This window comes from Methylobacterium sp. NPDC097929, assembly GCF_049543375.1.
Taxonomy (GTDB): Bacteria; Pseudomonadota; Alphaproteobacteria; order Rhizobiales; family Beijerinckiaceae; genus Methylobacterium.
On record NZ_JBMVEP010000008.1, the window covers coordinates 57,672 to 115,342 of the forward strand.

Below are 57,671 nucleotides of genomic sequence, written 5' to 3' on the forward strand. Positions count from 1 at the left end.
CGCCCAGGCCTTCTGCCCCGTTGTGTTCGAGACCGAGGCACCCCTGGTCGTCGCCGATGCCCGGCTCGATCCGCGCTTCGCGGCGAGCCCCTTCGTCACCGGCATGCCGAACATCCGCTACTATGCCGGGGTGCCCGTCCGCCTCACGCGGGCGGACGGCGACGCGGTCACCGTCGGAACCCTGTGCGTGCTCGACGACGCGCCGAGGGAGCCGGCGGCGGCCGATCTCGACGTCCTGGCGGAACTGGCCTGCGCCGCCGAGGCGTTGTTCGAGGCGCGCAGGGTCGCCCTGCGCGCGGCGGAGGTCGCCGAGGATCTGCGCCTGACCGTCGAGCATCTCGAACGGGAGCGGCGGCAGTTCAAGCAGGCCGAGCGCATGGCCGTGATGGGATCGTGGCGCTACGATCTCGAACAGCAGGCGCCGACGTGGTCGGACGGCGTCTTCGCGATCTACGAGCTGCCCGTCGGCGGGGACGTTCCGAGCGGCGAGATCATGGACTTCTTCCCCGAGCCCGACCGGACCCGCTTCCTCGATGCGGTGATGCGCACCCTCGACACTGGCGCGCCGTTCGAGCTCGACGCCGACCTCGTGACGGCCAAGGGCAACCGGCGGCGGGTGCGCTGTCTGGGCGAGATCGAGCTGTCGCGCGGACGGCCGGCCGCCCTGATCGGCCTGATGCAGGACATCACCGACCGCCACCGCATGGAGCAGAAGCTGCTGCACCATGCCCGCACGGACGACCTCACCCAGCTGCCCAACCGGGCGGAGTTCCATCGGGTTCTCGACAGCCGCCTGCGGGAGGCCCGTGCGGCGGGCGAGGAGGTCGCGGTCCTCCTGATCGACCTCGACGGCTTCAAGGGCGTGAACGACGCCCTCGGACACGCTGCGGGCGACGAGGTGCTGCGCCGCGTCGCCGACCGGCTGCGGGCTGCCTTTCTGGAAACCTGCTTCCCGGCCCGGCTCGGGGGCGACGAGTTCGCGGTCCTCGTTCCCTCGACGATCGGGCGGGCGGCCCTGGAGCCGGTCGTGCAGAGGCTTCTTCGCGCGCTCCACATCGTCGTGGACGGAGCCGGTCAGATGGCCTGCGTGACCGGAACGATCGGCGTGGCATGGTCCGACGCCGCTTCGTACGACCGCGACACCCTCCTGCGCCGCGCCGACGCCGCGCTCTACGCGGCCAAGCGCGCCTGCAAGGGCACGAGTTGCACCTATTCCGAAGCGACGGACCACCGGCTCGCCGGCTGAGCTTTTTTTCGAGCGCCGCGCCTATCGCCCGCCCCGGAGGTGCGCGCGCCGACCTTCTCCGCTTGGCCGGCTGCGCTCAATCGTCGGCGTTCGATGAGCGTGGCCCGCAGCGGGAGGCTATCGGCAGGCGCTCCACGAGGACCTCCGGCGTGCCGAGACCGCATCGACCTCGAACGCATGGGATCGCTCTGGGCGCCCTCGATGGCTCGCGCGCAATTCCGGCACGCCTTGCTCGGTCTCACCTGGCAGCCGCACCCGCCTCTTGTGATGTCCTGGCATCCGAGGGATACCGTATGCCTTAGGACCGTTCCAAGGAGAGGGATGCCATGGCGCGTCTGAACGTCAACGGCGTCGTGCGCGAGGTGGATGCCGAAGCCGACACACCGCTCCTCTGGGTGCTGCGCGAGCAGATCGGCCTCACCGGCACCAAGTACGGCTGCGGTATTGCGCAATGCGGCGCCTGCACCGTGCATATCGACGGCGCGGCGGTACGCGCCTGCTCGATGCCGCTTTCCGCGGTCGGGCCGGGGCAGAAGATCGTCACGATCGAGGGGCTGGCGCCCGGCGCCGATCACCCGGTCCAGAAGGCTTGGGCCGAGCTCGACGTCCCGCAATGCGGCTTCTGCCAGCCGGGGATGATCATGGCCTCCGCGGCCCTGCTGGCGCAGAATCCGCGCCCGAGCGACGAGCAGATCCGCGCCGAAATCACCAATATCTGCCGCTGCGGCACCTACAACCGCGTGCTGGCGGGCATCAAGCTCGCCGCCGAGCGCGGTCAGTCCGGCTGAGGGGAAGACCGATGCGCAGCGATCGTGAAACCTCCCGCCCCTCGCGCCGCGCCGTGCTGGCCGGCGCCGGCCTCTTCAGCCTCGGCTTCCACATCCCGGGCCTCGCGCCGGCCCGGGCCGCGACCCTCGATGCGGGACCTGCCGTCCCGGAGGTGAACGCCTGGGTCGTCGTGAAACCGGACGAGACCGTCGTCATCCGCATCGCCCGCTCGGAGATGGGCCAGGGCACGCTCACCGGCCTCGCCCAACTCGTCGCCGAGGAGCTCGATTGCGACTGGGCCCGCGTCACCACCGAGTATCCGAGCCCGGGCCAGAACCTCGCCCGCAAGCGCGTCTGGGGCGATTACTCGACCGGCGGCAGCCGCGGCATCCGCGAGTCGCACGAATACGTGCGCAAGGGCGGCGCGGCCGCCCGCACCATGCTGGTCGCCGCCGCCGCCAAGGGCTGGGGCGTGCCGGCCGGCGAGTGCCGGGTCGAGCGCGGCACGATCACGCACGGGCCCTCCGGCCGCACCACCACCTACGGGGCGGTCGCCGCAGAGGCCGCCAGGATCGAACCGCCCAAGGACGTGACCCTCAAGGACCCCAAGGACTGGCGGCTCGCCGGCAAGCCGCTGAAGCGCCTCGATACGCTGCCCAAGCTCGACGGCTCCCAGGTCTACGGCATCGACCTGACCCTGCCGGGCCTGCTCAACGCCGCGATCCGCGACTGTCCGGTGACCGGCGGCAGCGTGAAGTCCTTTGACGCGGCCGCCGTGTCCGGCATGCCCGGCGTCAAGCGCGTGCTGCAGCTCGGCGACAGCGCGGTCGTGGTGGTGGCCGACACGTTCTGGCGCGCCAAGACCGCCCTCGACGCCCTGCCGGTGGTCTGGGACGAGGGCCCGAACGCAGGGGTCTCCAGCGAAACCATCGCGGCGACCCTGCGCGAGGGGCTCGACGCGGAGCAGGCCTTCGTCGGCAACAAGGCCGGCGACGTGGCGGGCGCGCTGAAGGGGGCCGCCAAGGTGGTCGAGGCCGTCTACGGCGTGCCGTTCCAGAACCACGCCACGATGGAGCCGATGAACGCCACCGCGCTCTGGACGCCGGAGCGCTGCGAGGTCTGGGCGCCGACGCAGAACGGCGAGGCCGCGCTCGCCGCCACCGCCGAGGCCGCCGGCCTGTCGGCCACGGCCTGCGAGGTCCACAAGATCCATCTCGGCGGCGGCTTCGGGCGCCGCGGTGCCACGCACGACTGGCTGCGGCAAGCGGTGCAGATCGCGCGTGAGATGCCGGGCACGCCGGTCAAGCTGATCTGGACCCGCGAGGAGGACATGATCCACGGCCGGTACCACCCGGTCACGCAGTGCCGGATGCGCGCGGCCCTGGACCCGGACGGCAACCTGACCGGCCTGCACATGCGCATCTCCGGCCAGTCGATCCTGGCCTCGGTCGCGCCCCAGCGCATGGTCGAGGGCCGCGACCCCGTCACCTTCCAGGGACTCAACCCCGGCGGACCGGAAGCGGCGATCGGCTACACGATCCCGAACATCCTCGTCGATCACGCCATGCGCAACCCGCACATCCTGCCGGGCTTCTGGCGAGGCGTGAACCTGAACCCGAACGCCATCTACCTCGAATGCTTCATGGACGAGCTGGCCCACGCCGCCGGCCAGGATCCGCTGGCCTTTCGGCTGAAGCTGATGGGCAACCACCCCAAGCACCGCGCGGTGCTGCAGGCGGTGGCCGACAAGATCGGCTGGGACACGAAGCCGGCCGAGGGCGTGCATCGCGGCCTCTGCCAGACGATGGGCTTCGGCAGCTACGTGGCGGGCGCGGCCGAGGTTTCGGTGTCGGAGGCCGGCGAGTTGAAGATCCACCGCATCGTGGCGGCGACCGATCCGGGCCACGCCGTGAACCCGCAGCAGATCGACGCGCAGGTCGAGGGCTCCTTCGTCTACGGCCTGTCGGCGGCGCTCTACGGCGCCTGCACGGTGAAGGACGGACGGATCGAGCAGACCAACTTCGACAGCTATCCCGTCATGCGGATGGACGCGATGCCGGTGGTCGAAACCATCCTGATGCCGTCGGGCGGCTTCTGGGGCGGCGTCGGCGAGCCGACCATCGCGGTGGCGGCGCCCGCCGTGCTCAACGCGGTCTTCGCGGCGACCGGCAAGCGGGTGCGGCACCTGCCGCTGAAGGACGCGGACCTGCGCCGCGCATGAGGGCGGCGCGGCCGGTGCTCGCGGCCCTCGCCGCGCTCGTCTTCGGGACCGGCGCGGGCGCGGCCGAGATGCGCCCGCCGCCCGGCGCCTCGTCCTGCACCGGATGCCACGCGGAGGGCGCGGCGATGGGCAGGCTGGAGGGGCGGTCCGAGGCCGAGATCGTGGCCGCGCTGGCGGCCTTCCGCTCGGGCGAGCGCCCGGCCACGATCATGAACCGCATCGCCAAGGGCTTCGACGAGGCCGAGAGCCGGGCCATCGCCGCCTGGTTCGCGGCGCAGGAGGCCCGGTAATGTCGCCGCCGACCCGCCGCGCGATCCTCGGCGTGGCCGCGGCCGCCGCCCTGGCCCGGCCGGCGCTGGGCGGCACGCCGCCGCGCGTCGTGGTCGTCGGCGCCGGGTTCGGCGGCGCCACGGCGGCGCGCTGCCTCGCCGCGGGCGGCGTCGACGTGACCCTCGTCGAGATGTCCGAGCGCTACGTCGCCTGCACGGGCAGCAACGCGGTGGTGGTAGGCCTACGCGGGATCGAGGCGCAAACCTTTGGTTACGACGCCCTCGGCCGCGCGCTCCGGCTCGTGCGCGCCACCGCCGAGGCGGTCGATCCGGCGGCGCGCCGGGTGCGCCTCGACGACGGAACGGTGCTCGCTTACGACCGCCTGATCCTCTCGCCGGGCATCGCGCTGCGCTTCGACGCCGTGCCGGGCTACGACGCGCGGGCCGCCGAGGCGATGCCCCATGCCTGGAAGGCCGGGGAGCAGACCCTGCTGCTGGCGCGCCAGCTCGCCGCCATGCCGGAGGGCGGCACGGTGGTGCTCTCGGCGCCCCCCAACCCCTATCGCTGCCCGCCCGGCCCCTACGAGCGCGCGAGCCTGATCGCCCACTTCCTCAAAGTCCGGAAGCCGCGCGCCAAGCTCATCCTGCTCGACGCCAAGGACACCTTCTCCAAGCAGCGGCTGTTCGAGGCGGCTTGGGCCAAGCTCTACCCGGAGGTGCTGGAAGTCGTGCCGCTCGCGGGTGGAGGACAGGTCAGCGAGGTCGATCCGGCGGGAATGATCGTGCGCACCGACTTCGCCGAATACAAGGCGGACGTCGCCTGCATCATCCCGCCCCAGCGCGCCGGCCGCATCGCCGCGCAGGCCGGATGCGCCGACCGCAGCGGCTGGTGCCCGATCGATCCCGTGACCTTCGAGTCGCGCCTCGTGCCGGGCATCCACGTGATCGGCGACGCGGCCATCGCCGGCGCCATGCCGAAATCCGCCTTCTCGGCCAACGCGCAAGGAAAGGTCTGCGCCCAGGCGGTGATCGACGGGCTGGCGGGCCGCGAGCCCCAGGACCCGCGGCTCATCAACACCTGCTGGAGCCTCGTCGCGCCCGATCACGGCATCTCGATCGCGGGCGTGTTCCGCCCGACCGACGGGCTGCTCGCCGACGTGCCGGGCGCCGGCGGCATCAGCCCCCTCGACGCGCCGGACGCGGTGCGCCAGCAGGAAGCGACCTATGCCGAGAGCTGGTACCGGACGATCACCCGGGGCGTGTTCGGGTGAGGCGAGCCGGCCTCGTCGCGGTCGCTCTGGCGCTCGCCCTCGCGGCGGCGCGGGCCGAGGAGGGACTGGCCCCCTACGGAATCGTCGGCGACGCGATCCCCGAACCCCTGACCGGCGCCCCCGGTGATCCGGCCCGCGGCCGGGCCATCGTCACGGACCGCACGCGCGGCCTCTGCCTGCTCTGCCATGCCGGGCCGTTTCCCGAGGAGCGCTTCCAGGGCGATCTCGCCCCGGATCTCGCGGGCGTCGGTACCCGCCGGAGCCCGGGGCAGCTGCGCCTGCGACTCGTGGACGGGCGGGCGTTGAACCCGGACACGATCATGCCATCCTATTACAGCCTGGAGGGGCTCGTCCGCGTAGGCCGGGCGTGGCAGGGACGCCCGATCCTGAACGCGTCCGAGATCGAGGACGTCGTCGCCTTCCTGGCGACCCTGCGCGAGCCCAAGGGGACACCATGAGGACGGTGCGATGCGATGGGTGAGGGTGGGACGGATCGACCGGCGCCGGGTCATCGCCGGGGCGGCCGGGACGGTGCTGGCGGTCGCCCTGCGGCCGGCCGCGGCGGCGCAGCCGCGCACCGAGACGACCGAATCCGCCATCCGCCGCTTCGCGGGCGACAACCCGATCCGGCCGGGCCGGGTCAGCCTCGACCTGCCCCCGCTGGTGGACAACGGCAACACGGTGCCGCTCTCGGTCGCCGTCGAGAGCCCGATGACGGAAGAGGACCACGTGCGCCGCATCGGCGTGTTCAACGAGAAGAACCCGCAGCCCAACGTCGTCACGCTCCACCTGCGGCCGGGCGCCGGCCGCGCCCAGGTCTCGACCCGCATCCGGCTGGCCGACACCCAGCGCATCACCGCGATCGCCGAGATGAGCGACGGCACCTACTGGTCGGCCAGTGCGGACGCGATCGTCACGCTCGCCGCCTGCCTGGAGGGCTGAGCCATGGCCCGGACCCTGATCAACCTGCCCAAGACGGCGAAGTCCGGCGAGGTGATCGCGATCAAGACCCTGATCGCGCACCCGATGGAGACGGGCTTCCGCCCCGGCGCCGACGGGCGCATCCTGCCGCGCAACATCGTCACGGAGTTCGTCTGCCGCTTCGAGGGCGAGGAGATCTTTCGGGCCGAGCTGTTCCCGGCCTCGGCCGCCAACCCCTACCTCACCTTCACCTGGGTCGCGACGGGCAGCGGCCGCTTCAGCTTCACCTGGCGCGGCGACGAGGGCTTCGAGCAGACCGAGTCCGCGGCGATCACCGTGGCCTGAGCCCCGCCATGCCGTGCCGCCCGGGCTCCCCGCTGCCGGCCGCGCTGACGGCGCTGCTTCTCACCGCCGCTCCGGCCGGGGCCGAGCCGATCGCGCCCGCCGACCGGCGCTCGGGCTTCGACCAGATGGGAGCCGAGATCCAGGCCATGCAGCGGGACGAGAGCGCCAATCCCGGCATGCTCGCGGTCGCCGACGGGGCCGAACTCTGGACGGCGGCGCCGGCGTCCGGCCGTCCCCCTTGCGCCGGCTGCCACGGCGAGGCCTCTTCCAGCATGCGCGGCGTGGCGGCGCGCTACCCGGCCTGGGACGCGCGGACGGAGAAGCCAATCGATCTCCAGGACCGGGTCAACGCCTGCCGCCGCGAGCACCAGGGCGCGGACCCGCTCGCCTACGAGAGCCCCGACCTGCTCGCGCTGACGGCCTACGTCGCCCATCAGTCCCGGGGCCTGCCGATCGCGCCGCCGGACGATCCCCGGCTGAGCCCCGCGCGGGGCGAGGGCCGCGCCCTGTTCGAGGGCCGACAAGGCCAGCTCGGCCTCTCCTGCGCCATCTGCCACGACGCGAATTGGGGCCGCCGCCTCGGCGCGGCCGTGATCCCGCAGGGGCATCCGACCGGCTACCCGCTCTACCGCCTCGAATGGCAGGGGCTGGGCTCGCTGCAGCGGCGCCTGCGCAACTGCCTCACCGGCATGCGGGCCGAGCCCTTCGGCTACGGAGCGCCGGAATCCATCGCGCTCGAACTCTATCTCGCGACGCGGGCCGCCCCGCTGCCGGTGGAGACGCCGGCCGTGCGTCCCTGATCGCGCGGCTCGAAAGAATCGCGACCGCCTCCTCTCAGGGACGGCCGCGCAGGGAGGCGGGTTGGCCCGGCAGCGCGAGGCGGAAGCCCGTATCGCTGATGGCGTCACCCTCGATCCGGTACACGCCGAGGCTGCGGTCCGAGTAATTGCCGATATAGACGTAGGCGCCGCTGGGATCGAAGGCGATGCCCTGAACCACGGCCCCGGCCGGCGCCTCGCCGAGGTAGCGCAGGTGTCCGTCGGGCCGGATCTCCACCAGCACGGCGGCGCTGTCCGGCGTGTAGGCCGGGCTCGCCTGCGGCGCGGCCGAGCCCTTTACCAGCGCGATGGCCGCGCGGCGCCCGTCGGGGCTGATCGCCAGGGTCTCGGCGGTATCGCCGACCTCGAGACGATCGAGCACCACCGGGCGCGCCGTCCCGGCCCGGATCAGCGCGACGGCGTCGCCCCGGCCGTCGCTCGGCGCGGAGCCGCTGTTGCCGGCCAGGGCGAAGGCGCCGTCCGGCGTCACCTCCAAGCCGTAGGTGCCGGGCCCAACCGGCATATCGAGGGCGGGGTCGTGGCGCCACTGCCCGTCGGCGTAGGTGAGCACGCCGACCGTGCCGGCCTTGTTCTTGGCGACGTAGGCACGCCGCCCGTCCGGCGCGATGGCCACCGCGGCGGCCTCGGCTCCGACATCGACCTCGGCCAAAACCCGCACGCTCCGGTCTCGGATCGCCAGCACCGAGACGCTTCGCCCCTCGCGGTTGGCCACCAGCGCGAGGTCGCCGGCCCTGGCGATCGCGAGACCGGAGGGCTGCCGGCCGACGCGGATCGTCTCGAGCAGGGCGGGCGGCTCGGACGCGAGATCGACTACGTGCAGGCGATCATCCGCCTGCGCCCACCAGTTCTCGCCTTCCTGCCGCATCGTCACGGGGCTGGTGACGAGGCCGAGGCGGCCGTCCGGCGTGATCTGCAGGTTGGTCGGCGGCCCGTAGACGGAGGTGTCGAGCCTCAAGACGTGGGCGAGGCGCGGCCGGGCCGGGTCCGAGAGGTCGACGACGGCGAGCCCGTCGCTGCCGTTCGGCCCGTTCACCGAGCCCTCGGGCCGGAAGAAGGTTTTACCGTCGAGGCCGACGATGAGGGAGGGACGCTCCGCCGCCCGACTTTCACAAGCCGTCAGCAGGGCGAGCGCGAAGAAGCCGACGCTCCAGCGAGCCTTGATCCGCATGTATCCCCCGATCGATCACGCACCGATCGGCTGGGCAGATCCCATCGGCGAAGGCTTGAGCATCCGGGCACGGGGCCCGACGCAGTGTCGGCCATACGTTTTCAGACCCGTGGGCCGAGAGTCCAGGTCGGAGGCTCGATCAGGCTGACAAGAGGATGTCGGCGGCGAGCGGGCGTAACGACGGCCTGCAGCATAGGCCGCGCCATGCCGATGTCCGCGACGTTGCCCGGTACCAGACCGAACGCAACGCGCGCGGGATCGTACCCCGGATCGCTTGGCGCGGCATCGAGAGCGGCCTCCGCCGCTGGGGCGTGGAACGGACGCACGCTTGGTTCAACCGCTTGCGCCGCCTGCCCATCCGCTACGAGCTGAGACCACCTCGGTGTCGAAGGTGTATCCTCCGTCAGACCGGATCGCGCTATGCCGAGGCCGCGTAGCGTTCCAGGTTGCGGTGGAGCGTCTCCAGCATCATGCCGCGAACCGGGTCGCGCACATCCCTCGGATAGGCGGCTGCCAGCGGAAGACGCCGGATCGGGGTGCTCGATCCGGACAGGATCGGTACGAACGTCACGCTTTGCGCGCCGATGGTCGACGTCCATCGCGGCACGATGGCGAGGCCAAGCCCCGCGGCAACAAGGTTGACGATCGTTTGCTTCTCGTCCGCGGCTTGACTGATGTGTGCGGAAATTCCGGCTTCGGCGAAGAGCTTGATCGTCAGGTCGTGGCTGTGCGGACGCGAACGGCGATCGGGAACGATCAGCAACGCGTCCGCCAGATCGGCGACTGCAACGCTCGTTGATCCGGCCAGCCGGTGATCCGTCGGCATCGCGACCACGGCCGTTTCGTGCAGCAGAGGCTCGAAATGCAGGGCCGCGTCGCGGTGATCGGGCGGCCTGACGAAGGCGAGGTCGAGGCGCCCCGACAGGAGGCGCGGCAGCAGGCGGATCGTCTTGTCCTCGACGATCTGCACGGCGATGTCGGGATGCGCCATGCGAAAGTCCTGCAGCAGCATCGGCAGCAGCCCCGCGCCGGCGCTATCGATGGCGCCGATGCGCAGGGTGGTGGCCGTCATCCGTGACTGCACCCGGGCGCGAACCGCGAGCGCGTCCGCCTCGGCGACGATCCGGCGCGCCTGCTCGACCAGATCGGCGCCCACCGCCGTCAGCGCCACCGAACGGGTCGTGCGCACGAAGAGATCGACGCCGAGGCTCTCTTCCAGCAGCCGGACGAAGCGCCCGAGGGCGGCCGGCAGCAGGTCGAGCCGTTGCGCCGCGCGCCCGAAATGCAGCTCGTCGGCGACCGCGACGAAGCAGCGGAGTTTCTGAAGATCCACGGTCCGCTCCTCCCGCCGAAACTATATCATATATTTGTATAATCTACGTGAGCTATCTCTGCCCACCCCTGCCTGAGACGGTGGAAGTGAGGATGGCCGCAAGTGTCGTCCCGTTCAGGTAGGAGACGACCATGGGCGAGCCCATCGAGGCGCGCACCATCCGCAGGATATCCTGGCGGATCGTGCCTTTCATCATGCTTCTCTACTTCATCGCCTTCATCGACCGCGTGAATATCGGCTTCGCGGCGCTGACGATGAACAAGGATCTCGGCTTCTCGTCGGCGGTGTTCGGGTTCGGTGCCGGGGTGTTCTTCTTCGGCTACTTCCTGTTCGAGGTGCCGTCGAACATCATTCTCGAGAAGGTCGGTGCGCGGCTGTGGATCGCCCGGGTGATGATCACTTGGGGGATCATCTCAGGCGCCTTCGCCTTCATCGAAAGCGAGACGAGCTTCTACGTGCTACGGTTCCTGTTGGGCGCCGCAGAGGCCGGCTTCTTTCCCGGCATCATCCTTTATCTCAGCTACTGGTTCCCGGCCCGGCACCGCGCGGGCGTGGTCTCGCTCTTCATGGCGGCGGCGCCGATCTCGGTGGTGCTCGGCTCGCCGATTTCCAGCGCGCTTCTGGAGATGGACGGGATCATGGGCCTCCACGGCTGGCAGTGGATGTTCATCATTGAAGCCATCCCGGCGGTCATCCTCGGCATCGTCGTGCTGTTCTACATGACGGACCGGCCCGAGAAGGCGAAATGGCTGCCCGAGGACGAGCGGACTTGGCTGGTCGCGCAGATGAACGCGGAGCGCGCCTCGAAGCAGACGGCCGCCAAGCACAGCATCCTCGCCGGGCTCGCCGACATCCGCGTTCTGGCGCTGGCGCTGGTCTATTTCGGCACCTCGGCCGGCCTCTACACGCTGGGCATCTGGGCGCCGCAGATTATCAAGAGCTTCGGCCTGTCGACCATGGCCGTCGGCCTGCTCAACGCCGTGCCGCCGACCATCGCGGTCATCGCCATGATCCTGTGGGCGCGCCACTCCGACAAGACCGGCGAGCGCACCTGGCACGTCGTCATCGCCTGCCTCGTCGCCGCGGCCGGCCTCGCGCTCGCCGGAGGCGCTGCCTCGGTCGTCGCGGTCATCGCCGCTCTGAGCCTCGTCAACGTCGGCATCAGCGCGGCCAAGCCTCCGCTCTGGGCCATGCCGACCATGTTCCTGTCGGGCTCGGCGGCGGCGGTCGGCATCGCCACCATCAACTCGATCGGCAATCTCGGCGGCTTCGTCGGCCCCTGGGCCATCGGCTGGATCAAGGATCAGACCGGCAGCTTCACCGGTGGACTGATCTTCGTCTCCGGTCTGCTCCTGCTGTCGGCGGTCGTCACCCTCATCGTCGCCCGGTCCGGGCGCCGCCCTGAGCCCACGAGCGCCGTCGCGCACTGATCGCTCCTCCATCCTTCAAGCGACAAACGAGGATACTCCCATGAAGACCTACACCATCGCCGCCATCCCCGCCGACGGCATCGGCATCGAGGTGATTGCCGCCGGCATCGAAGTACTCGACGCCCTTGCCGAGAAGACGGGCAGCTTCGGCTTCACGTTCGACCACTTCGACTGGGGCTCGGACTATTACAAGAAGCACGGCGTGATGATGCCGGCTGACGGCCGTGAGAAGATCAAGGACCACGACGCGATCTTCTTCGGCGCCGTCGGCGCGCCGGACGTGCCGGACCACATCACGCTGTGGGGCCTGCGCCTCGCCATCTGCCAGCCTTTCGACCAGTACGCGAACGTTCGCCCGACCCGCATCCTGCCCGGCATCACCAGCCCGCTGCGTCACGTTACTGGGCCGGAGTTGAACTGGGTGATCGTGCGCGAGAACTCGGAGGGCGAGTATGCCGGCGTCGGAGGCCGGGTCCACCAAGGCCATCCCAACGAAGTCGCCACCGATGTGTCGATGATGACCCGTTCGGGCGTCGATCGCATCATCCGCTTCGCCTTCAAGCTGGCCCAATCCCGCCCGCGCAAGCTCCTGACCGTGGTGACGAAATCGAACGCGCAGCGCCACGCCATGGTGATGTGGGACGAGATCGCGGCCGAGGTGGCGAAGGACTTCCCCGACGTGACCTGGGACAAGATGCTGGTCGACGCCATGACCATGCGCATGACGATGAAGCCGGAGACGCTGGACACGATCGTCGCCACGAACCTGCATGCCGACATCCTGTCGGATCTCGCCGCGGCGCTCGCCGGCTCGCTCGGCATCGCGCCGACCGCCAACATCAACCCAGAGCGGACTTATCCCTCGATGTTCGAGCCGATCCACGGCTCGGCCTTCGACATCACCGGCAAGGGCATCGCCAACCCGATCGCGACCTTCTGGACCGCCTGCCAGATGCTGGAGCATCTCGGCGAGAAGCCGGCCGCCGACCGGCTGATGCGGGCCGTCGAGCGCGTCACGGCCGATCCCAACCTGCACACGCCCGATCTCGGTGGCAAGGCGACGACCCGTCAGGTCACGGACGCGGTCATCGCCGCCCTCCAGGGCGACAACGAGTAGGCGGGTGGTCGAGCCCGGAGACATCCTGCGGCGGCTCTTCGCAGCGGCCGTGGCGGCGGCCGATCCGGCCGTCAGCCTCGCCCGGCATCTGCCGGCGCCACCACGCGGCCGCACCGTCGTCGTCGGCGCCGGCAAGGCGGCGGCCTCGATGGCGCGGGCCGTCGAGGCGGCTTGGCCGGGCGACCTCTCCGGGCTCGTCGTCACGCGCTACGGGCACGCTGCCCCGACGACGCGCATCGCGGTCATCGAGGCAGCCCATCCCGTGCCCGATGCGGCCGGGGAGGCCGCATCGCAGCGCATCTTGAACATGGTCGCCGGGCTGACACCCGACGACCTCGTGATCGCATTGATCTCCGGCGGCGGCTCGGCCCTCCTGTCTCTGCCCGCTCCGGGGCTGACGCTGGCCGACAAGCAGGAGGTGAACCGCGCCCTGCTCAGATCCGGCGCCGGCATCGACGAGATGAACTGCGTGCGGCGTCACCTCTCGGCGATCAAGGGCGGACGGCTCGCCGCGGCCTGCGCCCCGGCCGAGGTGGTCACCCTCCTGATCTCCGACATTCCCGGCGACGATCCACTCGACATCGCCTCTGGACCGACCATCCCTGATCCGACCAGCTGCGCGGAGGCGCTGGCGATTCTCGCACGCTACCGCATCGCGATTCCGTCATCCGTGCGGGCGCATCTGGAAACCGGTGCCGGCGAGTCGGTGAAGCCCGGCGATGAACGCCTCGGCACACCGAACCTGCGCATGATCGCAACCCCGCTGATGGCGCTCGAGGCGGCCGCCGCCCTCGCAACACGCGCGGGCATCACACCCCTGATCCTCGGCGATGCCATCGTGGGCGAGGCGCGCGAGGTCGGGCGGGTCATGGCCGGCATCGCCAAGAGCGTCGCCGCCCACGGCCGCCCGCTGGCGGCGCCTTGCGTCCTGCTTTCCGGCGGCGAGACGACGGTCACCGTGCGCGGGTCCGGCCGCGGCGGTCGAAATGTCGAGTTCCTGCTCGCCCTGTGTGCCGAGTTGGCCGGCCACCCCCGCATCCACGCCCTTGCCGGCGACACGGACGGTGTCGACGGCCTTGAGGAGATCGCCGGAGCGATCCTCACCCCGGATACACCTGCCCGGGCGGCCGCCCTAGGTCTCAGCCTGCGCGCCAGCCTCGATCGGAACGATGGGCATGGCTTCTTCGAGGCCCTGGGCGATGGGGTCGTCACGGGCCCGACTCTGACCAATGTGAACGACTTCCGCGCGATCCTGATCGTTTGATCCAACCCTGCAGAGGCGGCCGTGTCCGGCCGAGCGAACCATGCGCCGTCACCGCTACGCCAAGATCGTCGCCACCGTCGGCCCGGCCACCAACACGCCGGAGATGCTGAAAGCCCTGTTCCTGGCCGGCGTCGACACCTTCCGCCTCAACTTCAGCCACGGCGTCCAGGCCGACCACGCGAGGGTCCACGCCGCCATCCGCGCGCTGGAGCGGGATGTCGGGCGTCCCATCGGCATCCTGCAGGACCTGCAAGGCCCCAAGATCCGCGTCGGCACGGTGCGCGACGGCCGGTTCGACCTCGCGGCGGGCGAGCGCGTGCGCTTCGTGCTGGACGGCGCCGAGGGCGACAAGCAGAGCATCCCGTTGCACCACCCCGAAATCTTCGCCGCCGTCGTGCCGGGCCAGGATCTGCTCATCGACGACGGCCGGGTGCGCGTCCGCGTCGTCGGCATCGAGTCCGCCGCGATCGAGGCCGAGGTCGTCACCGCGGGCGTGATCTCGAACCGCAAGGGCGTGAACCTGCCCGGCACCCTGCTCGATCTCTCGCCACTCACCGAGAAGGATCGTGCCGACCTCGCCTTCGGGCTCGAGCTCGGCGTCGACTGGGTGGCGCTCTCCTTCGTGCAGACGCCCTCGGACGTGCTGGAGGCGCGCGGCCTGATCGGGGACCGGGCCGGCATCATGTCGAAGATCGAGAAGCCGCAGGCGCTGGAGCGGATCGACGACATCATCCGCCTGTCCGACGCCGTGATGGTGGCCCGCGGCGATCTTGGCGTCGAGATCCCGCACGAGGACGTGCCGGGCCGCCAGAAGGAACTGATCCGCGCCTGCCGCCTCGCGGTGAAGCCCGTGGTGGTGGCCACGCAAATGCTCGACTCGATGGTCTCGGCGCCGGCACCGACCCGGGCCGAAGCCTCGGACGTGGCGACAGCGATCTACGACGGGGCGGATGCCGTGATGCTCTCGGCGGAATCGGCGACCGGCCACTATCCGGTCGAGGCGGTGGCGATGATGGACCGCATCCTCCGCTCGGTGGAGGGGCACAAGCTTTACCGCTCAATCGTCGCGGCCTCGGAGCCCGGCGAGGAGGAGACCCCGCCGCACGCCGTCGCCACTGCGACGGCGACCCTTGCCGAAGCGGTCCAGGCGAAGGCCATCGTCGCCTACACCACGAGCGGAACGACCGCCGCGCGGGTGGCGCGCAAGCGCCCGGCGGTGCCGATCCTGGCACTCACCCCGAGCCGCGAGACCTCGCGTCGCCTGAGCCTGCTATGGGGCACGCACAGCGTCCACACGGACGATGTCGATTCCTACGAGGAAATGGTGAGCGAAGCGGTCCGGCACGCGCGCGAGGAGGACTTTGCCAAGGCCAACGACATGATCGTGGCCGCCGCCGGCATCCCGTTTCATACGGTCGGCAACACGAACAATATCCGGCTCATACAAATCTAAATTATGTGAGCCGGGAGTTGATGATATAGTAATAACGGCTCTGTTGTATGTGGATAATATAGGTGTTAGCTCGTAGCGCAATCCTGCCGTTCAGCATTCGCTTGCTGAACGGCTGCTGGTACAACCACGTCTGGAGCTTCGACTTCGCTCGACGCAGACCCACGACGATTGGAGCCTGTACATCCTGACATCGATCCACGGGCATGGGCGAGCCTGCGTGGCGTTGAAGGTGGCACGGCGCATTGACAGCCTCGGCGTGATCGAGGCGCCGGCTGACGCGATATGTCTGCACGGCATCCCCGAGCACAGCCGTTACGACGATAATCCCGAGGGCGATGCCCGAGTGGGTCGCAAAGACCGGACCGTCGATCGATTATATTGCCCCATGTTCGCTGCGGGAGAACAGCTGTCGTAAAATTTCAGACGCAAGTTTCGTAATTATTGCTTAGCTCAGAAAATATTGTGCTCACCGAAGAAGGTGAAAGTCTTTGGTCGATCTCTGATGGATCACCTGCAGCCGCACCCGGCGACACTCATCACCCAACGATCGGCCACCCGCGCCCGTCACCATCCCGGATCGAGCCTACCGGCGACCCTTGGCCGCCATCATGCCGTCGCCTCTCGATCGGATGCATCCAGGATATCGGTCAGATCGGAGTCGGCGGTCCATCGCTTGTCGCCTGACGTCATAGTCTCTCGCGTCTTGTCCGATCTCAGAAACACGTCTAACCGTTGCTGATCCGAGCTGACAAACGCGTTCTTAGTTTAGAACTATGATAGATAAAACGAAAAGATCTATCTGACCATGTCCGAGACATCCGAAAAAAGCTGCAAAATGCACCGGGAGGACGATTCCAATCCGATGCGTCCTCTAGGAGACGTCGGCGCGACGATCACCTCGGATGTCTTGATGGAAGGGCGACGTGAGATCGTGATCGTTCATGACGGCCTGAATTATCGGCTCCGTATCACAAGCAACAACAAGCTGATCCTCACGAAATGATCCCCACCTTCCCATCGCCGGGTCTTTCTCGACGGGTGATCCTTGGTGCTCTGCTCGGAGCCGGTCTGGTGAGCCGCCCTGCCAGGGCCGCGTCACCGGCAGCGCGGATCGCCTCCCTCGGCGGCGCCGTCACCGAAATCCTGTGGCGCCTCGGCGCGGGGTCTCGGATCGCGATCGTCGACACGACCAGCGTCTACCCGGCCGACGCGCTGCGCGAGAAGCCGAATGCGGGCTATCTGCGCGCCCTCTCGGCGGAAGGGCTCCTCTCGGTCGGCCCCGACCTCGTCATCGCAGCCGAGGGGGCTGGGCCGCCCGCCGTCTTGGACCAGATCCGGGAGGCCGGCATCCCGGTGACCGTGATCGCCGATCGGCCCACGGCAGAGGGCGTTCTGGAAAAAATTCGGATGATCGGCCATCAGGTCGGCCTCGATGAGAAGGCCGGTGCGTTGAGCCGGACGGTCGAGGCCGGTTTTGCCGCGCTGGCCGAGCGGCGCGCCCGGATCGCCCGGCCGGCACGGGCTCTCGTGGTGCTGTCGCTCGCCAATGGGCGCGTCATGGCCGGAGGCCGCGACAGCACGGCGGACGGCATCCTCGCCCTTGCCGGGCTCCAGAATGCCGCCGCCGGACTCACCGGGTTCAAACCGATCACCGACGAAGCGATCATCGCCGCCGCGCCCGACGCGGTGATCGTGATGTCGAACGGCGGGCATCCCCTCGCCGCGGACACCGTCTTCGCCGAGGGGACGGCGCTCGCGCAGACGCCGGCCGCCGCCAAGCGTGCGCTCATCGCCATGGACGGCCTCGCTCTGCTCGGCTTCGGGCCGCGGACGCCGGAATCGGCCGAGGCGCTGATGCGGGCGGTCTATCCGGAACGCGCGGGTGAGTGAGCACCGCCTCGGAGCCCTCGCGATCCTCGCCGGGCTCGCCCTGTGCCTCTCCGCGATCCTCCTGCTCTCCCTCGGCCTCGGCGCCATCCGCATCCCGCCGATGCGCATCCTCGACATCCTGTGGCACGGCTTTGCGCCCGCAGGGGGCGATCCCTCGCTCGCCCGCGACGCCCTCGTGATCCTGAACATCCGCCTGCCGCGCACGCTGCTCGGCGTGATGGTCGGGGCCGGACTCGCCGTCTCGGGCGCCCTGCTGCAGGGGCTGTTCCGCAACCCGCTTGCGGATCCGGCCCTCGTCGGCGTTTCGGCGGGAGCGGGACTGGCCGCGGCGACCGTGATCGTACTCGGCGACCGGTTCCTGACCGCCTTCGCTTGGCCCGGGCCGATGCCCTACGTGGCGCTGCCCGCAGCCGCGTTCATCGGCGGGCTGACCACGACCTACGGCCTCTATCGTGTCGCCACCCGGTCCGGCCGCACCTCCGTTGCCACGATGCTGCTGGCCGGCATCGCGCTCGCGGCCCTGGCCGGGGCGCTCACCGGGCTCCTCGTCTACGCCAGCGACGACCGGCAATTGCGCGATCTCACCTTCTGGTCGCTCGGCAGCCTGTCCGGCGCCACCTGGAGCAAGGTGGCAGCGAGCGCCCCCGCAATCCTGCCGATCCTCGTCCTGGTGCCGTTCCTCGGACGCGGGCTCAACGCTCTGGTGCTCGGCGAGGCGGAAGCGTTTCACCTCGGCGTCGCGGTGGAGCGGCTGAAACGCATCGTCATCCTGCTCGTCGCCGTCGCCGTCGGTGCGGGCGTAGCGGCGGCGGGCGTGATCGGCTTCGTCGGCCTCGTGGTCCCGCATGTGCTGCGCCTTCTGATCGGGCCGGAGCATCGCCGCCTGCTGCCGGCCTGCGCCCTGCTCGGCGGTGCGCTGCTGGTCCTAGCCGACATCGTCGCCCGCCTCGTCGTCGCGCCGGCCGAACTGCCGATCGGCATCGTCACCGCGATCGTCGGCGCCCCCGTCTTCCTGTGGCTGCTGCTCGGCCGGGGCGCGCTGACCGATGGCTGAGGGACTCTGCGCCGACGCGCTCACCTACGCGGTGGGAGATCGCGACCTCGTTCGGGACGTCGCGCTGACGGTCGCGCCGGGGCGCATCCACGTCATCGTCGGGCCGAACGGGGCCGGAAAATCCACCCTGCTGCGGCTCCTGAGCGGCGAGCTGACGCCGCGCCGCGGCACGGTCCGCTACGACGGCGAACCGGTCGGCGCCCTCCCGCCCTGGCGGCTCGCGGCGATGCGGGCGGTGATGCCGCAAGCCCTCCGGCTCGCCTTTCCGTTCTCGGCCGGGCAGGTGGCGCGGATCGGTCTCGACGGCATCGGCCGCGGTCTCGACCGCCGCGCGCGGGACGCCATCCTCACCGACTGCCTGCGGCGGGCCGATGCGAGCCACCTCGCGCCTCAAGCCTATCCGACACTGTCGGGCGGCGAGCAGGCGCGGGTTCAGTTCGCCCGTGCCCTGTGCCAGTTGGCCGCCGGCCGCACCCTGGCGCGGCAGCAGTTGCTGTTTCTCGACGAGCCGACCGCGAGCCTCGACCTGCGCCACCAGACGGCGCTCCTCGACGTCGCGGCGGAGCTGGCCGCGACGGGCACGTCCGTCGTCGCGATCCTGCACGACCTCAACCTCGCGGCGGCCTATGCCGACGAACTGGTCGTGATGCAGGCGGGCCGGATCGTCGCGCGGGGCGCGCCCGCCGCGGTGATGCGCGACGATCTCGTCGCCAGCGTGTTCGGCGTACCGTGGCGGGTCGGGCAGCTGCCGGAGGAAGGGCGCCCCTTCATCCTGCCGCGCAGAAGTGTCACCGGCTGGTCACAGCGTTGAGGAACGATTTTCAAGGCTGGAATTCTTGTAAATTCAGCTGGAGATAGTTGCGAACTGGACCAGATCGCAGATGTTCACGTTGCGTTGACTTGAGCCCATCTTCAACTCAGACCGAGCCCCGCGCAAGCCAGCCATCCGCCAGCCAGCCGCCCTTTCCCCGCCTGGCCCGGATAACCCCCAATGTCGTCGCCGTCGCTTCGTGTCGCCCTCGCTCTCGGAACCTCGCTCTTCGCCCTCGCGAGCGCCCAGGCTCAGCCGGTCGGCGCGCAGCCCGATGCGCCGAGCGCGGCGCGTGCCACCGCTCCCAGCGAGGAGGTGAGCCTCGACACCCTCTCCGTGACCGCGACGAAGACGGAGGGCGCCGCCATCGACGCGCTCGCCGGCACCAGCGTGGTCACAGCTGAGCAGATCAACCGCCTCCAGCCGAGCCGCCTCTCCGATGTCCTGCGCGATGTGCCCGGCGTGACCACGCAGGAGAATCAGAACGATCCGGCCCAGGCCATCAACATCCGCGGTCTCCAGGATTTCGGCCGCGTCAACGTGCTGGTCGACGGCGCCCGCCAGGATTTCCAGACCTCGGGCCACAGCGCCAACGGGGTGTTCTACCTCGATCCCGAACTCGTCGGCGGCATCGACGTCACCCGCGGGCCCACCGCGACGATCTACGGCTCGGGTGCCATCGGCGGCGTCGTCGCCTTCCGCACCCGCTCCATCGACGACATCCTCGCCCCCGACGAGCGGGCGGGCGTGGTGCAGAAGCAGGGCTTCGGCACCAACGGCCAGCGCTTCCTCAACTCCACCGCCATGGGCGCGCGCATCGGCACGGCGGCGGACGTGTTCGGGCAGTTCGTGTTCCGCAACAACGGCGCCTACCGCGACGGGCTCGGCACCCTGATCCGCGATACGGGCAACGAGCTGACCTCGGGACTCGCCAAGTTCAATCTCCGCCCCGCCGACGGCCACGAGATCTCCGGTACGGCCCTGCTGCAGCGCTTCGATTTCACCAATGCCGGCACGAGCAACACGGGCGCCCGCTTCGCCAACGCGGTTCAGGCCGACACCTACACCCTCGGCTACCGCTTCGCCCGGCCCGACGTGCCGCTCGTCGATCTCAGCATCCGCGGCTACTATACCACGACCCACAACGACCTGACCTTCCTTCAGGATTCGCCGAGCGGCGTCTACGGCACGCTCGGCGCCCGGGCCGGCAACCGGATCACCTACGATCTCGAGACCGCCGGCTTCGATGTTCACAACACTGCCCGCTTCGACACCTGGGCACTGTCCCACGCGCTGACCATCGGCGGCGACTTCGTCAGCAATCGCGTGCAGACCACCGACAATGCCGGCGGCTTCGGTGCCGCCTTCACGCCCTCGGGCGAGCGCAGCCTCGGCGGCGCCTTCGTGCAGGACGAGATCCGCTACAGTTCCTGGCTGCGGGTGATCGGGGCGCTGCGCTACGACCATTACGACCTCTCGGGGGGCGGCTTCCGCTCCAGCGGCGACCGGCTCTCGCCGAAGATCACGGTCGGCGTCTCGCCGCTCCCCGGCTTCGAGCTCTACGGCACCTATGCCGAGGGTTACCGCGCGCCCTCGATCACCGAGACGCTGGTGCAGGGCATCCACCCCTTCCCGGCCTTCGGCATCCGGCCGAACCCGACTCTGCGCCCGGAAACCGCCCACAACATCGAGGGCGGCGTCAATCTGAAGTACAACGACGTGCTCCTAGCCGGCGACGTGTTCCGGGCCAAGCTCAACGTCTTCCACAACACGGTGGACGACTTCATCGGCATCCAGTCTGTCGGGCCGACCTACTTCGTGCCCGCGCTCGCCGGCATTCCGGCCTCGATCTGCGCCCGCATTCCCGGCCGCTTTCCCTGCGTGATCCCGGTGCGCGACTTCCAGTATCTCAACATCGCCCAGGCCGAGTTGCAGGGTGTGGAACTGGAGGGCGCCTACGATTGGGGCGGCGGCTTCGTCACGCTGGCCGCCACGCATACGGACGGGCGCGACCGGGCGACGGGCGAAACGCTCGTCACCGTTCCGCCGAATCGCCTCAGCACCACGCTGGGCCTGCGCTTCCTCGACGGCAACCTCACGGTGGCGAGCCGCCTCACCTTCGTGGAGGCGCGCACCGATCTGCCGGCCGGCACCACCATCCTCGCCACCAAGGCCTACGGCCTCGTCGACTTCTTCGCGTCCTACATCGTCAACGACCGCGTGCGGGCGGACTTCGTCCTGCAGAACGCCTTCGACAAGCGCCACACGCAGTACCTCAACGCCCTGCCGAACCCAGGTCTCACCGCCAAGGCCGCGATCAGCATCAAGTTCGCGACGCAGTGAGACGCGGCCGAAATCCACCGCGCTCGCCACGCGAGCCGGCGCCGTTCGCCATCGCTCTCAATGCCGAGGACCCTTGCCGACGCCGTCTTCTGTCCCCCCCGCAATCCCCGCCTCGGCACGAGTCCAGGGCGCGGTCTCCATCGGCTGGGCGGGCGCGTGGATCATCCGCATCGGGGACCTTGTTCTGGTCATTCGGCCGGGAGGGCGGGCGTCCTCGAAGCGGATGAGTGGGCAGCCCGTCTTGCGATCCGCCCAACGCGGGGAGAGGACGCCGTAGCGCAGCCGGGAGCCGCGTCCGAACAGGCCGCAGCGGGCGGCTCTGTCGGCCGAGGCCTGCCGTCGCGGCGGTGCGGGCCGGGGCGTCATACGATTTCCGGTTGATCGCTTCGGTCTCTTCCGTCGTCCTTGCGAGGCGAAGCCGTAAGCAATCGAGGGCGCCGCACTGTCCGGAGGGGTCGCGCTCTGGGTCGCTTCGGCTCCGCCTTGCGATGACGCAGCGGGGAAGGCCGAGGCGATCAACCGGAGACGAAATCACGGATCGCGCGTGAGGCGGATCGCCTGGATCGCGTCGCTTGCCGGATTGCGGCTGAAGTCCATCGGAGGCCAGCCCTCGATCTCGATCCGAAGACGGCGCAGGGCGGCGAGAAAGCGCGACTTCGTCAGATCCCGCCCGGTTTCGACCAGGGCCCTGGCGAGGATCGATACGATCAATTCGGCAAGCTTCGCTGGATCGGCCCGGTCCGCGGCCGCATGCAGGGCGACGACCTCGGCGCCACGCTTCAGCAGTTCGGCCACGGCGTTCGGCGCTTGGCGGGCGAGCGCGGCGGTCAGCACCACACGTCGGCTCGCCAACGGCAGCCCGGAGGCGGCGAGAGCCGTGAGGGAGCGCTCCCCTCCCGTCACGACGATGACGCGTTCGGACTCGGACAGCGTGGGCGGGGGACGCTCGCGAACCTCGACGCCTCCCGCACGAACGAGATCGGCGAGCCGAACCTGCAATTCCGATGCACCGGGAGCGATCCGCACGGCGTCGAGTCCGGCGGGGACCTCCGTCCGCGCCGTGATCAGGGGCATGCCCCTCTGCGCGAGGGCTCGGAGATCGATGCTTGCCTCGCCGCGCCCCGCGGCGACGACGAGGAAGGCGTCGGGTGGGGACCGGTGCGTCGCATCGGGGGGGAGCGTCACGAAGTGCAGCCCGCGGCCATGGACGGCACGCGGTCCAGCCGCCTCCCACCGGCGTTCGAGAGCCCGCCGCAGGGCATCGGCCTCGCCGCCGCCCGCGGCCGACACCGCGATCACGACGCGCTCGCCCGTCACCCCTGCGCGATCCTCCTGCGCGACGGTGCCGAGAAAGTGCAGGATCGCCTCCGCCTCGTTCGCGGACAGGGCGAAGCGCGGCATGGCCGGCGCCAGATGCCGCCCGTCCGGTGTCACGCCCTCGCTCAAGGTCCGCAGCAGCGCGGGCGCGTCGTAGGTCCCGGCGGCCAGCAGGGCCGCACGGTCGATGGCCGGGACGGGGATGCGGCCCTCTCGGCCGCCCTCGGCGAAGCGGCCGTGGCAGCCCGCACAGGTCAGTCCCCGACTCTCCATCCGGCCGATCCGGGCTCTGGGCGCGTCGGGTCCGAGACCGTGATAGAGCGCGCGGCCGTCCTGCGCGGCGACGGGGGCGCAAGCGAGGAGCAGGATCGGGAGAACCCACCCGAAGCCTCGCTCCGAGACGCGGTTACCCCCTCCCGGGACGAGGCGGCGCGTCATCGGGAATCGGCCGCATCGTCCGGGATGCGATCGTCCAGACGTTGCGGCCGGCATCAGCGCAGATCGCCCGCGAGGGCGGCCAGCTCCTCGGCCCCGGCAAGCCCCGACAGCGTCCGGATGCCGGCGCCGCCGCGGCCGATGAGCAGGAAGGCGAGGTCGTGGTCCTGGCGGCTGCCACCCTCGACCCCGAGACCGTCCAGGACGGCCCAGACATCGTCCGGCCGTCCGGTGAGGAAGGTACGGTCCGGATGCAGGAATTCCGCCCGCTCCCGGCGAAGCTGCTCCGGCGTGTCGGTGAGCGGGTCGAGCGTGAGGGTGATCAGGCGCACGCCGCCGGGATTGCGTCGCTTCAGCCGCTCGGCGACGTCGTCCATCACGACATCGGCCGCCGGGCAGAACGCGGTGCACCCGGTGAAGGTGAAGGACACGAGAACCGGGCCGCGCGCGAGGATCTCGCTGACGAAGCGCCGCGGGACGCCGTTCGTGTCGACGAGCGACCGGTCGGAGAGACGGACAGCGCGCTGCGTCGTCGCCGTTCGCGTCTCCTGCGCGTCCACCGTGACGCCGCCGCCGCTCAGCAGCAGCGCCGCGACGATCCCCCGGCGGATCGGGTTCACGGCGACACCGTCACGACCGAGGGGGCGACGGGCTCCTCGCTCCGGAGAGAGATCGCGTAGTGTCCGGCCTGCCGGAAGATCAGCTCGGCGCTGAGTTCCGAACGCGCCGACAGGGTTCCGACGACGAGCCGGGATGGCCCGTAATCCAGGTCCTGAACCAGCAGCTCGACGGGGCCCGTCGCGAGCCGGTCGGGCCGGTTGTCGATCGCGAACGTCAGCCGGCCGGGTTCCCCGGCGCGGACGGCACCGCTCACGAGCCGGAGGGCCGCCGGCCTGTCGCTGGCCGGCTCGGCTCCCTCCACCGTGAAGGCGGCGCAGGCGCTCACGCCGCCGGGCCCGGTCGTCGTGACGACCTCCCAAATCCCCCCGGAGGGAAGCCGGACGGGGGCCGAGAAACGTCCGGTCGAGAGAGGCTCGAAGCGTTGCTCGAACAGGGCGATCCGGCGGGGTCGGTCGCCGCGGATCGTCAGGACGGCCGTCGGCTGGTCCGTGAGGCCGCCCCCGGCCGGGATCGTCACGGCCAGATCGGAGCCGGGCCGCACGCTCAGCGCGCTGGCGCTGCGGTCCGACCCGACGAGACGACCGCCGCCGGTCTCGTCCTTGTCTCCGGCCGGTATCCGTACCATCCGCGAGACCGGCTCCCGTCCCGTTTGGGTCGGCGTGAGGTCGATCACGGTCGCCCGCGGTACGGCGCCGTGCGTCAGAACGAGAGCGGACCCGGCGGAGACGACCTCATCGACCGGGTCGGTCAGCGCCATGGCCGGAAAGGCGTGAAGTCGTGCCAGATCGAGGACGACGGCCGCGCGCGCCGCGTGGGACCACGCCAGCGCGAAGCGGCCGTCGTCCTTGACGAACACGCCTTCCGGCTCGAACGCGAGGGGAAGCGTCCGCGTCCGGCCCGGATCGTCGAGCCAGCGCACCCGTGCCGCGGCCCCCGGGCCGGCCTCGGCGAGCACCCCGCCGCCCGCCGCGACCGTGCCGGCCAGCGCTCCCGGCGGCAAACGTGCCGGCTCCCGACCGGCCTCGAGCAGTAGCGCGGAGCCGTCCGAGGCCGTCGCGACCGCCCGGCCGCGGCCCGCCGCCCGGAGCACCGCGGGGCCGGGTCCGATCTCGTGGACCCGACGGCGAACGCCCGAGGCCGCGAGCTGGACCAGCCGCGGCGCATCGGGGCGGTCGAGAACGAGGATGTCGTCTCCGAGCGGGACCAGCGCCGTCGGGCGATCGAGGTCCCCGGCGAACGGCCGCGTGCCTCCCCAGGGAAGGCGGACGGCGAGGACGTCGCCTGTGCGGGGGCGGCTGACGAGCGCCGAGGCCGCGGCCTCGTGGAGCAGGAGCGACGAGACCGGCTCCCCGAGCGGGGTCACGCTGAGGAGGTTGGCGGATTTCAGGTTGTGACGCGGGTCGATGACGCTCAGGCGCTCGCTGCCATCCCGGTCGCGCCCCAACGCCAGCACGAAGCTGCGTTCGAGCAGGATGTCGTCCTGCGAGATCGCCCCGGTCGCCCGCGCGGCCCAGGCCGCGTTGGCGCAGCTCGGCTGGGCCTCCGAGCGCAGGCGGCGCAGCCAAGCGCGCGGCGGGTCCACCGCCACGGCGCGGCCCGTCGAGGGGTCGGAATAGGCAAGCGTGAGCGTCAGATCGTCGCCTGCCCTGAGGCCGCGCCCGGCCTCCTCCCGGGCCGCGAGCGTGATCGTCACCCGCTGGCCCGGTCCGACGGCGAGTCTGGGAGGCTGCTCCTGCGCGTCCGAATCCGGCGCGAGCGCGAGGGCGAGGACGACGGCTAGCAGGCTGCGGCGGGCGAACACGCGCCTCGTCCTAAGGAGCGGACGCGTCGGGACGGCACGTCTCGGGCGCGTCGCCGACCCTGAGCTGGCCCCAGGCGCCGCCCGCGAACAGGGGCTGCGGTCCGTCCCGCCACAGGTAGCAGCCCGCCGCAGCGGGGGCCCTCGCCCAGGCCGTCAGCGCCTTGCCCGGCCCGATCAGCGCCGAGTGGCCGGACCCGAAGCCCGGGAACAGGTCGTCGTAGCCGGAAAAGAGGGGCACGAAGGCCCGTTGCCGGGCGCGCCCCGCCGGATGGGTAATCCGGATCGCAAGCTCCTGTCCGGGCGCCGACGTGAGAGCCGGGGTGGCGGGGCGCGCGACGAAGAAGTCCGGCGGGAACAGAACGGTGTTCAGGTCGTCCCCGTCCCGGGGGTAGGACCGCAACCCGAATTGACCCGGAACGCTGCCCCCGAGGACGAGGCGGTGGAAGAAGGGCTCGGAGCGGTAGCTCACGCCCTTCTCGCCCAGATCGTAGGAATCGTCGCAGACGGTGCAGTCCGGCAGCGGCCTGCCGGGAGACCCGCGGTCGCTCACCGCCGGGCGCAGCTGTCCGCGCAGATTGAGCCCGTCCTGCCAGACGAGGACCTGCTCCCGGATGTCGGCGCCGGGGATCGTTCCGGCCTGCGCGTCGTCGGCGCAGGATGCCGGCGGCGTTTGACCGTCGCTCCGCGCGAGGTCGAGGCAGGGCAGGCCGATGTCGAGGGCGGCGGCATGCTGGGCGGAGCCCCGGTCGCTGCGCAGCTCGGACCCTTCCGGCTCGACCACGACGGTGCCGAGGAGGCCGTGGGCGCCGTGCGAGACGATGTCGCCGACCGAGCGGATCGGCAGGGCGCCGAAGGCATAGGGGATCTTGCGGACGATCCGGTCGGCCAGCGCCGGGTCGGCGAAGCGTTCGACGAGGCGCGCCTGCACGAGGTCGCGCCCATCCTTCAGGATCCCGGCGGCCCGGGAATCGTCCGTATCCGGATCGCCGACCATGCAGAAGTGACGCCCGAGAACGACGATCTGGACATCGGGGCTGCACGCGACCTCGCCGAGGGGCACGAGGCTGCGCGCCCCGAAACGGGCGCCGATGGCCTGCGCCGGATCCCGTGTTTGCGAAGCCGGGGCCGGCGCGGTGATCTTCTTGAACTCGCTCTTGGCCTCCGAAGCGAGCTCGTCCTCGTCGGTCCAGATGAAGCCCGCATAGTACTCCGTCGAGGTCCGCGGCGCCGGCCCGGACAAGGGTGCGGCGGCAAGGGCCACGACGTCGTTCACGCCGACCGGCAGGGTGCCCGCCGGTTTGCCCTGGGGAGCCGGCAGGGGGATCGAGAGCGCGAGCCGGGCGGAGGGGGCGATGTCGGGCCGGCTGCCGCCGCTCTCTCCCCATTCGTCGAAGGGCTTGCTCTGCCCGAACTGACGTCCGTCGCAATCGACGTTCAGGGGCACGATCTTCGGCATCGGCGCGTCGCCGAACCGGTCGCCCGATTTCCGTCCGGTGCAGGCGCGGCTTTCGGGCGGCAGCGCATTGAACAGGGTCAGGTCGAGACAATCGCCCGCCCGGATGCGGATCACGAGGGGGGCGACGGCGTCTGCACCAAGAGCCTCCTTGGCCGCCGCGATCAGGCGCGCGCGATCGACGTTCGGGGGCGGATCGGCGATCGGCACGAGAAGCAGGCCGTCCGGATCGAACAGGCGCTCGCCGTAGCGCAGCCCGGCGCGGCCGTCCGCCTCGTTCGGCAGGACGGCGTCGGCCCGGACCGCCACCACGCTCGCCCGCGCGTTGGGCCGGCAGGAGAGGCGCTCGCCGGGTGCGACCGGGCGGAACGAGAGCGGGCCCGCTGCTCCGGCCTTCGGCGTCGGGGACCGAAGCGTATCTTCGTCATCCCTCTGGCCGTTGAGGGATCGGCGCAGCACGCGCAGGGGCGTGAGCCGCGCAGCGATCGGGGCGAGCGTCGAACGCAGGCAGGCGTCGAACTCCGCCGATGTCGGCGCGCGCCAGAGGCAGCGGGAGAGGTCGGGGGAATCGGGGCTCTCGTAGCTGCGCACGAGACCCCACGCTCCGTTCCAGACCGCGTCCGTCGAACCGAAATGGTAGAGCCGGTCCAGCGCAGGGCGGCCCGAGGGATCGGGCGCCGGAGCCGCCGCCGGGCGCGGGCTTCCGGCCGTGAGGAAAGGTCTGATCTCCGCGCGGAAGGCGGAGAACAGGCCGCCGATTTCGAAATGTTCGGAGATGCCGATCTCCTGGGCCGCGACGAAACCCATGGGGTTGTCGCATCCGGCCAGCAGCCGTTCGAAGCGCGGCCAGTTCGGCGCCGAGGTCGGGGTCTTGTTGGCCCAGGCGGGAAACGCGCGGGGGTCTCCCCATTTCGCGACCGGATGCGCGGCGCAGGCCGCCGCGCGCGAGGCGGCGGGGTCGCCCTCGGGACCCATCGGACGCTCGGTTGGGAAGGGTTGGTCGATGTTGCGCCGGCCCGTGCGGGCCTCGACCATGAAGGTATGCTGCACCTCCTGCGCGCCCTGGATGATCCGGGCGACGATCCGATCACCGGTGAGTCCTTCCAGGATCGGCGTGCAGGGATCGCCGTGGACATCCGACTTGAACAGGTCGGCGAGGTCCCCGCCGCGTCCGGGTTCGGTCGAGCGCTGACGGTCGATGCTGTCGGCCCGCTCGCTCGCTTCAGGCAAGGACGCCATCGCGCCGGCGGTGCGGCACGGGTTGGACAGGAAGGCCGGCTGCGCCGAGCCGGCCTTCGTGCCGATCCGCAGCGGGACGGGCTCATTGCGGTAGTTCACGAGATAGGGATCGTGGTGCTTCTGAGAGATCGCCTCGGGGCGCGGCGGCGGCGCCACGGGCCGTCCGTGTGCCGTGCGCAGGTCGTTGCGCCGCTGCGCGAGCGCGCCGCGCTCCCCGGCATTCAGCGCGATACCCTGATCGCTCAGGAAGCGGGCAGGGGGGCTCTCGCCCGCCTCGTCCTCGGCATGGCCGGCAGCCGGGTTCTCCGCCTCGCGGATCAGTTGGTCGATCCCGCCCGAGGCGGACTCCGCGCGATCGTCGCGGCGCCCGTCGTAGAGGAGCGCGAAATCGGCGATCGCGATGGCGTATTCGCGCGCGTCGAGATGCAAGGGATCGCCCGACGCTCCGTCGCCGAGCCGATCGGGTCCGGTGTCGAGCACGTTCGCCCGTGCGCCGACGAGATGGCGCGAGGGGTCGAGGGCGAGCGTCGGCAGGGAGGGGTGAGCCTTGGCGGCCGGGCCGAGCACGCAGAGCTTGCCGTCGCCCGTCGCGGAGCGCGGCTCGGCCATCGCGCAGACCGCGTGGCTCGCCGGCTCGATCAGCAGCGCCGAGTAGAAGCCGTGCTGCTGGATGTTCGAGGGGCCGAAATGGTCGTGGGTGAAGACCGTCCGCATCGTCCGGTCGGCCACGCCCCGCCGGCCCGCCTCGCCCGTATCGGACAGGATCGGGTCGGCGAACCAGCGCTGCACGGTCGTCTGGAAATACTTGATGTTGTCGGCTTCGAGCCGCTGCAGCCGCCGCAGGTCCGCCTTGAACGCCGCGCCGCACTCGGTCGGAGACCGGCTGGCGATCGGCTCGAAGCGCTCCGCCGCTTCGCCCGGCCGGCGCGTCACGGATCCGGCGTTCGTCGCCTTGCAGATGCGCTCCAGCACCTCGTCCGGGGCGAAGGTGCCGTCCTCGTAGTTGAAGCCGTTGCCGCTGCCGTCCGAGGACGTGACGTCGAATTTGACCAAGTGGATGTGCTGGCCGATCGTGTCGGTCGGCACCTTCATCTGGAAGTCGTCGAGCTCGAGATCCTTCGGCGTCTCGTTGGTGTGGCGAACCTCCAGGCACTCGCCCGAGAAGGCCCGGAAGTAGAACGGCTCCGCGTCGGAGCGAATTTTGTTCTTGGTGGCGTGCGCCTCCGCCGAGAGGACGTTGGTGCGTCCCTGCGGGTCGTGCCAGCCGGCACGGTTGACGACGAGCGTCAGGGGGACGGCGGAGACGTGGAAGCGGCGGAAGCCGAGCAGACCCGGGTCGGGTACGAGGGGCGCATCCGGCTTGAAGGGGTTCTGCATCGACGCGAACGGGACCGGCTCGCCCTGCCACTCGCCCAGACGCGCGTCGTAGCGGCGATGCTTCGGCCCGCCCGCCTGCCCGAACAGGAGCGGCGCACCGCAGGGATCGGCGAACGGAGCGCCGTTCGCACCGTTCGCGCCGTTGACCGCGAACCAGCCGCCCTGCTGCAGTTGGGCCTCGCCGGAGAGCTGGTCGATCGGGATGCGCGGCATCGGGTAGGCGCCGCGCGCCGGATCGAGGCGGGTCTTGGGGTCCGCCGGCAGGGGCTCGCTTCCCGAGGGGAACACCTTGGCCGGCTCGGGGATGGGCGCCTCGGGCAGCAGATCGGCGCCGTTGGCCGCCATGACCGCGACGCCGCTGCCATGGGCGTGGAAGCGCATCGCGTTGCGTTCGAGGGCGGTGCCCTCCTGGGGCAGCAGCTCGATGTCGAGATGCTCGAAATCCGATGTCATGTCGCCGCGGGCCAGCATCCGGGCGAGCAGGCCGCCGGCCTCGAGCGTCTTGTCGCGCAGGGGGGCCGGAATGTCGGCGAGCACGCGGGGCACCGCCACGCCGCCGGTGACGACGTGGCGCGGCAGGCCGCCGTCGAGATGCTTGCGGCCCGCGAGCGCCGCGATATGGCGGGGCTCGATGCCTGCGGCCGGATCGACCTCCGCACGCGCCATGTCGAGGGGCGGCTGCGGCGAGCGGTGGCCCGGCCGGCCGGCGATGTAGAACGGGTAGCCGGGGACGGCGTCCGTGCTGACGTCCTTGTTCGGCTCGGGCGCCGCGGCGGCGGCCGTATAGGTCGGCAGCGGGGGCAGGCCGTGCCCCGGCAGCGGCACCAGACCCGGCACCGGCGTGCCCAGGGCGCGGCGCCCGCCCGGCCCGGGGGCGACCCACTCGCCGGCCGGTCCGACGCTCCCGGCCCGCACCACGCCCTTGCGCGGGTTCGGTGCCACCGACAGGCCCGGCCGATCCTGCCCATCGGGCAGGAGCCGCGAGCCGTCCTCAAGGACGTCGTGGACGCGCCAGAGGGCCCACATCCCTTGCGCGAAATGCGGGTAGAGGTGGCAGTGGAAGATGGCGTCGCCGGGCGTGCGGTTCCGGTTCCCCGTGCCGAGCGCGTCCCACCAGCCGCCGGGCGCCTCCGCCCCGCCGCGCTTGGCGGCGAAGCGCTCCAGACCGCCGTGGTAGATCCGGTAGGTGAAGCCCTGCTGAGGCCCGATCGTCTGACTGTCGAGATAGGCGCCGCGCCCGGCATCGTTGCCCGCGAACCACTGATGGCTGTGCAGGTGGAAGACGTGGGTCTCCTTGCCGACGTGGAAGTTCCGGAAGACGACCTTGTCGTTGAGATAGGAGTGGTGGACGTTCGACGGATCGTCGGGAAAGGCTTCGAGCAGCGCCGGGTCGCCGTTGGCCCAGCTCTCGAGGAAGAACTCCTCGTAGAGGCATTCCGGGCAGTTCGCGGCCGGCCCGATCCCGAGGCGGTTGGCGAGCACCGCCGAGCCCACGCCGCTCGCGCCGTAGTTGATCGCGAAGCCGTCGCGGATGCCGGAGAGCTGGCCGAAGCGGGCGAGCTGCTTGAAGGCGTCGGCGTAGTAGGTCTTGAGTTCGTCGTGGAAGACGACGCTGAACTCGCGAAACGGCGCGCGCGCCTCGTGCCGCTCGCGCCATAGCCGGCGCGCCGTTTCATCCGAGGTCGGGTCGATCGGCGCGGGCGGGTCGTCCTGCCCCGGGACGACGACCGCGTTGAGGTCGCCGTTTACGATCTCGACGACCTCGCCGCCCGGGCAGGGCCGCGTCATCTCGATCACGGGCACGGTGGCGCCCGCCGCCTGGCAACCGGCGCGGTCGGGATCGCCGGCGGCCGGGTCCGGCACCGCGGCGGCGAAGGCGACGCTGTCGCCGCGCGCGTGCGGGTTCGCGCCCGCCTTCCGGGCCCAGACCGCGTCGAAGGCGGCGGCCGTCACCTGACTGCGGAAGTAGCGGCTGCCCTTGGCCTCGACGATCACCGCGCCGAACAGCCCGTGCGTGTTCGAGCCGCCCTCTCCCTCGCCGCCCGCGGGCGCGGCGAGGCTGGAGAACAGGTGGGTTCCCTCCCGCTCCGTCTTCCAGCGGCAGACGATCGGGCCGGCACCGGGCGCGATCGCTCCGAGGCCGTTGCAGGCGGGGTCGATCCTGCCGTCCACGGGGGCCGGTTCCAGCCCCGGGATCACGAGGGACAGGCCGCGTGTGCGCGGCCAGTCCGCGCCCGGGGCGTTCGCCGCCTCGCCGCCCTGCGCGGCTTCGGCCTCCGCCTCGCGGCATTGCGAGGGTTGGAACGGCGGCACGAGGGGCGTGTCGAAGCTATGCAGGATGTCGGCGCGCACCGGCGCCTGCGCGGCGGCGCTGCGCTCCATCTCGCAGAAACCGGGGCCACGCTGCTGCGGAGCGTCGGCGTAGGCGCCGCTGATGCCGGGCTGGTCGGGGCGCAGCAGGTTGCCGATCCGCAACTCCAAGACATCGCCGGCATTCACGCGCAGGATCAGCGGGCGCGGCCGCTTGCAGTCGCGCAGCCGAACCCGGCCGGGGACCAGCGCCCCCTTGCCCGCCTCCGTGCCGAGCGCCTCGCCGCAGCGATCCGCGTCCGGCCGCACGGCCGATGCCGCGTCGTCCTCGAGCGCGGAGACGTCGCGCCTCAGCGCGAAGACCATGCCGAAGGGATTGAACGAGCCGAAGCGGTTGTAGACGAGCAACTGGTCCAGCGCGACGATGTCGGCGCGCACGGTGCGGGTCGGCTGGGCGGCGGCGCTCGCGGTCAGGACGATCGCGGCGAGCGCTGCCGTTACGCATCGGGCCCAACCGGGCCGGATGAAAACCGATTCGAGAATTCCCGGCTGGCCAACCCTCGACATGGGATCACCCGTCGACAGATCGAAGACCAGTTGATGGTAATCCCAAATCGGCGCAACTTGCAATCGGGCTTCGAACTCCACAGTTCCGCCCAAATCTTCGCGGACTTGCCTGGGGTTCGGTGCAATGTCTGGAATCGAGGCAGGACTCTACGAATTCGTCGACCGGCAGACGGGGCAGGAGATTCGCCTTCGTCTGCAGAGAGCAGCCTCGGGCTCCGTCGTGGCGGTGAGTGCGGATCTCGGCGGCGCTCCGGCCGGAATCGCCTCGTTCGTCAGCCGGAGCGACATCGTGGAGTCGGGGTCCGACATCGCCTTCGACGCGATGCTCTACCCGGCGTCCGGGCCCGCCGCCCCGGTCCGCGCGCGGATCGCGAGGGCGGGGGCGGATGCGATCACCCTCAGCGGCGATTTCGGCGCGGGACCGGTCCGCGCCGGTCTCGTCCGCATCGGCTCCGCGTTGAGGCGTCTGATCCTGGTCGTCGACGCGATCGACGGCTTCGATGTCCCGGACGACACTCTGCTGGGCGGGTCGGGCGGAACCGACGTGGCGTCCTGTCTGGCCAAGGCGTCGATCGCCGTCTCCCCGGTCCCGCGCCTGACCGTCCGGCCCGATCCCTATGGCCGGACGGTCCATACGCCGGCCGAGTTGCACGAGCTGATGACGCGATGGGGCAAGCCTCCGGCGCGCGCCGCCGATCCCTGGTGGCTCAACGTCCTGATGGGCGGGCGCTTCGACGGGCGCGGCTACGGCGACGTCAGCGGTGTCCTGTACGACGTGAGCACGGACGAGGACGCTTTTCCCCGCCAGGGCGTCGCGGTCTTCCTCGCCTCCAAGGGGATCGCGGAGCACGCCCCGGGCAGCGAGGACTGGAAGCGCGAGGTTCTCTTCACCCTCGTGCACGAGATCGGACACGGCTTGAACCTGCCCCATGCCTTCGACGAGGGGCGCGACACCGCGCTGACCTGGATGAACTATCCGAGCCGCCTCGGCCCGGACGTGTTCTGGAAGGGATTCGATCACAGCTTCGACGAGCGCGAGCGGCACTTTCTCTGCCACGCTCCGCATGCCGATATCGCTCCCGGGTCCTGCGCCTACGCCACGCGACGAAGCGATCTCCTGAGCGGCGGAAGGGTCGGCGACGCCGCCTTTCGCCACGTTCCGGGACCGGAGGACGGGGACGAGCGAGCCCGGCCGCGCCTGGAGGTCGGCCCGCTGAAGCCGCACTACGTCTTCGGTGAACCGGTCTTCCTGAAAGTGGCGCTCGTGAACGAGGGAACGACTTCGCTGCGCTACGCCAAGGCGTTCGACCCGAGCGACGGCCTCCTCACCGTCACGATCGTGAAGCCGCACGGTGAGGTTCGGATCGTCCGCTCCCCGTTCGCCCTCTGCCAGGATCACCGGCTGCGCCGGCTGGGCCCCGGACAGCGGGTCGCGTTCGACGGGATCTTCGTCGCGTTCGACGCGGACGGCGCGATCTTCGACGAGCCGGGCCGCTACACGCTCTCGGCCCGCTATGCCGGAGTGCCCGGGCACGTTCTCACGGCGCCCGAGACGCGGCTGCGCGTCCTCCACCCGACGCGCGACGAAGAGCGCGTGGCCATCCTCGTCTGGGACAAGCCGCTCCTGATGCGCGCGATCGGGCTGCGCCAACCGCTCATCGCGCGGGACGATTGGGAGACTTATCGGGAGGCGGTGACGCATCGTCTGCCGATCGACCCCGGCAACACAACCCCCGCCTTTCTCGCCTACACGGCCGCGCTCGGTTGGATGAAGCCGCACAAGCCGGCCTGCGCTGCGCGAGGCTACGAGGCCGACCTGACCAAGGCGAGGGCGCATCTCCGGCACGTTCATGCGGCGCATCTGCCGTCGGGGGTCGTGCGCAAGAAGCGACGGATCGCGCGGGAACTCCGCCGAGACTGAGACCGGACGGTCGCGAACTCGCCCCCCACGGTCGCCGGTGACCGCGTCGAGATCGGGATCGAGGGCCGCGAGTGCGGCGCCCGAGAGGAGAGCAAGGCCGCTGCGAGCGAGGCCAACCTCATCGCCCGTTCCCACGGGGCCGGCCGAGGATGCGCAGAAGCGTGGCGTCCCGGTCGATCCAGTGGCGCTTCAGAGCGACCGCGACATGGAGCGCAAGGGCCGCTGTCAGGGCGAACGCCAGCCCATCGTGGAGGTTCACGCATCCGCCACGCCACGCCACGCGGGCGAGGGGCGCGGCGAAGACCGCGACGCCCAAGGATTTGCGGCCTTGGACGAGCGCCGCCCTGCCCGGCCCGCCCGGTATCGTCCGGAGCCGGAAGCCGTAGACGACGAGGTCGGGCACTTCGGCGCCGGCGACCCGGTGCAGCCCGAGCGACAGACGAGCGATGACCGGACGAAAGGGAGCTGCGCGCAGCGGCCGTGCCGCTATGTATATTTTCTTACTGTTTGCTGCCGTATCATCCAGCCTCGATTGCCGAAACATCCCGGATTTTTCAGGCAATTTTGCAAGTTAAACCGCTGATTTATCGCGGTAAGGTGCCAAAACCTCCCGCCCCTTGACGGACGATTGAGCTTTTGCGCTTATGGCAGAAACGCGCCACGCCGGCCCACGATTTCATTCATTTGTAAGGAATATAAGCATAAATCGCGCGATCCGGGGTTGCTCTCGTTTTCGTCACCCTACGGCCGTCTGGGCTGGGATCGGCCGTGAAAACGAAAAAACGGCGAGGTCAGTAGACCCCGCCGTAACAGTAATGGGTTCCTTCGAGAGCGGTACTTCCTGAAGACTTTCCCATTTAGTCGCAGAAAAAGCATAGTGAGGACCGGAGTGGGATGTCAACGATGAAAAGGGAATGAGTTTATCCGGGTTTCATATAATAATATTATGGTTTTGTGGTACGATTTCCTGGGTAGATTGCTCTGCCTAGGTAAAAACCATGCCTTATTGCGACGCAGTATGAATGACTATTGTGTCGCACTTACGTTTTTCTTATTGCATTCGTCTTATAATGCATTAAAGCCTTGTGATGGCCGCGATGGGTTGCCTCCTTTCCAGGAGAGCACGCCTCCAGGACGGCTGACGGCCCATCTGTTCTGGCAGAAGCTGTCCCCGGGAAGAGACCGGTCATAACGGTCAACGTAATGCACGGAACTTCGCGCCGTCGGCACGTTCCTGTCGGTCGGTTTGGGTTCCAAGCGGAGGAATTCATGAGAGCGGCACATCTTCTCGCCCTCGGTGCGGGTCTCGCTGCTGCGAGCCCGGCCCTGGCCAACGAAAGCGTCCTGAAGGGCATCGCCAACCCGGCGGAGCAGGTGCTTCAGACGGTCGACTACGCCAACACCCGCTATTCCAAGCTCGACCAGATCAACGCCAACAACGTCAAGAACCTCCAGGTCGCCTGGACCTTCTCGACCGGCGTGCTGCGCGGCCACGAGGGCTCCCCGCTCGTCGTCGGCAACGTCATGTACGTTCACACCCCCTTCCCGAACATCGTCTACGCGCTCGATCTCGACCAGGGCGCCCGGATCATCTGGAAGTACGAGCCCAAGCAGGATCCGTCCGTGATCCCGGTGATGTGCTGTGACACGGTCAACCGCGGTCTGTCCTACGCCGACGGCACCATCCTCCTGCACCAGGCCGACACCACGCTCGTCTCGCTCGACGCCAAGTCCGGCAAGGTGAACTGGTCGGTCAAGAATGGCGACCCGTCCAAGGGTGAGACCAACACCGCGCACGTGCTGCCGGTGAAGGACAAGGTCATTGTCGGCATCTCCGGCGGCGAGTTCGGCGTGCAGTGCCACGTCACCGCCTACGACCTGAAGTCGGGCAAGAAGCTGTGGCGCGGCTACTCGGTCGGCCCGGACGATCAACTGCTGGTCGACCCGGAGAAGACGACCCACCTCGGCAAGCCGGTGGGCAAGGACTCCTCGCTGAAGACCTGGGAAGGCGATCAGTGGAAGACCGGCGGCGGCTGCACCTGGGGCTGGTTCTCCTACGATCCCAAGCTGAACCTGATGTATTACGGCTCGGGCAACCCCTCGACCTGGAACCCCAAGCAGCGTCCGGGCGACAACAAGTGGTCCATGACGATCTGGGGTCGTGACGTCGACACCGGCGTGGCCAAGTGGGTCTATCAGATGACCCCGCACGACGAGTGGGACTACGACGGCGTCAACGAGATGATCCTCACGGATCAGAAGTTCGACGGCAAGGACCGCCCGCTCCTGACCCACTTCGACCGCAACGGCTTCGGCTACACGCTCGATCGCGCCACCGGCGAGCTGCTCGTCGCCGAGAAGTTCGATCCGGTCGTGAACTGGGCCACCAAGGTCGACATGGACAAGGGTTCCAAGACCTACGGCCGTCCGCTGGTCGTGGCGAAGTACTCGACCGAGCAGAACGGCGAGGACGTGAACTCGAAGGGCATCTGCCCGGCGGCTCTGGGCACCAAGGACCAGCAGCCGGCGGCCTTCTCGCCCAAGACCAACCTGTTCTACGTGCCCACCAATCACGTCTGCATGGACTACGAGCCGTTCCGGGTGACCTACACCCCGGGCCAGCCCTATGTCGGCGCGACCCTGTCGATGTACCCGGCCCCCGGCTCGCACGGCGGCATGGGCAACTTCATCGCCTGGGACGGCGTGAAGGGTAAGATCATCTGGTCGAACCCCGAGCAGTTCTCGGCCTGGGGCGGCGCGCTGGCGACCGCCGGTGACGTGGTCTTCTACGGCACGCTCGAAGGTTACCTGAAGGCCCTCGACGCGAAGTCGGGTAAGGAACTGTACAAGTTCAAGACCCCGTCGGGCATCATCGGCAACGTGATGACCTACGAGCACAAGGGCAAGCAGTACGTGGGCGTCCTCTCGGGCGTCGGCGGCTGGGCGGGCATCGGCCTTGCGGCCGGCCTGACCGACCCGAACGCCGGCCTCGGCGCGGTGGGCGGCTACGCGGCTCTGTCGAGCTACACCAACCTCGGTGGCCAGCTGACCGTGTTCGCTCTGCCGAACAACTAAGACGGACCGCCCTCTTCGGGTGAACGATGCCGGCGTGGAAAACCACGCCGGCATTTTTTGTTTTTGGAGTCACGCCGATGCGCCGAATGATTCCAGCAACCCTCTGCCTCGTCGGTCTGATCTGGGTGATGCCGTGCACGACGTTGGCGGCTCAGAGTGATCAGGAGACCTTCGGCTGCAAATCGATGGCGAATACCACGCAGGTGCTCGCGCTGCGGCAGAGCACGGACCAAACCGACTCCGACACCCGTCTGCAAAGGCTGGTGCGAGCCGGCGAGTGCCGCATGTGGACCGCGACCGACGCGGTGACCGTCGAGGACGAGAGCGACGGACTTGTCTGCCTGGCGCCAAACGGCGTGCACCGGAGCTGCTACTGGTCTGCGCCCAGGTCTGGCCGGCTCGCGCGCTAATTCCGTCGGCTCGTCGGCATACGGCCACCGGAGGCGTCGAGCCTGGCCAGAACGCCGGCTTCGTCCTCGGGCGTGCGACGATCGAGGCGGCGTGCTCCCGCGGCGAACCTCGTCGTCTCCGATGGGTACGACCGCGGAATCTTTCCCTGCGCGTCCCTGAATCGCGAGGAGACGCTGCCCTCACTCATCGCGGCGACCCGCGACACGGATTCCGAGGGGCGCCGCGCCGCTCTCGGCGGGCTCGTCTTCTCGCGCCACGCCGCCGCGATCGAGGCCATCGCGGCGGCATTGTGCGATCCCGAATGGAGCGTGCGCGAGACCGCCGCCGAGACGCTCGGCCGGGCGGGCGCTTCGGGGAGCGCGGAGGTGCTGATCGCGGCGCTCTCCGACACCACGTGGCAGGTCCACCAGAAGGCCCTGCGCAGCCTCGGCCGCCCGAAAGCGCGCCGCCCCGTCGGTGCTCGCGGCGCTCTGCGACGAGATGGCGTCCCTGCGCAAGGAGGCGGCCGCCGCGCTCGGGGAGATCGCCGATCCGGCGGCGCGGGCCGGGCTGGAGGGGGTCGCCAGCGATCCCGACCCGGACGTGCGCAAGACGGCGCGCTGGGCCCTGGGGAGGCTGGCGACCTAGCGCTCCGCTCCCTCATCCCTGCACTCACCCCTCCGTCAGAACGATCTCCTGTAGCTGCCCGGGCCGCATCAGGCGGATATGCGCCCGGTCGACGGAGATGATGCCCTCGCGCTGGAAGCGCTTGAGCATCATCGTGACCCACTGGCGGGTCGAGCCGACGAGGGCGGCGAGTTCGTCGTGGGTGATGCGGCGGCGGATGATGATCGTGCCGTTCTCGGGCGTGCCGTAGAGGTCGCCGAGATTGAGCAGCAACTGTGCCAGCCGCTCGATCACCGAGCGCGTGCCGAGCATCTGCGCCATCGCGGTATAGCAGCGGCCCTTCGCCTCCAGGGCGGCGATGAGGCAGAGCGCGAAGCCCGGCATCTGGCGGATCAGCCCGCGAAGGGTCGCGCTCGACAGAACGGTCACCCGCACCGGCTCGATCGCCACGCCCGACCATTGGTGGCAGCCGCCGCCGTAGATGCTGGGGCCGCCAATGAAGTGACCCGGCGTCCAGTAGGCCAGCGTCACCTGCCGGCCCGAAGGGCCCGAATAGAACACGCGCACGCGCCCCTCCTCGATCAGGAAGATGCCCTCGTGCGGCGCCCCTTGCGTGAAGACGCTCTCGCCGGGCGTCAGGCTGAGCGTGCGGCCGGCGGCACGCACCCGGGCGAGTTCCGCCGGCGTGAGTCCGTCGAGGAAGCCTGCGCCGTCGTCGAGCCCCTCGACCGTCTCGCTCAAGAAGAGCGCGCTGGCGATCAGCGGCGCGGGGTGCCGGGATTCGGAAAGGGCGAGAGAGACCGACGACATGGAGACCTCGGGAGAACGGACGGGCTCGAGACCCAGAATTCGCGGAAACAGCTGCGATCCGTCTCCCGCTCCGATTATCGGTGCCGCGCGCTTGAGAGCAATTCCAAATCAGGATGTCGCTAGAACAAATTCTTCTCTCCACAAGCAATCAGCGAGAAGAGATTTCCTTTATTTCCAGAATAGCTGGGATCGGACACAAATCTCGGCCTCCCGATGAAATTAATTGCTCGCTGCAACGGCCATCCGGGCGGCACATCCGTGGCACCGCCGCACTCGTGAGCGGCTGACGCCTCTGCTTCACGGAGCCACCGGTGACACATCGCTTCTCGCTCACCCGCCGCCTCGCCACCCTGCTCCTGACGGCGACGGCGCTGGGCGCAGCGCCTGGCACGGCCGGGGCCGAGACCATCCGGGTCGCCGTCGGCACGCAGGACACCACGATCAACTGCGCCACCGGCGGCCTGCTGATCCGCGAGCTGAAGCTCCTCGAAAAGTTCCTGCCGCGGGACGGCAAGTACCGGGACGTGACCTACGATATCCAGTGGCGCAACTTCACCAGCGGCGCGCCGCTCACCAACGAGATGGTGGCAGGCAAGCTCGACCTCGGGGCGATGGCCGACTTCCCCGGCTCGCTCAACGGCTACGCCTTCGCCAAGGCCGGGCGCCGCTCCCTGTTCATCGCGGTGCTCTCGGGGAGCGTGCGCGGCAGCGGCAACGGCATCGTCGTGCCGAAGGAATCCCCGGTGCAGTCGTTGGCCGAGCTCAAGGGCAAGACGATCTCGGTGCCCTTCGCCTCGACGGCGCACGGACTGCTCTTGCGGGCCGTGAAGGCGCAAGGGTGGGAGCCGGGCCGCGACGTCACGATCATCACCCAGGCACCGGAGGTGGCGGGCGCGGCCCTTCTCGCCAACAAGATCGAGGCCCACGCGGATTTCGTGCCCTTCGCGGAACTGTTCCCCTGGCGCGGTTTCGCCCGCAAGATCTACGACGGCGCGCAGGCCGACGCTCCCACCTTTCACGGCGCGCTGGCCGATGGCGACTATGCGGAGAAACACCCTGAGATCGTCACCGCCTATCTGCGCGCCGCGATCGAGGCGGACCGGCTGATTGCCGCTGAGCCCGAGCATTACTCCGAACTGATCGAGCGGGTGACGGGGATCGAGGCGGAAGTCGCCTACCTGTTCCACGGTCCGCTCGGCCTTCAGACCCGGGACATCACGTGGAAGCCCGAGTACCGGCAGGCAGTGAAGACCTCCTTCGAGACGCTCAAGCTCCTGAAGAAGGCCGATTCCGACATCGATCTCGACCGCTTCGTCGAGGACCGCTTCATCCGTGCGGCCTCGGCCCAGGCCGGTCTCGACTACGCGGTGCGGCTCAAGGATTACGCGCCGCTGCCGCTCGCAGCCACCGACGCCGCCACCGGGCAGTCGATCACCGATCCCTCCCGCGTCGCGCAACTCTGGATCCGGGGCGAGGCGAAGGTTCGTCACTACGCCTCGCCCGAGGGGGCTCTCGCGGCGCTTGCCAAGCTCGAAAGTCAGGGGAGTGAAGCCCGCGCTTTCTACGCGCAGGACCGCGGCACCGGGATCAAGCTGTTCGCCAACCAAGCCTGGTTCGTGCGCGATACGAAGGGTGCCCTGAACGCCTTCCTGCTCAAGGGCGACGCGCAGGCCTATGCCGCGGCGCAGGGCGGCGACGTGATCGACTTCGCCGCCGCCCGCGCCGGTCAGGCCCGGCTCTCCGCGCGATGAGCCTGCCGATGGCCCCGACGACGAGCGCTTCGGCGATCGAGACGCCTTCCGCGCTCCGAGGGCCGCACCGGAGGGTGGTCCGGGCGAAGATCCTGGGCGCCGTCCCGAAACGGCTCCCGCTCGGGCGCTTGGCGCTGCGCGGGCTCGCTTTGGCTCTGAGCCTGCTCGCGTGGCACCTCGCGGCGAGCAGCCGCCTCGATCTCGGCCTCGTCACGTTCCGCAACGTGCCGACCCCGACCGCGGCCGCGCAGGCGGCCTGGGCGCTGCTCCACGCCCCCGCGCTGCCGACCCATCTCGGGGCGAGCCTGGCCCGAGTGCTGTCGGGTTTCCTCGCCGCGCTCGGCGCGGGCATCGCCCTGGGCCTCGCCATCGGCCGATCGCGGCTCGCCCGCGACCTGCTGCTGCCGTCGCTCGAAGTGCTGCGCCCGATCCCGGCGGTGGCCTGGATCCCGCTCGCGATCCTGATGTTCCCATCCTCCGAGGTCTCGATGGCCTTCATCACCTTCACGGGCGCGCTGTTCCCGATCCTGCTCAACACCGTGCACGGGGTGGAGGCGGTGCATCCGCGCCTCGTGGCCGCCGCCCGCAGCCTGGGGGCGGGCGATGCCGCGATCCTGCGCGAAGTGATCCTGCCGGGCGCCGCGCCCAGCATCGTCACGGGTGCCGCGATCGGCATGGGCACCGCGTGGTTCTGCCTCGTGACCGCCGAGATGATCTCCGGCCAGTACGGGATCGGCTATTTCACTTGGGAATCCTACACGCTGCAGAACTACGACGACATCGTCGTCGGCATGCTGCTGATCGGCCTCCTCGGAATGGGATCGAGCCTCGTCGTGCGCTGGCTCGGCACGCTGGCGACGCCTTGGGTCGGCGCGGGAGGTCAGCGATGAGCACCGGGTCAGCACCGGCCGGCCTCCACGCCGGCAGCGACCCTCGCGCCGACGGTCACGTCGCGATCCGGGACGGCGCGATCCGGCTCGGACGGGGTGAGGCGGCCTTCGACGTGGTGGAGAAGATCGGCCTCGACATCCCCGGCCGTCAGTTCGTCTGTATCCTCGGCCCCTCGGGCTGCGGGAAATCGACCCTGCTCGGAGCGGTGGCCGGCCACCTCGCCCTCTCGCGCGGCAGCGTCTGCCTCGACGGGCGGGCGATCGCGGGGCCGCACCCCGATCGCGGCATCGTCTTCCAGCAGCACACGCTGTTCCCGTGGCTCAGCGTGATCGACAACGTCGCCTTCGGCCTGAAGATGAAGGGTCTCGGCCACCGTGAGCGCCGCGCGCGCGCCCGGGTGCTCCTCGCGCAGGTCGGCCTGTCCGACTTTGCCGAGCGCTATCCCGCCGAGCTGTCGGGGGGCATGCAGCAGCGGGTGGAAATCGCCCGCGCGCTCATCAACCAACCCCGGGTCCTGCTCATGGACGAGCCGTTCGGGGCGCTCGACGCGCAGACGCGGCTGACGATGCAGGAACTGCTCCTCGACATCTGGACGCAGCACCGCACCACGATCCTGTTCGTCACGCACGACATCGACGAGGCGCTGTTCCTGGCCGACCGGCTCGTCGTCATGACACCGCGCCCCGGTCGTATCCTCGACGACATCCCCCTCGATTTCGGTCGCCCCCGGGATCGCGGTCTGATCACCGATCCGCGCTTCACGGCGATCAAGCAGCGCTGCCTTGCGCTTCTCCGGGACGCGCCCGGCGGTGTGCCGCTCGCGCGGCTGAGCCCGATCGGGGTCTGAACCGCTCCGATCCGGGGCGGCGCAGCTATGCCGTCGTGCGGTGGGGCGCAGCGGCCCGGCTCGACCGGCCTTATCTGCGCAGCCGCGCAAACATCTGCTCGGCAAAGCGGATCATCTCCGCTTCGAACGGCTGGAACTGCAGCATGAACAGTTCGATCCCCGCCGCGTGGAAGGCGCGGATGCGCTCGGCCACGGTGTCGTAGCTGCCGACGAGCCCGGCCGTGGTGCCGCCGTTGGTGCCGACATGGTGCGCGGCGGCCGCGTCGGTCTTGGCGAACATCACGCTCGCCACGTCCGTGCGCGCCCGAGTCTCGTTCCGAAGCGCCTCGTCGCGGCGACTCAAGCGTAGCAGGCGGTCGAACTCGTCTTCCGCTTCCGCATCGGTCTCGCGGGCGATCACGAAGGCCGAGAGGCCGTAGCGCAGGCGGTCTCGAGCGGCCGGGCGCCGGGACAGGTCGGCGATGAGGTCGGCGACGGCCTCCAGGGGCTGGCCGTTGATGAACCAGACATCGCCGTGGTCGGCCACCAGCGCGCGGGCCGGCTCGGATTCACCGCCGACATAGAGCGTCGGCCGCGGCCGATAGGTGCCTGCGGGCTTGAGCTGATAGTCCTCGACGCGGAAGTAATGGCCCTCGAAGCGGACCCGCTCGCCCCGCAGCAACCGGTCGACGAGGGCGATCCACTCGCGGCCGTAGGCGTAGCGCGCGTCATGAGCCGGAAACGGCAGGCCGGCCCGCTCGAATTCGGCGCGGTTCCAGGCGTTGACGAGGTTGAGCGCGAAGCGCCCCCCACTGACATGCTCGATCTGCAGGGCCATCTTGGCGAGCACGACCGGGTGAAAGAGCCCCGGCTTGATCGCCGCGATGATCTCGATCCGCTGCGTCAGCGCCGCGAGCGCGGCCGAGGCCGTCCAGGCTTCCAACTGGTCGCGAGTCTCGTCATAGGGGTTCACCGTGTGCTGGGCGACGAGGACGGAATCGTAGCCGAGGCGTTCGGCCTCCAGCACAAGGGCCCGATTGCGCGCCCAGGAGGCGTCGTGCGGCTCGTCCGGATCGTGGCGGGCGGCGCGGGAGCCGTGGACCGGGGCCCAGACGCCGAAGCGGAGCGGATGCGCCATGTCTCAGCCCCTTCCAGTCCCTGGCCTGGTCGGCGGCTGCCAGAGCCGCACGGCGGTGGCGTCGAGCCGGCGCGGGATCAGCCCGGCGTCGAAGAAGGTGTCGGCAATGGCCTGCTGCTCGGAGAGCGCAGCCCGATCGACGGCCCGGACCGCGTAGGAGCGCCGCTCGTTGACGGTGGCGACGACCTCCGGCGGCAGGTCGCCCCAGATCGGCGCCAGCAGCGCGACGGCGGCCGATGGGTTCGCCTTGACCCACTCCCCCGCCTCGACGAGTGCGGCGAAGACCGTGGCGACCACCTCCGGCTGCTCCGCGGCGAAGCGGTCGTTGACCGTGTAGTAGCGGTTGTAGCTCGACAGGCCGGTGGCATCGGCGAGCACCCGCACCGGGCGCTTGGCCTGCACGATGGCGAGGAACGGATCCCAGATCGACCACGCCTCGATGCCGCCCCGCTCGAACGCGGCGAGCCCGTCGGCCGCCTCCAGATAGGCAGGGCGAATGTCGGAGAAGCGCAAGGATGCCCGCTTCAGCGCGCCCGCCAGGATGAAGTGGCAGCCCGAGCCCCTTGAGACGCCGACCGTGCGGCCCTTGAGGTCCGCGATCGTGCGGATCGGCGACGCGTCGGGCACGATGATCGCCTCGGCCCGCGGCGAGGCGCCCTCCATGGCGTAGAAGGTCAGCGGGGCGCCCGCCGATTGGGTGAAGACCGGCACCGCGTCGGCCACGTCCGCGTGCAGATCGACGGCGCCGGTGTTCATCGGCTCGAGCACCTTGGTGAAGAGGTGCCAGCTCACGCCGAAGCCCTGCCGGCCGAGCCGCTCCTCCAGCGTGCCCCGCGCTTTCAGCACGGTCAGCAGCGTCGAGGAGCGCTGGTAGCTGAACTTCACCGTCCGGCCGGCCCGGGCCGGGCCGGATCGACCGAGGCTAAGGCCGGCGGCGAGCGCCCCGGCGAAGTGGCGGCGGGTCAGGCTCATCGGGTCTCCGTGCTCTCGCCGGGGCGGAAAGAGGAGTTTGGCGGCGGGATGTCGGGCCGCGGATCGGCGGTGAAGCCGTCGCGGTTCGGCATGGCGACCTCGGGCAGGGAGGCGGCATCGAGACTCGCCTCCTCCGAGAGCAGGCCGTTGAGGTGCAGCACGTAGGCGCTGATCGCGTAGGTCTCGTCGGCCGTCAGTGATTGCGGCGCGTCGAACGGCATGGCCCGGCGCACGTAGTCGAACAACGTCGTGGCATAGGGCCAGAAGCTGCCGACCGTGCGCAGGGGTTTGGGGCTCGCGAGGCTGCCTTGGCCGCCGGCCAGCGCCTCCGCGGCGGCACCCTCGCCGTGGGCGCCGTGACAGGCGGCGCAACGTGCCGCGTAGAGGCTCGCGCCGTCGCGCACGCTGCCGTGGCCGGGCGGCAGGCCCTGGCCGTCGGGGCGCACGTCGATATCCCAGGCGGCCACCTGCTCCGGAGTTGCCGGGCGGCCGATGCCGAACGGTTCGGCGGCGGCAGGGAGGGCGAGGCAGACGCTCAGGAGGAGGATCGACTTACGCCGCATAGGTCACCGCTCCGCTCGGCCCGACGCTCCAGCCGAACACCGCGTTGTTGTGGTAGAAGGAGCGGGTGCCGCGCACCGCGACCAGAGCGTCGCGGCTCGGCTGCACGTAGCCGGTCTCGTCCCGCGCCCGGCTGAGGAGCTTCGCCGGGCCGCCCTCCCAGCGCCAGGGCAGGCGGAAACGGGTGAAGCAGCGCGGCAGCACCGGACCTTCCCGATGCGCCTCCCGCCAGGAGGCGCCGCCGTCCGTCGAGACCTCGACGCCCGCGATCCGTCCGCGCCCGCTCCAGGCGAGACCGCGGATCTCGTGGAAGCCGGGCTCCCGCAGCTGCTGGCCGCCCGACGGCGCCGTGATGACGGACTTGGCCTCCATCACGAGGGTGAATTGGCGCGCCGTCCCGTCCGGCATTAGGTCGGTGTATTTCGAGGTTTCCTCGCGGGTCTGGAACGGGCGGTCGCCGACCTTGATGCGGCGCAACCACTTGATGCTGAGGTTGCCCTCCAGCCCCGGAAGGAACAGCCGCAACGGGTAACCCTGCTCCGGCCGCAGCCGTTCGCCGTTCTGGGCGTAGGCGAGGATGGCTCCATCGAGCGCATCCAGCGGGATCGAGCGGGTCATGGCGCAGGCATCCGCCCCCTCCGCCAGGATCCAGGCGGCGCCCGGCTTCACGCCGACCTCGGCGAGCAGGGTCGAGAGTTCGACGCCGGTCCACTCGGCGCAGGAGATCAGGCCGTGGCTGTCCTGCACCGTCCAGTCGGGCTTGGCCCCGAGCCAGGGCGTGTTGCCCGAGCATTCGAGGACGTGCAGCCGCGACACCGCGGGGAAGCGGACGATGTCGTCCATCGTCAGCGTGAGCGGGCGCTCGACGAGGCCGTGCACGACGAGGCGGTGCCGGTCCGGATCGATCGCCGGGATGCCCGCATGGTGGCGCTCGAAATGCAGGCCGTTCGGCGTCAGGATGCCGTGCAGGCCCTGGAGCGGCGTCACCGTGGACGAGGCCCCGGGAAAGCGCGGCGGCAGCCGCGGATAGCGCGTCAGCCTCTCGCTCGGACTCGGCCGGCCGTAGCCGGGAGCGGTGGCGCCCTGTTCGCGGGTCCAGGGCGGCACGTCGAGGGGGCTCGCCTCCGCCAGGGCTCCGGTAGCTGCGCTCGCCCCGGCGAGCGAGCCGGCCAGGCGCAGGAAGGCGCGGCGGTTCTCCATTCGCTCGCCCATCCTACTTCGCGCTCGCCTCGGCCTGGGCCGCCTCGAAGAAGCGGGTGTCGAACAATCCGTCCGTGGGCGGGGTCTTCTCGCTGAGGCCGAGCGTGGTCTGGAAGGCCAGCATCGCTCCGGTCTCCGCCACGATCGTGCGCGGATCGGCGACGTACTGGGTCGCGGGCGAGGCCAGCGCGTCGCGCAAGGTCGCGGCGGTGACGATGCCCTTGCCGAGCGCGGCCTCGACCGCCGGAAGCGCCCGCTCGGGCTCGCGCTTGAGCAGATCGACGGCGCGCACGATCGCCGAGACGAGGATGCGCACCGCGGCCGGGTTCTGCTCCAGGAACGGGCCGCGCACCGCCACCACCGTGCCGGGCTGTCCCGGGAACAGGTCGTTGCCGCCCGCGACCAGGCGGATCTGCGGGTTGCGCTCGCGGATGATGCTGAGGCCCGGCTCGCGCACCGTCGCGGCATCGACGGCGCCGGCCAGGATCGCCTGCTGGGCCGCGTCGATGCCGAGCGTCACGATCTGCACGTCGGCCGGATCGACCCGGTGAAGCGCGCGCAGCCAGTAGGACAGGTTGGTGTAGGGGATCGAGCCGAGCGGCTGCGTCGCGATCCTGGCCGGCCGGCCCGTCTCCTCGCGGAAGCGTCGGAAGGCGGCCGCGGGCGCCGTGCCGTCGGTGAGCGGGCCCGCGAGCTTGGCGCCCGCCACGAGCACGTTCTCGCCGATTGCGGTGGCCGCGACCACCCGCAGGTCGACGCCCCGGGTTCGCCCGATCGCCACTGGCGTGATCCCGGCGACGTAGACATCGAGCGTTCCGCTTGCCGCCGCCTGCACAGCGTTCGGCCCGGAATCGAACAGCGTCACCGTGGGCTTCAGCCCACCCGCGCCGAGCCACCCCTCCCGCTCGGCCACGAACAGCGGCGCCGCGCCGAGCACCGGAATCGCGCCGATCCGCACGGGGAGCGGCTGGCTCTGCGCCTTCGCGGCACAGGCCCCCAAAGTCGCGAAGAGAAAAATCGCCCACCAGATGGATCGAGATAACATGATCGTTCTTTTATTTAGAGTAGAATGATAAGATCTATTCAGACCTGTGTGTATTATGAACTGTTCATGCGATCGTGCAAGACATCACATTGATCTGAGGCTATAGCCGGGCCGCAAGACGGTATGACTGAAAGGCCGGTCGAGGATGCAGCACGAGAACGAGCGGCGGGCGCAGCTGGGCGAGCACGTGGCGCCGACCGGCCTCTACGAGGCGATCAAGGCGCGCCCGTTCCTGGGAAGCGTCGCCTGCAGCCACGACCGTCTGGTGGCGGGAAGCTGGCACGAGGTCGTGCTGACCTACGAGGTCGGCGCCTGCGGCATCGCCGACGGGGCGACCTTCAAGACGACCTTCAAGTTCTATTCCGACTGGGCCCTGTTCCAGACCGCCGACCCGTCGGCGGCCAACTACGTCAGCGCGGAGTACGAGGCCGGCCCGCTCCTTCCCGGCCAGTCCCCCGCCAGCGTGCAGTCGCTCAGCGTCCGCTTCGACCAGAAGGGCCACGAGCGCCCGTTCCAGAAGGCGGTGATCGTCGATGTGGTCGACGGCTATCTCAATGCGGGCGACCGCATCGTCATCCGGCTGGGCGACCGGCGGGCCGGGGGCCCCGGCACCCGCGTCCAGACCTTCGTCGAGGACGGCTTCCGCTTCCGCTGCTACGTCGATCCCCTCGGCACCTCCCGCTACGTGGCGGTGCCCGGCGATCCGGTCATCGTGATCGTTGCGGGACCGCCGGCGCGAATCCAGCTCGGCGCGCCCCGCTTCGTGGGCGAGGGCGTCGCACCGCCCCTGACCGTGGCCTTGCTCGACCGCTGGGGCAACGTCGTCCGCGACCTTGGTGGCTCCGTCGAGATTGCGGCGTCACAGGGAGAGGGGGCGGTGTACCGGCGCGATCATGCCGTGCCGGACGCGGGCTGGGCGGTGCTGCGGGTCGAGGATCTGCCGGGGGCCTCGGGCGAGTTGCGCATCACCGCCGGGCGGCCCGGCGCCCGCGACGTCGCGCCGGGCGAGGCCTTCGTCACGGGCCTGCCCGATGCGCCGGTCCCCCGCGCGCTCTACGGCGACCTGCACGTCCACGCCCACGACACGGTCGGCACCAACAGTCCGGCCTACAACGCGGCCTATGCCCGCGACGTGGCCGGGGTCGATGTCTACGGCTATACCGCCAACGACTTCCAGATCACCAACGAGGCGTGGCGCGAGGGCGTCGCCGTGACCGCCCGCTTCGACGCGCCCGGCCGCTTCGTGGCCTACGCGGTGCAGGAATGGTGCGGCAGCTCCACCGCCGGCGGCGACCATCAGGTGCTGTTCCTCGGCGACGATCCGCCGGGCTTTCCCCACAACGCACGAGGCGAGCACAACCGCACCTTCCTCTGGAACGAGAGCATGGGCGGTGCGCAGGTCGAGGTCGGGCGCTGGCCGGTCGAGGATCTCTGGGCGGCCTACGCGCACGATCCCGAAAACCATCTCGTCATCCCGCATGTGGGCGGGCGCCGCTACATCCCGGATTGGCACCATCCCGAGCTGGAGCGTCTGGTCGAGATCGCCTCCGCCTGGGGCCAGTTCGACTGGCTCTACCGGGACGTGATCGCCCGCGGCTACCGGCTCGGCGTCTGCGCCAACGGCGACGAGCATCGCGGCCGGCCCGGCGGCGGCGCGCCGGGCGTGCAGGTCTTCGGCGTGCGCGGCGGACTCACCGGCATCCTCTCCGACAGCCTGGACCGCCGCTCCGTCGGCCGGAGCCTGCGGGCGCGCCACACCTTCGCGACGACGGGCGAGCGCAGCGCGCTCCTCGTCCGGTGCGGTCCGCATCGCCAGGGCGACGCCTTCGCGCACGAGGGCCCCGCGCGGCTCGATTACCGCTTCCTCGGCGATGCGGGCTGGGAGGAGCTGAGCGCGCACGACCATACCGGCGAGATCTGGCGGCGCGACCTCCACGCCGAACTCGGGCATTCGCAGCGCCTCGTGCGCCTGCGCTTCGGCGGCGCGCGCATCCGCGACCGCTATCGCTGGGCGGCCTGGGAGGGCCGCATCCGCATCCTCAACGGCACCATCCGCCGGGTGAGGACGCAAGGCTTCGAACATGCCGAGGAGACGGCGTGGCGCTCCGGACCGACCGAGATCACCTTCCGCTCCGAGACCTACGGCGACAGCGACGCCATCGAGATCGACATCGGCGGTCTGAGCGCGTGCCGTATCCAGGTCGAGGGAACGATCGGAGGCTTCGTGAAGGTCGGCGACCCGCGCAGGCCGGCCCCCTTCGTCCACGCGCCGGACTTTTCCTGGGAATGCACCGGCCGCGGGATCATCGAGCACGGCGCCCTGCGGCGCGAACTCGGGGGTGCCGGGCTGTTCCTCGCCCTCGAACGGCTGACCGAGCAGCCGCTGCCGCGCGATGTCGCCGGCCACATCGTCGTGGAGCCGGACAACGCCGCCTTCGGCTTCCGGCCGGTCTACTTCTCGGGCCGCCAGCGCGACGGCAGCCGCGTCTGGTCCTCGGCACAGTTCATCACCTTCGCGGAGGCGTCCCGTGCGAGGAACGGCGTGGCCGTTTGACCGTCGAGATCCGCCCGGCCGAAGGAGCGTGCCCGCCGATCAGCGCGTCGTCCCGCTGGAGCATCGTCCCGAAAGGTGGCCGCCGGCTTTCGGGGAAAAGACGATGCGGAACGAGAGCCTAGAGACCGTGCGCTTTCCCTACGCCATGGCCTTCTTCCAGCTCGTGCATCTGGCAACCCTTGCGGGGATCGGCCGGGCGGCGGCCGAGGATGCGGCCCGTCTGGTCGCGGCCCGCACCCGGGTCTACAGCCACGGCAATGCCGGGCGCAGCGCCGACGACCCGCAGGTCCAGGCGGTGGTAGGCCGGGTGCGCGGCAACGCCTATGCCGCGGGCGCCATCGTGCTGAAGGCGGCCGAGAGCGTCCAGCGGGCCTTCGAGGCGGTACGGACGCAGGGGCGTGAGGCGGCCGAACCGGCCTCCGCCCTGGCCGATGTTGAGGTCAACCAAGCGGTGACGGTGGTGACGAACCTCGTCCTGGAGGCGACGACCGTGCTGTTCGATGCGCTCGGCGCCTCGGCCGTGAAGACCGAGCACGGGCTCGACCGCTACTGGCGCAACGCCCGCACGCTGACCTCGCACAATCCACGGATCTACCGCGAGCGCAGCGTCGGCGCATTCGCGATCAACGGCACCCGACCGCCCCGCGAGTATCGCGTCGGAACGGCCTGAGGATCGAGTCGGGTTGCCGGGTCGAATCGAGGACGCCACGGTCAAGCGTGAGCATGACGACACGTCCGAACAGCTCCGGGCGCACCTTCAGCTGTTCGTGGACGCCGACACCCATGCCCGTCGGCTGAATCACCGAGAATCGACTTGCGCGTGTTGAGGACGAAGGTCGGGGTGCGGCGGGAAGCCGAGCAAGCGGTCTGCGGACGGAGGCTCGATCAGGTCCGCGATCAGTGGGCGATGATCTGCACCGCCCACTGCCTTTCGAAGCAAGTACAGGCTGGCCGTCACGTTCGTCGAGCCGCAACGATTGCTCAGAGCCGCGGTTCTGCCTTCGCTTTCAAGCTTGCTGCTCCGGCAGGCTTCTAGCTGATCGGGCAGCGGCCTCGTCCTGTATAAACGTACGGCTTGCCGCCGAAATTATAACAGATCTTTCCCATCCCAGGTCCGCCACCGTATCCGCCCTGGCCATAGCCGCCTCCGCCGTAATCGGCAGGCCGATAAACGCCACCGCCGGGGCGGCCTTGGCCGCCGCCGTAGCCGCCGCCCTCATTCCAGCCGCCGGGACGGCCGCCACCACCGGGGCGTCCTCCGCCGCCATAGCCTCCGCCCTCATTCCAACCACCGGGACGGCCTCCGCCGCCGGGACGACCGCCGCCACCGTAGCCGCCACTCTCGCTCCAGCCGCCGGGACGTCCTCCACCGCCGTAGCCGCCGCCCTCATTCCAACCACCGGGGCGCCCACCGCCGCCCGGACGACCTCCGCCGCCGTAGCCGCCACTTTCGCTCCAGCCACCGGGACGACCCCCACCGCCCGGACGACCTCCGCCGCTCTCGTTCCAGCCGCCAGGACGCCCGCCGCCGCCATAGCCGCCGCCCTCGTTCCAGCCGCCGGGGCGACCTCCGCCACCAGGCCGCCCTTGGCCGCCCGGCTTGTTGCCCACGCTTGGCGTTCCGCCGTAGCCGCCGCCCCATTCAGCCTGCGCCGAGACCGCCCATGTGAACATCGCTGCGCCGAATAAGAGGGCACCCGTACTGAACTTCGTGAAGGTAGGCATTGCGTCCGCTCCTCTGTGAGATTTGGGCCCCCAAGCGACAGAGTGCGTATTATTGTCCGCCGAGAAATGAATCGACGTAACGGACCGATTATCACAATCGAAAGCTTTCGGATAGGATGGTGGTGTTCTGCATAAATTACATCAAAGGTATTAGCAGATTTCGTTCCTATGGGTTGCAAAATAATCTGAATTGATTCCCTGCACGTAGAGGTGGCCGATGATGTCGGCAGCCTGAGCGAGGATCCGAAATTTGTGCCTTGCTGAGAGTCGGTCTGCGCGCAGCAGCAAGTTGCAGCGCGTAGGAGGAAAGCTCCGCCCTTCCGTTCTCCCTTGCTGCACAAACTCCTGAGCAGGCACGGCCCGCGCTTGGAGGATTCCGTCGACGAGCGCGCCTTCGTTGCGTGCTTCACCCCTCGACGCCCGCTTCCGCCCGCATGCGGCGAGGCCGGGCGCCTTCACCGACGGTCTTACGAGACCGGATCCTCGACCCGGCAAAATGGGACCGACACCCGATGCCTTCGCCGCGCCGTCGCGGCGCACGAGCGGCAGGACATCCGGACGGCCGATCGGATGTGCTTGAGGTTGCAGCGTCCCGTACGAGCGGGGGTTGACTGGACATCGCAACAGTCATCGGTCCAACCCCCTTGGCTTTCATCGATCAAGAGGGCGGCATCCAGTATCGCGCGAAACTTTCAAACTTCGGAAAAGATCTTGATTATTGAAAAAAATTCGCGCTTTCATGCATAAAATTTGTATAATTCGAAAATAAATCTCAAGTTAAACAGTGCGATCGTGAACTGAGGCAAGCCCTCGTCAATGCTTCGATCGCCGTTAACAACTCGTTAACCATTTCCGTGAATTCATCGCGCGCAAACCGTCTGCGTTGACGCCGCGTTCATTTTTGCCTCCCGCCAGGCCATCCCGTGAGACATGGGCTCTTCTCCTCCCTCCGCAGCCTCCTCGCACTGCTGCTGGCGCTGGCAACGGGTCTCGGCGGCCTTGCCGTCCTGGGGAGTGCCGACATCCGGATCGAAGGCGGGCCGCACGAGGACGGCAGGGCGCGCGAAGGTGCGGCCCTGATCGCGGAGAGAGTGGAAGACGCGCTTCTCTCGGCCGGACGGGATCTGGCTCTCATCGGTGAGAGCCTGATGCTCCAACCGGCAGAAGCGATCGGGGAGACGGCCGAACGCATGTTCGCCGTGTGGCGCAGGCTTCACCCGGAATACGCCGACGTTCTGCTCGCAGATCGGACGGGCCGCATCTTGGCCACGTCGCGGCCACGCATCCTCGGTGCCGACGTGTCCGGCAGCCCCTGGTTCGGGAAATCCCTGGCCGGCATCGTGATCGGAGAGGCGGCGGAGGCGAGCCGGGCAGGCCTCGCGGTGCCGCGGAACCTGATCGTGGCGGCGCCCGTGGGCAGCGGAGAAGCCACCCGGGGCGTGCTCGCGGTCCAACTCACCCCGAAGTGGACCGACGCCGTCATCGCTGCGGCCCGGCGCTCGTTGCCGGAGGCGGGCCGCGGCCTGTCGATCCAGGTCCTGAACGGGTCAGGACGCACGCTCCACCGCTCCGGCCCTGAGGTTTTGGGCGCGGAGATGAGCGCCACGGTTGGCGATGTGCGGCGCGGCGGCGTCGGCTGGCTGGTGAGCGTGCGGGCGCCCGAGCCGCCACAATCGGGCGTCCCGGTCCTGACTCTGCTCGGTGCCGTCGGGCTCGTCGCCGGTGTCGGCTGGCTCGTCGGGGGCCAGCTCAGGCGCAACCTCGCCCATGCCAAGGCGCTCTGCCGGGAGGAGACCGGGCAGCCGGGACCGGCCTGGTTCCTGACGCGCGACCTCCATGACCTGACGACGCATCTTCGCTCCGCCATCGACCGGAGCCTCAGCCGGGAACGCCTGCTTCAGGAAAAGCGCGCGGCCCTCGCCCGCAGCCGCGACCGCATCCGCGCCATCCGCATCCTGTCGGGTTCGAGCTGTTGGGAAATCGATCGCGCCACCGGACAGGTGGTCTGGACCGATGGGGACGAAGCCGAGAATGGAGCGGCGCCGGAGCGTGTCTGCGCCCTCGGCGACGTTCTCGCCCATCTCGAACCGGAGGATCGCGCGGCACTCGACAAAGCCTTCGATGCCGTCCAGGCCGCGCCCGGAATCGTGCGCGACGTGGTCGTGCGGACCCGGGCGGGGACCGGGCGCATCGCCGGTCGCCGGCTGGCGCTCCGGATGGCCGCCGACAGAGCCGGTTCGACCCGGCTCTACGCCCTGAGCCGAGAGTACACCGAGCCGGCCCTGGCCGCACCCGTCGCGCCGCGCGCGCCGACGGAGAGCACCCCCTCGCATGTCGAGGCGTCCGCCCGTGATCTCGACAACGCCCTGACGGCCGCGATGACGGCCCTCGGCGCCCTCGTGGGCGCGGCGAAGGGGGGCGCGGCGAAGGGGGCCGAAGACCGGAGCCGATGCCTCGCGGAGACGGCTCTGCGCGGCGCGGAGCGCGGGGCCTCGATTGCCCGGCGTCTCGCTTCGGGCCGGCAGGACAAGGCACGGACCGAGACGGCGGGCGCCAATCTCGTCGCGCTGAACCTCACCGCTGCCCTCGACGGCGTCGTCGCCCTGATGCGCGCTGCGGCCACGCCCGATCTGACGCTCGCGATGTCCCGAGAGAGCGATCTGCCCCTCATCCGCTGCAATCGGGGAGAGCTGGAAGCCGCTCTGCTCGCGCTCGTCGGCGATCTCGAAGGCCGCCTGATCGAGGATGCGACCGCCACGCTGAGGGTCGAGGCGAGCGCGCTCGACGGGCGGCGCGGAGTCCGGATCTCCTTCTCGGCGGCCTGCGACTTCTCGAGCGGCCGAGGCCTCGCCGCCGCTCGGAGCCTGCTCGACAGGCTCGGCGGACGGACGTCTCTCGGCGGCCGACCGCACGGCTCCACGGTGTCGCTCTGGTTTCCGGCGAGCGACACGGGGCAGCCGGCCGGCCTCCGTCTCGAGACCGCCGCATCGATTCTTCTGGTGGAAGCGGATCCGGTCCTGCGCACGGCCTTCAGCCAGTCCCTCGAGAGCCTCGGCCATACGGTTATCGCCACGGGGACGGCCGTGCAGGCGGCACGCCACCTGAAAGGGGGGCACGGTTTCGACGTGTTGCTGTGCGAGCACAGCCCGCCGGATAGCGATGGCGCGCACTTCGTATCGAGCGTCGCCCGGACGCATCCGCGTCTTCGAACGATCCTGACGAGTGTCGCTGGCGGCTGGCCTGCAGAGCCCGCCGTTGCGCGCGTTCTGTGCAGGCCCTTCGGCCTCACAGAACTTGCCTCATCAATCGTCGAGGCGGCCTCCGAAGAAGCAATAGCTGCCTAATAAATCGACATTTCTTTCGGCGCGCTGAAACTGCCCGATGAAAAAATCTAGGTAGTCTCGGGCGTCGTGCCTGTGAAGCGAAATCAGCGCACGTCCTGAGGAACTATTCCGATTTAACGTTTTGTTAACCATGCAAATGCTTGTTAGCGCTGCGCGACGTGAGCTGAACTCGCGCGGGCTTTGGGGGTACGCAGCGTGTTCAACCACCGGATGAAATTGCCGGCCGTGCTCGGCTGGCTCGCGCTGGCGCCGAGTGGAGCGGTCGCGGCCGACTGGTACACGGGCACCGAGCGAGAGGTCGCGGGCGAGGAATGGATCGTGGCGGTCGACGCCAGCGCGACCGTGACCACGAACAACTCCGCCTTCGGAACGATCACGGCGACGATCGCTCCCGTCGCCACCCTGCTCGACAGCGGCTTGCGCGTGCGCATCCAGGGTGTGGCCGGAACCTACTCCTATCCCGGCTCGGCCGTGGGACAGACGGTCAGGGGCGTGCAGCAGGAAGGCACGGTTCTGCTCGGATACGAGTGGATCTGGCAGCAGGCCGCGCTGGCCGGCTATATCGGCATGAACGTGCGCAGCAACGAATTGTCGATCCTCGACCCGAACAATCCGGTGGTCGGCACGGGTCTCGGCATGAAGGTCGCGGGCGACCTCTACGTCAACCCGACCGACAACACGCTGCTGGCCGTGAACGCGTCCTATTCGACGCTGTTCAATGCGTATTATGCCCGCGCCCGCGCCGGCTTCGCCGTGGCGCCCGGCGTGTTCATCGGCCCCGAGGTCACGTTCCTCGGCGACAACTTCTTCAACGGCTGGCGGGCCGGCGGCCACGTGACCGGCTTCGCGATCGGCCCGATGAAGTTCTCGCTCGGTGCGGGCTACGCCTTCGACCGTATCCGCAAGGGCGGATACTACACCAGCATCGACGGCCGGATCGCCTTCTGAGATCGAACGGGGCGGACCGCGACGGGCTGCCTTCTCCCCATCCGCATCGACTGACTGGGACTGGCCCGATGCCACCCTTCCTTGCCCGAACCATCTGGCTGGCCAGCGCCGCGCTGACCCTGCTGTTGCTCTCGCAACCCCTCGGCACGACCGTCCAGCTCGAGATGAGCATCGGCGCCATCGTAGTGATGGTCCTGCTGTGGCTGTTCGCCAAGGGACGCGCCGGCCGGTTGACCTTCCTCGCCATCGGCAGCCTCGTCGTGCTGCGCTACATCTACTGGCGCTTGTCGAGCACGCTGCCGCCGGTCGACGACTCGATCAACTTCGGCGCGGGCGTGATCCTGATCGCGGCGGAACTCTACTGCTTCTACATCCTGGCGATCAGCCTCGTGATCAACGCCGCGCCCCTGTATCGCGAGCCGCCGCCGCAGGAGGAGGACGAGGACCTTCCCACCGTCGACATCTTCGTGCCGAGCTACAACGAGGACCGGCACATCCTCGCGACCACCCTCGCGGCGGCCAAGTCCCTCGACTATCCGGCCGACAAGGTCACGGTCTGGCTCCTCGACGACGGCGGCACGGATCAGAAGTGCGCCGATGCCGATCCGCGCAAGGCCGATGAGGCGCGGGCCCGCCGCAGGGTCCTGCAGGCGCTCTGCGCCGATCTCGGCGTGTCCTACCTCACCCGCCGCCGCAACGTGCACGCCAAGGCGGGCAACCTCAACAACGGATTGCAGAACTCGGTCGGCGAGATCGTCGTGGTGCTCGATGCCGACCACGTCCCCTTCCGCTCGTTCCTGCGCGACACGATCGGCCATTTCAGCACCGATCCGAAGCTCTTCCTGGTCCAGACGCCGCACGCCTTCCTCAATCCCGATCCGATCGAGCGGAACCTCAAGACCTTCGACCGGATGCCGTCGGAGAACGAGATGTTCTACGCGGTGGGACAGTGCGGGCTCGACAAGTGGAACGGCTCGTTCTTCTGCGGCTCGGCCGCCCTGCTGCGCCGCCGTGCGCTCGACGAGGCCGG

General features: G+C 69.9%; 43 protein-coding genes and 2 pseudogenes (2 of these 45 cut by a window edge). 31 read left to right on the top strand and 14 right to left on the bottom strand.

Going from position 1 to position 57,671, the window contains the following annotated elements; all coding sequences use genetic code 11:
• The 9 genes from ACPCJR_RS18115 to soxA all read left to right on the top strand — a co-directional run.
• Positions 1-1,246 carry the 3' portion of a diguanylate cyclase domain-containing protein gene (locus tag ACPCJR_RS18115; protein WP_391513362.1) on the top strand. 206 nt of this gene lie to the left of the window's left edge, so the window shows 1,246 of its 1,452 coding nt (coding positions 207-1,452); its start codon lies beyond the left edge, outside the window; it ends in the stop codon at positions 1,244-1,246.
• 326 nt (positions 1,247-1,572) lie between these two features.
• Positions 1,573-2,034, top strand: coding sequence for a (2Fe-2S)-binding protein (locus ACPCJR_RS18120; RefSeq protein ID WP_391513360.1), 462 nt, complete (start codon positions 1,573-1,575; stop codon positions 2,032-2,034).
• Between the two features lie 11 nt (positions 2,035-2,045).
• Positions 2,046-4,235: a xanthine dehydrogenase family protein molybdopterin-binding subunit gene (locus ACPCJR_RS18125; RefSeq protein ID WP_391513358.1), complete on the top strand. Its 2,190-nt coding sequence runs from the start codon at positions 2,046-2,048 to the stop codon at positions 4,233-4,235.
• A complete protein-coding gene (locus ACPCJR_RS18130) occupies positions 4,232-4,525 on the top strand; it encodes a c-type cytochrome (protein WP_391513356.1) in 294 nt (97 codons plus the stop codon). Before ACPCJR_RS18125 ends, ACPCJR_RS18130 begins: the two co-directional genes overlap by 4 nt.
• Complete coding sequence (locus ACPCJR_RS18135; protein ID WP_391513354.1) at positions 4,525-5,775, top strand: FAD-dependent oxidoreductase; 1,251 nt, start codon at positions 4,525-4,527, stop codon at positions 5,773-5,775. Before ACPCJR_RS18130 ends, ACPCJR_RS18135 begins: the two co-directional genes overlap by 1 nt.
• The gene (gene soxX / locus ACPCJR_RS18140; RefSeq protein ID WP_391513353.1) at positions 5,772-6,233 is read left to right on the top strand and encodes a sulfur oxidation c-type cytochrome SoxX; all 462 of its coding nucleotides are present in this window, start codon (positions 5,772-5,774) and stop codon (positions 6,231-6,233) included. Before ACPCJR_RS18135 ends, soxX begins: the two co-directional genes overlap by 4 nt.
• Positions 6,234-6,243: 10 nt before the next feature.
• The gene (locus ACPCJR_RS18145; RefSeq protein ID WP_391513351.1) at positions 6,244-6,717 is read left to right on the top strand and encodes a SoxY-related AACIE arm protein; all 474 of its coding nucleotides are present in this window, start codon (positions 6,244-6,246) and stop codon (positions 6,715-6,717) included.
• 3 nt (positions 6,718-6,720) lie between these two features.
• On the top strand, positions 6,721-7,041 hold the full coding sequence (locus tag ACPCJR_RS18150) for a thiosulfate oxidation carrier complex protein SoxZ (RefSeq protein WP_391513349.1): 321 nt from the start codon (positions 6,721-6,723) through the stop codon (positions 7,039-7,041).
• Between the two features lie 8 nt (positions 7,042-7,049).
• Positions 7,050-7,841 (top strand): sulfur oxidation c-type cytochrome SoxA, encoded by a 792-nt coding sequence (soxA, locus tag ACPCJR_RS18155; RefSeq protein ID WP_391513347.1) that lies wholly within the window; start codon positions 7,050-7,052, stop codon positions 7,839-7,841.
• A gap of 34 nt (positions 7,842-7,875) precedes the next feature.
• Here the strand turns inward: soxA and ACPCJR_RS18160 are convergent, their stop codons facing one another.
• Both ACPCJR_RS18160 and ACPCJR_RS18165 read right to left on the bottom strand, forming a co-directional pair.
• Positions 7,876-9,048 (bottom strand): YncE family protein, encoded by a 1,173-nt coding sequence (locus ACPCJR_RS18160; protein ID WP_391513346.1) that lies wholly within the window; start codon positions 9,046-9,048, stop codon positions 7,876-7,878.
• A gap of 418 nt (positions 9,049-9,466) precedes the next feature.
• Positions 9,467-10,381: a LysR substrate-binding domain-containing protein gene (locus tag ACPCJR_RS18165; protein WP_391513344.1), complete on the bottom strand. Its 915-nt coding sequence runs from the start codon at positions 10,379-10,381 to the stop codon at positions 9,467-9,469.
• 131 nt (positions 10,382-10,512) lie between these two features.
• Between ACPCJR_RS18165 and ACPCJR_RS18170 the strand changes: the two genes are divergently transcribed.
• The 9 genes from ACPCJR_RS18170 to ACPCJR_RS18210 all read left to right on the top strand — a co-directional run bounded on the left by ACPCJR_RS18170 (position 10,513) and on the right by ACPCJR_RS18210 (position 21,743).
• Positions 10,513-11,811 (top strand): MFS transporter, encoded by a 1,299-nt coding sequence (locus ACPCJR_RS18170; protein WP_391513342.1) that lies wholly within the window; start codon positions 10,513-10,515, stop codon positions 11,809-11,811.
• Between the two features lie 40 nt (positions 11,812-11,851).
• On the top strand, positions 11,852-12,928 hold the full coding sequence (locus tag ACPCJR_RS18175) for a tartrate dehydrogenase (RefSeq protein ID WP_391513340.1): 1,077 nt from the start codon (positions 11,852-11,854) through the stop codon (positions 12,926-12,928).
• Between the two features lie 4 nt (positions 12,929-12,932).
• Positions 12,933-14,192, top strand: coding sequence for a glycerate kinase type-2 family protein (locus ACPCJR_RS18180; protein ID WP_391513338.1), 1,260 nt, complete (start codon positions 12,933-12,935; stop codon positions 14,190-14,192).
• Positions 14,193-14,232: 40 nt separating this feature from the next.
• Positions 14,233-15,645, top strand: a complete 1,413-nt coding sequence (gene pyk / locus ACPCJR_RS18185; protein WP_391513336.1) for a pyruvate kinase — start codon at positions 14,233-14,235, stop codon at positions 15,643-15,645.
• 805 nt (positions 15,646-16,450) lie between these two features.
• The gene (locus ACPCJR_RS18190; protein ID WP_391513335.1) at positions 16,451-16,648 is read left to right on the top strand and encodes a hemin uptake protein HemP; all 198 of its coding nucleotides are present in this window, start codon (positions 16,451-16,453) and stop codon (positions 16,646-16,648) included.
• Positions 16,649-16,716: 68 nt separating this feature from the next.
• Positions 16,717-17,535, top strand: coding sequence for a heme/hemin ABC transporter substrate-binding protein (locus ACPCJR_RS18195; protein WP_391513333.1), 819 nt, complete (start codon positions 16,717-16,719; stop codon positions 17,533-17,535).
• A complete protein-coding gene (locus ACPCJR_RS18200; protein WP_391513331.1) occupies positions 17,528-18,589 on the top strand; it encodes a FecCD family ABC transporter permease in 1,062 nt (353 codons plus the stop codon). Before ACPCJR_RS18195 ends, ACPCJR_RS18200 begins: the two co-directional genes overlap by 8 nt.
• Entirely contained in the window at positions 18,582-19,400 is an 819-nt protein-coding gene (locus tag ACPCJR_RS18205; protein ID WP_391513329.1) for a heme ABC transporter ATP-binding protein, read from the top strand. The genes ACPCJR_RS18200 and ACPCJR_RS18205 overlap by 8 nt, the downstream gene beginning before the upstream one ends.
• A 180-nt stretch (positions 19,401-19,580) precedes the next feature.
• Positions 19,581-21,743, top strand: a complete 2,163-nt coding sequence (locus tag ACPCJR_RS18210; RefSeq protein ID WP_391513327.1) for a TonB-dependent hemoglobin/transferrin/lactoferrin family receptor — start codon at positions 19,581-19,583, stop codon at positions 21,741-21,743.
• Between the two features lie 531 nt (positions 21,744-22,274).
• On the opposite strand, the gene ACPCJR_RS18215 is transcribed toward ACPCJR_RS18210, so the two are convergent.
• Genes ACPCJR_RS18215 through ACPCJR_RS18230 form a run of 4 tightly spaced genes read right to left on the bottom strand, consistent with a single transcriptional unit; the run spans position 22,275 to position 32,863 of the window.
• The gene (locus ACPCJR_RS18215; RefSeq protein WP_391513325.1) at positions 22,275-23,498 is read right to left on the bottom strand and encodes a hypothetical protein; all 1,224 of its coding nucleotides are present in this window, start codon (positions 23,496-23,498) and stop codon (positions 22,275-22,277) included.
• A 53-nt stretch (positions 23,499-23,551) separates the two neighbouring features.
• Positions 23,552-24,115, bottom strand: a complete 564-nt coding sequence (locus tag ACPCJR_RS18220; protein WP_391513324.1) for an SCO family protein — start codon at positions 24,113-24,115, stop codon at positions 23,552-23,554.
• Positions 24,112-25,917, bottom strand: coding sequence for a hypothetical protein (locus ACPCJR_RS18225; RefSeq protein WP_391513322.1), 1,806 nt, complete (start codon positions 25,915-25,917; stop codon positions 24,112-24,114). Before ACPCJR_RS18225 ends, ACPCJR_RS18220 begins: the two co-directional genes overlap by 4 nt.
• 10 nt (positions 25,918-25,927) lie before the next feature.
• Positions 25,928-32,863 (bottom strand): hypothetical protein, encoded by a 6,936-nt coding sequence (locus ACPCJR_RS18230; protein WP_391513320.1) that lies wholly within the window; start codon positions 32,861-32,863, stop codon positions 25,928-25,930.
• A 124-nt stretch (positions 32,864-32,987) separates the two neighbouring features.
• Between ACPCJR_RS18230 and ACPCJR_RS18235 the strand changes: the two genes are divergently transcribed.
• Positions 32,988-34,784 carry a hypothetical protein gene (locus ACPCJR_RS18235; RefSeq protein WP_391513318.1) on the top strand — a complete coding sequence of 599 codons (1,797 nt, stop codon included), beginning with the start codon at positions 32,988-32,990 and terminating at the stop codon, positions 34,782-34,784.
• 118 nt (positions 34,785-34,902) lie between these two features.
• On the opposite strand, the gene ACPCJR_RS18240 is transcribed toward ACPCJR_RS18235, so the two are convergent.
• Positions 34,903-35,328 (bottom strand): hypothetical protein, encoded by a 426-nt coding sequence (locus ACPCJR_RS18240; protein WP_391513316.1) that lies wholly within the window; start codon positions 35,326-35,328, stop codon positions 34,903-34,905.
• 725 nt (positions 35,329-36,053) lie between these two features.
• Between ACPCJR_RS18240 and xoxF1 the strand changes: the two genes are divergently transcribed.
• The 4 genes and pseudogenes from xoxF1 (at position 36,054) to ACPCJR_RS18260 (ending at position 38,897) form a co-directional block, all read left to right on the top strand.
• Entirely contained in the window at positions 36,054-37,859 is a 1,806-nt protein-coding gene (gene xoxF1, locus ACPCJR_RS18245; RefSeq protein WP_391513314.1) for a lanthanide-dependent methanol dehydrogenase XoxF1, read from the top strand.
• 26 nt (positions 37,860-37,885) lie between these two features.
• The gene (locus ACPCJR_RS18250; RefSeq protein ID WP_391513312.1) at positions 37,886-38,269 is read left to right on the top strand and encodes a hypothetical protein; all 384 of its coding nucleotides are present in this window, start codon (positions 37,886-37,888) and stop codon (positions 38,267-38,269) included.
• 72 nt (positions 38,270-38,341) lie between these two features.
• Positions 38,342-38,578 (top strand): annotated as a pseudogene (locus ACPCJR_RS18255) (hypothetical protein); the annotation flags it as partial.
• 148 nt (positions 38,579-38,726) lie between these two features.
• Positions 38,727-38,897, top strand: coding sequence for a HEAT repeat domain-containing protein (locus tag ACPCJR_RS18260; RefSeq protein ID WP_391513310.1), 171 nt, complete (start codon positions 38,727-38,729; stop codon positions 38,895-38,897).
• Positions 38,898-38,921: 24 nt separating this feature from the next.
• On the opposite strand, the gene ACPCJR_RS18265 is transcribed toward ACPCJR_RS18260, so the two are convergent.
• The gene (locus ACPCJR_RS18265; protein ID WP_391513308.1) at positions 38,922-39,686 is read right to left on the bottom strand and encodes a Crp/Fnr family transcriptional regulator; all 765 of its coding nucleotides are present in this window, start codon (positions 39,684-39,686) and stop codon (positions 38,922-38,924) included.
• A gap of 311 nt (positions 39,687-39,997) precedes the next feature.
• Between ACPCJR_RS18265 and ACPCJR_RS18270 the strand changes: the two genes are divergently transcribed.
• Genes ACPCJR_RS18270 through ACPCJR_RS18280 form a run of 3 tightly spaced genes read left to right on the top strand, consistent with a single transcriptional unit; the run spans position 39,998 to position 43,175 of the window.
• Entirely contained in the window at positions 39,998-41,437 is a 1,440-nt protein-coding gene (locus tag ACPCJR_RS18270; RefSeq protein ID WP_391513307.1) for an ABC transporter substrate-binding protein, read from the top strand.
• A gap of 8 nt (positions 41,438-41,445) precedes the next feature.
• Positions 41,446-42,327 (top strand): ABC transporter permease, encoded by an 882-nt coding sequence (locus tag ACPCJR_RS18275; protein WP_391513305.1) that lies wholly within the window; start codon positions 41,446-41,448, stop codon positions 42,325-42,327.
• Positions 42,324-43,175, top strand: a complete 852-nt coding sequence (locus ACPCJR_RS18280) for an ABC transporter ATP-binding protein (protein ID WP_391513304.1) — start codon at positions 42,324-42,326, stop codon at positions 43,173-43,175. The genes ACPCJR_RS18275 and ACPCJR_RS18280 overlap by 4 nt, the downstream gene beginning before the upstream one ends.
• Before the next feature lie 70 nt (positions 43,176-43,245).
• On the opposite strand, the gene ACPCJR_RS18285 is transcribed toward ACPCJR_RS18280, so the two are convergent.
• Genes ACPCJR_RS18285 through ACPCJR_RS18305 form a run of 5 tightly spaced genes read right to left on the bottom strand, consistent with a single transcriptional unit; the run spans position 43,246 to position 48,070 of the window.
• Positions 43,246-44,292 (bottom strand): LLM class flavin-dependent oxidoreductase, encoded by a 1,047-nt coding sequence (locus ACPCJR_RS18285; RefSeq protein ID WP_391513303.1) that lies wholly within the window; start codon positions 44,290-44,292, stop codon positions 43,246-43,248.
• Positions 44,293-44,295: 3 nt separating this feature from the next.
• Entirely contained in the window at positions 44,296-45,264 is a 969-nt protein-coding gene (locus ACPCJR_RS18290) for an aliphatic sulfonate ABC transporter substrate-binding protein (protein WP_391513301.1), read from the bottom strand.
• Positions 45,261-45,827, bottom strand: coding sequence for a c-type cytochrome (locus tag ACPCJR_RS18295; protein WP_391513299.1), 567 nt, complete (start codon positions 45,825-45,827; stop codon positions 45,261-45,263). The genes ACPCJR_RS18290 and ACPCJR_RS18295 overlap by 4 nt, the downstream gene beginning before the upstream one ends.
• Positions 45,817-47,025 (bottom strand): sulfite dehydrogenase, encoded by a 1,209-nt coding sequence (gene soxC, locus ACPCJR_RS18300; RefSeq protein ID WP_391513297.1) that lies wholly within the window; start codon positions 47,023-47,025, stop codon positions 45,817-45,819. The genes ACPCJR_RS18295 and soxC overlap by 11 nt, the downstream gene beginning before the upstream one ends.
• A gap of 13 nt (positions 47,026-47,038) precedes the next feature.
• The gene (locus ACPCJR_RS18305; protein ID WP_391513295.1) at positions 47,039-48,070 is read right to left on the bottom strand and encodes an ABC transporter substrate-binding protein; all 1,032 of its coding nucleotides are present in this window, start codon (positions 48,068-48,070) and stop codon (positions 47,039-47,041) included.
• A 145-nt stretch (positions 48,071-48,215) separates the two neighbouring features.
• Here ACPCJR_RS18305 and ACPCJR_RS18310 point away from each other — a divergent pair, with 145 nt between their 5' ends.
• Entirely contained in the window at positions 48,216-50,624 is a 2,409-nt protein-coding gene (locus ACPCJR_RS18310) for a hypothetical protein (RefSeq protein WP_391513293.1), read from the top strand.
• Positions 50,625-50,745: 121 nt separating this feature from the next.
• Positions 50,746-51,294, top strand: a pseudogene (locus ACPCJR_RS18315) (monooxygenase); the annotation flags it as partial.
• 337 nt (positions 51,295-51,631) lie between these two features.
• Here the strand turns inward: ACPCJR_RS18315 and ACPCJR_RS18320 are convergent.
• A complete protein-coding gene (locus ACPCJR_RS18320) occupies positions 51,632-52,201 on the bottom strand; it encodes a hypothetical protein (RefSeq protein ID WP_391513291.1) in 570 nt (189 codons plus the stop codon).
• A gap of 1,071 nt (positions 52,202-53,272) precedes the next feature.
• On the opposite strand from ACPCJR_RS18320, the gene ACPCJR_RS18325 reads away from it, so the two are divergent.
• From ACPCJR_RS18325 to bcsA, 3 genes are all read left to right on the top strand, one after another.
• A complete protein-coding gene (locus tag ACPCJR_RS18325; RefSeq protein ID WP_391513290.1) occupies positions 53,273-55,693 on the top strand; it encodes a response regulator in 2,421 nt (806 codons plus the stop codon).
• Positions 55,694-55,903: 210 nt separating this feature from the next.
• Entirely contained in the window at positions 55,904-56,641 is a 738-nt protein-coding gene (bcsS, locus tag ACPCJR_RS18330; RefSeq protein ID WP_391513288.1) for a cellulose biosynthesis protein BcsS, read from the top strand.
• Positions 56,642-56,709: 68 nt separating this feature from the next.
• A protein-coding gene (gene bcsA, locus ACPCJR_RS18335; protein ID WP_391513286.1) for a UDP-forming cellulose synthase catalytic subunit crosses the window boundary here: on the top strand, positions 56,710-57,671 show its 5' portion. 1,447 nt of this gene lie beyond the right edge of the window; only the first 962 of its 2,409 coding nucleotides appear in the window; it begins with the start codon at positions 56,710-56,712; its stop codon lies off the right edge, out of view.

What these genes read in the sequence shown, in the direction of transcription:
- ACPCJR_RS18240 (WP_391513316.1), bottom strand. Translation starts at nt 35,328, where the DNA reads ATGTTTCGGCAATCGAGGCTGGATGATACGGCAGCAAACAGTAAGAAA.
- ACPCJR_RS18295 (WP_391513299.1), bottom strand. Translation starts at nt 45,827, where the DNA reads ATGCGGCGTAAGTCGATCCTCCTCCTGAGCGTCTGCCTCGCCCTCCCT.
- ACPCJR_RS18175 (WP_391513340.1), top strand. Translation starts at nt 11,852, where the DNA reads ATGAAGACCTACACCATCGCCGCCATCCCCGCCGACGGCATCGGCATC.
- pyk (WP_391513336.1), top strand. Translation starts at nt 14,233, where the DNA reads ATGCGCCGTCACCGCTACGCCAAGATCGTCGCCACCGTCGGCCCGGCC.
- ACPCJR_RS18215 (WP_391513325.1), bottom strand. Translation starts at nt 23,498, where the DNA reads ATGACGCGCCGCCTCGTCCCGGGAGGGGGTAACCGCGTCTCGGAGCGA.
- ACPCJR_RS18120 (WP_391513360.1), top strand. Translation starts at nt 1,573, where the DNA reads ATGGCGCGTCTGAACGTCAACGGCGTCGTGCGCGAGGTGGATGCCGAA.
- ACPCJR_RS18290 (WP_391513301.1), bottom strand. Translation starts at nt 45,264, where the DNA reads ATGAGCCTGACCCGCCGCCACTTCGCCGGGGCGCTCGCCGCCGGCCTT.
- xoxF1 (WP_391513314.1), top strand. Translation starts at nt 36,054, where the DNA reads ATGAGAGCGGCACATCTTCTCGCCCTCGGTGCGGGTCTCGCTGCTGCG.
- ACPCJR_RS18145 (WP_391513351.1), top strand. Translation starts at nt 6,244, where the DNA reads ATGCGATGGGTGAGGGTGGGACGGATCGACCGGCGCCGGGTCATCGCC.
- ACPCJR_RS18310 (WP_391513293.1), top strand. Translation starts at nt 48,216, where the DNA reads ATGCAGCACGAGAACGAGCGGCGGGCGCAGCTGGGCGAGCACGTGGCG.
- ACPCJR_RS18190 (WP_391513335.1), top strand. Translation starts at nt 16,451, where the DNA reads ATGTCCGAGACATCCGAAAAAAGCTGCAAAATGCACCGGGAGGACGAT.
- ACPCJR_RS18265 (WP_391513308.1), bottom strand. Translation starts at nt 39,686, where the DNA reads ATGTCGTCGGTCTCTCTCGCCCTTTCCGAATCCCGGCACCCCGCGCCG.
- ACPCJR_RS18130 (WP_391513356.1), top strand. Translation starts at nt 4,232, where the DNA reads ATGAGGGCGGCGCGGCCGGTGCTCGCGGCCCTCGCCGCGCTCGTCTTC.
- ACPCJR_RS18280 (WP_391513304.1), top strand. Translation starts at nt 42,324, where the DNA reads ATGAGCACCGGGTCAGCACCGGCCGGCCTCCACGCCGGCAGCGACCCT.
- ACPCJR_RS18250 (WP_391513312.1), top strand. Translation starts at nt 37,886, where the DNA reads ATGCCGGCGTGGAAAACCACGCCGGCATTTTTTGTTTTTGGAGTCACG.
- ACPCJR_RS18230 (WP_391513320.1), bottom strand. Translation starts at nt 32,863, where the DNA reads ATGTCGAGGGTTGGCCAGCCGGGAATTCTCGAATCGGTTTTCATCCGG.
- ACPCJR_RS18135 (WP_391513354.1), top strand. Translation starts at nt 4,525, where the DNA reads ATGTCGCCGCCGACCCGCCGCGCGATCCTCGGCGTGGCCGCGGCCGCC.
- ACPCJR_RS18205 (WP_391513329.1), top strand. Translation starts at nt 18,582, where the DNA reads ATGGCTGAGGGACTCTGCGCCGACGCGCTCACCTACGCGGTGGGAGAT.
- ACPCJR_RS18150 (WP_391513349.1), top strand. Translation starts at nt 6,721, where the DNA reads ATGGCCCGGACCCTGATCAACCTGCCCAAGACGGCGAAGTCCGGCGAG.
- ACPCJR_RS18210 (WP_391513327.1), top strand. Translation starts at nt 19,581, where the DNA reads ATGTCGTCGCCGTCGCTTCGTGTCGCCCTCGCTCTCGGAACCTCGCTC.
- ACPCJR_RS18170 (WP_391513342.1), top strand. Translation starts at nt 10,513, where the DNA reads ATGGGCGAGCCCATCGAGGCGCGCACCATCCGCAGGATATCCTGGCGG.
- soxA (WP_391513347.1), top strand. Translation starts at nt 7,050, where the DNA reads ATGCCGTGCCGCCCGGGCTCCCCGCTGCCGGCCGCGCTGACGGCGCTG.
- bcsS (WP_391513288.1), top strand. Translation starts at nt 55,904, where the DNA reads ATGAAATTGCCGGCCGTGCTCGGCTGGCTCGCGCTGGCGCCGAGTGGA.
- soxC (WP_391513297.1), bottom strand. Translation starts at nt 47,025, where the DNA reads ATGGAGAACCGCCGCGCCTTCCTGCGCCTGGCCGGCTCGCTCGCCGGG.
- ACPCJR_RS18235 (WP_391513318.1), top strand. Translation starts at nt 32,988, where the DNA reads ATGTCTGGAATCGAGGCAGGACTCTACGAATTCGTCGACCGGCAGACG.
- ACPCJR_RS18125 (WP_391513358.1), top strand. Translation starts at nt 2,046, where the DNA reads ATGCGCAGCGATCGTGAAACCTCCCGCCCCTCGCGCCGCGCCGTGCTG.
- ACPCJR_RS18275 (WP_391513305.1), top strand. Translation starts at nt 41,446, where the DNA reads ATGGCCCCGACGACGAGCGCTTCGGCGATCGAGACGCCTTCCGCGCTC.
- ACPCJR_RS18285 (WP_391513303.1), bottom strand. Translation starts at nt 44,292, where the DNA reads ATGGCGCATCCGCTCCGCTTCGGCGTCTGGGCCCCGGTCCACGGCTCC.
- ACPCJR_RS18305 (WP_391513295.1), bottom strand. Translation starts at nt 48,070, where the DNA reads ATGTTATCTCGATCCATCTGGTGGGCGATTTTTCTCTTCGCGACTTTG.
- ACPCJR_RS18160 (WP_391513346.1), bottom strand. Translation starts at nt 9,048, where the DNA reads ATGCGGATCAAGGCTCGCTGGAGCGTCGGCTTCTTCGCGCTCGCCCTG.